The organism is Effusibacillus lacus, from assembly GCF_002335525.1.
GTDB lineage: Bacteria > Bacillota > Bacilli > Tumebacillales > Effusibacillaceae > Effusibacillus > Effusibacillus lacus.
Window position 1 is genome coordinate 57,672 of the sequence record NZ_BDUF01000004.1, and the last position, 47,482, is coordinate 105,153.

Sequence of the window (47,482 nt, forward strand, 5' to 3'; positions counted from 1 at the left end):
ATGACAAGGCTAGAGAATTTGGTGCCGGAACAGTGGTTGAATTTTAATGAGTGGTTAGAAGCGGTAGAAGCTCCCCAATACTTTGTAAGTTTGCTTATCCTGGTTATTATCAAAGGCTACCAAGAAAGGCTTCTCTCCTTTTGTTTGAAGCATCTTTGATACGATGCCGGTTCCGAGAGAACTACAGAACAGCAAATCGCAGCCCTGTAAGTGTAAGGCGTGGCACATCGCGTTTAGGTTCTGGTCAAAATATGTGTTACCCGATTCAAGGCCGAACCATTTTTTCCAATGAGACACGGTTTGATCCAGATCATGGACAGCGTAAGCGATATGTGACATTCGTAAGTCTCCGACGGGATGTGCCGCGATCATTTTTCTTGTGATTAAATCCGATTCTCTTTCCTGGTCACTTTGGTTCCATTGAATCAGAAATGGAAGCTCCGGACCGGCAAAGTCCGTATCCAGAAACAGAAGTTGCCACTCGATTACGGTATCGTCTTGTCTCTTACGGTTACCTTTGAAGGGACCCGAAACAGTCAGTCCAAGTTCCTGCAGGCTGAAAGCGGCCTGGTTTATGTTGTCGGTCCGTAAAGCGATTTGCCCAAAACCTTCCCGATTGGGCAGATCCTTCAGCAGTTGACCGATTAGCTTGTAATCAACGGAAGCCTTTTCAGCAAAGGTACGGTTCTCGATCCCCAGAAACTCTATGTAACTTAGCCCAAAATAACACAGACTGTTGTAGGTACCCCAACTCTCATGGCGCCCGCCCTCCACTGCATGGAAACCGTATCCCTGCATAGTACGGACCGCTTCCAGCGGATGGCAGTTAATGAAATGTACCAAATGGTCAAACTTCAGATTCATTTCATTCTTCCTCCTTGTTTGAGGAATTTAAGTTAACCGGACAAGCGTCCCAAAGGCACCGGCGGCATCCACAATTGACAAGTGAAAAGAGCCGGGGTGCCACACGAAATGATCGAATGGCACATTCTCATTTTCTTGTTTCTTTATTCCAAAACGCATAAAAGCCCCTTCGAATTCAACATCAGGTCCAATGCGAATCCTTCAAAATTGTCGACGCGGTATCCTTGCTTCTCTATGTCTTCGCGTATATAATCCTTTAAAATTTCTGCCAGTTGGGTCCACTCCATCCCGGGTACGTAGTTGGCACGTGCCAGATCGTCGATAGCCGCCACTGTTTCCCTTGTGCGCTTAAACGCGATGGAAGCGGGTTCCGTCATTCCGAAATGGGAGTGATAAATTCGCTTGGGATTCAATGTTTCCAGTTTTGCAAGCGATTCAAATGTTGCCGCCCGGTCGAACTCCGAGGGGGATGTGGATGGATAGATCGGTTCAAAATCGTATCCGGTAAACTGTTTTACGTAGCGAATCCCAACCGTATCACCGGTGAAAATCCCTTCTGAAACGGGATCGTAAATTGAAAAATGATGACGGGCGTGACCGGGAGTGTCATAGAAGGTCAGGATGCGTCCGCCGCCCAAATCGAGTGTGTCACCTTCATCCCGGATCAGGACACGGTCTTCCGGAACCGGCAGGATCTGACCGAAAGCTTGCTCCAATGCATCTCCGTAAACGGCACGGGCCCCCGAAATCAGCCGGCTGGGATCAATCAGATGTTTTGCGCCACGGGGGTGTACCACAACTGTTGCATTGGGGAAATGGGGAAGAATGTAGCCAACGCCACCGGAATGATCCAGGTGAATGTGCGTAACGATAATGTATTCCACCTGTTCGGGACGAATGCCCAACCGTTTAAGGCCGGAGAGTATGTGGGGGGCACCATAAGAAGAACCTGTCTCGACGATTGCAATCTTCTCTGCATTCACTACATAACAGCCGGTTCGACCCTGTACACCTAGTTCCATTAAATCAATGATCGTGATACCGTGGCCAAGCGGATGCAAAATTGGTTCGACATTACCCATTTCATCATCTCCTTTTGTAGAGTATTCTACGGTATATATGTGTAAGATTTCAGAAATACATGCCCGGTTCAAACAAAAAATGGCAGTACAACCAACAAAGAATTATTCGACGTGAAGTCCGGAACCCCTTTTGTTTTCCTGCACTTTAAATGCTCCTTCCGTTCTGTGCAGGATCCAGATGCCGGCCGCCGATCCGATGCCAATCAGAGAAAATACTACAAAAGGCATCTGGGTGTGGCCGGTCGCAAATGCCTGATCCACGATCCATCCGCCTCCCGTGCTGCCAATTGTTCCGCCAACGGCAACAGTCAGTGAGGAAAAGCCAAAGTAGGATGCCAGAAGCTCTTTCTCCGCAATTTCGGCAATCCAGGATTGGGATGTAGGCGTGATGAACATGGAAGAGAAAGCGATTCCCGCTACGGGCAAAACCACGGTAATCAGCGTCAAACTGAATATGGCCGGCACAAAGGAAAGACCAAGAATCAACATTCCAATGGCCATAAACGGAAGTGGCTGGATGTGATACCGTTCCGCCAGACGGACGACGGGTTGTTGAAAACAGATGACCAGGACGGACATGGCGGCAAAAAGATACCCTGCGATGTCTTGCCCAATCTGTTGTTGGGCAAGCACGGGGATCACGATGTACAACAATTGGTACAGCATGTAAAAGCCCATGATTAACAGGTTCAGCCAGACAAAAGTGTGGTTTTCCGCGATGTGTTTAATGTCGGCCAGCACGTTCGGATGATCCCGCTGCACAACGGCGATTGCCGGAAGCAGGACCCACACCAGGAAGCCAAAGAATATGAAGATCGCAGCGGAGATATAACAAATCCAGCTGAAGATGTCGTAAGCGGAAAGCCAGGCTCCAGCCAGGGGGCCAAGGGTCATGCCGGCGTTCCCCAGGATATTGCGCCAGGCAAAGACCTGATCCCGATTTTCCGGTGTGGAGAGCTCGGTGGTGGCGGCTTGCCAGGCCGGGGAGAACAGGGCACCTCCCAGTCCCGCAAGCAAACCTGCGATCACCAGTGCGGGCAGGGATTCCACAAACCCGAACATCGCGAATCCGACAGAGCGAACGACTGAACCAACAAGAATCGTTTCTTTGTAGCCCATCCGGTCGGCAATGATTCCTCCCAACAACATCAGACCCTGCTGGGCAAACAGCCTTACGGCGTACAGGATCCCTGATACCGCGAGGGACAGTCCGAGGTCTTGGGTAAAATGAACCGCCAAAAGCGGGATCAGCATAAAAAAACCAAAGTTTGTCAAAAACGCGCTAATCTGGAGGCACCAAAGACCGGCAGACCAGCCGGGCGTTGAAAGTCTCATAAAATTCCACCGTCCTGTGCCTACTATTCTAGCAGATTTCCCCCAAAAATCATGCCGAATCGGATATAATTATCCCGTACCATAGAGAAAGCGGGTGGAAAGGTTGGTCAGTTTCGACTGGCTGAAGCGGCATGCAAAGGATTTTGACCTTGTACTGCTTCTTGTTTTGATTGCCATATCAATCATCAGTTTTCTGGGGGTTTATTCTTCAACCGTTACGCGCGCCGGCCTCGAGACCTACTACCAAAAACAGATTATTTGGCAGATGCTGGGCTTCTCCGTTTTTTTCGGCTTGGTATTGACCGATTACCGGACCTTCACCAATACAAGAATCCTTACGATCGGCTATGGTATAACCATGGTGCTGCTGGTTGTCGTCTTGTTCATGCCCGAGATCAACGGGCAAAGAAGCTGGATTCCGCTGCCGGGCTTTCAACTGCAGCCGTCCGAGTTGGGAAAACTGTTTGCCATCATGGGGATGGCGGCCTATTTGGCCAAGATCAAGGAAAAAGAAGAAGAGTTTACGCTGCATCACTTCATACGTGTAGCCGCCATCTGGGGGGGGCCTTTGTTCCTGATCATGCTTGAGCCAGACCTTGGGCAAGGACTTGTGATGGTTGGGTTGTTCTGCGCGATTATGTTTGTGGTGCTGAATCGCAAGCCATTGTTGATATTCGGCAGTTTGGCCGGTTTGTTAGTCACGTTGTACTTTGTCGCTATTTATGCGTTTCCCCAATACTATTTGAAGTTTGTTGAAATGCTTCCGTTAAAGCCTTACCAGAAAGCCCGGTTTGTTGTGGTGATTGACCCGGCCCTGGCCAAGGACTGGGGATATCAGGTCCAACAGGCGATTATTGCCATCGGGAACGGTGGGCTGCCCGGCAAAGGGCTGCTGCAGGGGTCCCAGACACAAGGGGCATTTGTCCCCGAGCAGCAAACGGACATGATCTTTTCGGCGATCGGGGAAGACTTTGGATTCATCGGAACCTCGATTTTGATCATTCTGTTTTTCATTATGCTGCAGAGAATGGTAAAGATAGCGACCACTACCTCCGACCCGTTCGGAACCTATTTTATTGCGGGTGCCATCGGGATGTTCGGGTTTCAGATATTTGAGAACATCGGAATGAATCTGGCGGTGATGCCTGCCGCAGGGATCACGCTTCCCTTTGTTTCTTACGGAGGCACGTCGCTGCTGACCAACTTCATTATCATGGGAATTGTCCAATCGATTGCGATCCGAAGGCGAAAGTTGAGGTTTTAACTTTATGTTTTGTGCAGATTTTTTGTTCGCGGAAAGGTGGCAGTGACAGATGATTGTGCAACCGGCAGATCGGCTCCGGCGGCTGCCCGAGCAATTTTTCTCGGCGCTGGTTCGAAAAGCCAATGCGTATATAGCAGAAGGGTATGACGTGATCAATTTGGGGCAGGGAAATCCCGACCTGCCGACCCCCTCTCACATTGTGGAGTCCATGCGGGAAGCGGTGCTTGACCCTGTGACCCACCGGTATTCTCCTTTTTCCGGGCTGCCGGAATTGAAGGAGGCGATTGCCGACTGGTACAAGAGGGAGTTTGATGTGGATCTTGATCCCGCTTCCGAAGTCGCCATTCTTTTCGGGGGAAAAGTCGGACTGGTGGAGATCAGCCAGTGCTTGCTCAACAAAGGGGATGTGTGCCTGGTACCGGATCCCGGCTATCCTGATTATTGGTCGGGAGTGGCCATGAGCGGCGGGGAGATGGTGATGATGCCGCTTCTGCGGGAGAACCGCTTTTTGCCGGACTACTCAATCATTCCGGAAAATGTGCTGCGGCGCGCGAAGCTGATGTTCCTGAATTACCCGAACAACCCAACGGCTGCGACTGCGAATGAGCAATTTTTCCGGGACACGGTGGACTTTGCCGCACGGCACGGGATTGTGGTCGCCCATGATTTTGCGTATGGCGCAATCGGTTTTGACGGTGAGAAGCCGGTTTCATTCTTGCAGATCCCGGGAGCGAAAGAGGTGGGCGTTGAGTTTTACACCATGTCAAAGACTTACAACATGGCCGGTTGGCGGGTCGGCTTTGCACTGGGGAACCGTGATGTAATCTCTTTGATCAATCTGGTCCAGGACCATTTTTACGTAAGTCTGTTTGCGGCCATTCAACGGGCTTCCATTACGGCACTGCGCTCCTCGCAGGACTGCGTGCGGGAATTGGTGGCCGTTTATGAAAGCCGAAGGGATGTGCTCGTAGACGGCTTGCGGGATTTGGGATGGGATTGCCCCGCTCCGAAAGGCTCTTTCTTCACCTGGGTTCCGATCCCCAATGGTATGGGATCGGTGGAGTTTGCCGACTATGTGCTGGACAAGGCCCATGTGGTGATGGCGCCCGGGATCGGCTTTGGAAAAAGCGGCGAGGGCTATGTGCGAGTCGGGTTATTGGCACCGGAGGACCGGCTGCGGGAAGCGGTCGAGCGGCTGGGGCGGATTGGGCTGTAGTTGTCTCTCAAAAAATTGTCAAAAAAATTATTGACACCTCCTCCTGCCTATCGTATTATTTCTCTAAGTTTACAAATTTTCCAATTGCATAATTAGTTAGACTCTTATCCAGAGCAGGCTGAGGGACTGGCCCGATGACGCCCGGCAACCGGATTCGCAAAAGTGCGGGGTTCCAATGGAACCCGTATCACCGAGAAAGAAACATCTTCCCTTCATGCGGATCAATGGTGCTAACTCCTGCAGAATGTTGCAATTCTGAGAGATGAGAGGCGAGGGATTGATTTGATATACGCCTCTTTTCTTCGGAAAAGGGGCGTTTTTGATTTTGCTTGGCGGTGTTGGTGAAAGGGGTAAACACATGGGGGATTTGAACCAGCAAGATTACGTAGTAGCAACCTATCTCGTACACGGAAGTGGAGATTTTCATAAAAAAGCACAGGGCATTGCAGTAGGTCTGACAGTCGGCTCCTGGACGGATCTGCCTGCCGAGCGCCAGGAACAGATGAAGAAACACCTGGGGCATGTGGTGGCGGTTGAAGAACTGGGCAGAGATGAGGAACGCAATGGGAAAGCGCTGTTAAAGATTGCATATCCAACGTTGAACTTTACGCCGGATATTCCGGCTCTTCTGACATCTGTTTTTGGCAAACTGTCCATGGACGGTGCCATCAAGCTGGTGGATCTTGACTTGCCGGACTCCTACACGAAGCGCTTTCCCGGGCCCAAATTCGGAATCGACGGGGTCAGACAAAGCCTGGGGGTCTATGACCGGCCGCTGTTGATGTCCATCTTCAAATCCTGCATCGGATACGACAGCGAGACGCTGGCGGAGCTGTTCTACCAGCAGGCACTTGGCGGCGTGGATCTGGTAAAGGACGATGAGATATTCTTTGACGATACGTATGCGCCGTTTGAGAAGCGAATTGAGGCCTGTATCAAGGCAGCCGGGCGGGCGGAGACAGAAACGGGCAAAAAAGTGCTTTATGCGGCCAACTTGGCAGGACCTGTAACAGAGATTGTCGAGAAAGCCAAGCGTGCGGTACGGGCCGGGGCCAATGCGTTGCTGCTCAACGTCCTGGCATACGGTTATGATGTGCTGCACCGACTGGCAGCAGACCCGGAAATCAACATTCCGATCATGGCACACCCGGCACTGGCAGGAGCGATTTATCCGTCACCGCAATACGGGATCAGTGCCCCCATCATTCTTGGAAAAATCATGCGGGTGGCAGGCGCGGACCTGGTTCTGTATCCGTCTGCATACGGGTCGGTGGCACTTGAGAGAGAAGAGACTCTGGCGATTGCAGCGGAGTTGCGGAAGGAATCGGGCTTGCTCAAGAGGGTTTTCCCCGTGCCTTCGGCAGGCATTCATCCGGGACTGGTACCCCGTCTTTATGAAGACTTGGGGAACGACCAGGTGATCAATGCGGGCGGCGGGATTCACGGGCATCCGGGTGGTTCCGCAGCCGGAGGCAGAGCGTTTGCTGCGGCGATTGACGCGGTTGTGAAGGGGGAAGGCCTGCAGGAAGCTGCGGCAAAGAGTCCGGAACTGGCCAAAGCACTTGAATTATGGGGAGGGAAATGAGTTTGGCAAACGACAGCAAGTCGATCGTAATCTTTTGTGACTTTGACGGGACGATTACCGAACGGGACATGATCATCTCCCTTATGGAGCGTTTCGGACCGGATGGCTGGGAAGCGATCAAGGATGACATACTGTCCCAACGCATTTCGGTTCAGGAAGGTGTCGGAAAGCTCTTTTCCCTAATACCGTCTGTCAGGCGAGAAGAACTTGTCCAATATGCCAAAGATACTGTGAAAATCCGGAACGGGTTTGCCGAGTTTGTTGCCTATTGCAAGGCCAACGGTATTCCGTTTCTGGTGACAAGCGGCGGCATCGACTTTTTTGTCGAACCGATCCTGACTCCTTATACACAAGTTGAGAGAATCTACTGCAACGGGTCCGATTTTTCGGGCGAGACCATCCAGGTTTTGTGGCCTCACGACTGTGATGATCAGTGCGACGGGGGATGCGGGTTGTGCAAACCTTCCATTCTTAGGGATTACCCGGCGGATCAATATACCAGAGTTGTCATTGGGGACAGCATTACCGATTTGAAAGCGGCACGACTGGCCGACATCGTGATTGCCCGCTCTCTGTTGCTGGAGAAGTGCAGGGCCGAGGGGCTGACGCATGAGCCGTTTCAAGATTTTTATGATGTGTTGGAAAGCATTGAACGATTGCAAAAGCAATCAAAGAGCACAAGCCGCGACAAGGCACCGGATGTGCCGGGTCGCGCTATGGAGGAGGTGTCCGTATGAGCCTGTACACTTTTTATCAGGAAGACCGGATTCGCATTGCCAAAGAGTTAAAGGAGATTGCCGACAACTTTACGCAAAAAGGTTGGCTGCCAGCCACGGCCGGGAATCTGTCCATCAAGCTGAGCAGCGATCCGTTGGTCTTTGGCGTAACCGCCAGCGGCAAGGACAAGGAACAGCTGCAGCTGGAAGACATTCTGGCGGTTGATAAAGATTGCAAGCCGATTGAACCGACCAGGCTGCGCCCGTCTGCGGAGACTATCATTCACTCCCGGATTTATCAGGAGACGGATGCAGGCTCGGTGCTTCATGTGCACACTGTTTACAACAACTTGCTGTCAGAGATTTACTTTGCCGAGGGCAGGGTCACGCTCTCCCACATGGAACTGATCAAGGGCCTGGATATCTGGGAAGAAGGCGCAACAATTGAGATTCCTGTCATTGAAAACTATGCGGACATTCCCAAACTGGCGGACGAAATCGGGCGACGGCTTGATCCACGGGTACCGGGTGTACTGATCCGTAAACACGGAATTTATGCTTGGGGCAAAACACCCTTTGAAGCGAAACGCCATGTGGAAGCCCTGGAGTTTATGTTCCACTATCAATTTATGTGGCTGTCGATTGCCAGGAGCGGCTTAGTTCCGCAGCAGGCGCCTTTTATTGCTGCAGCAGTTTAATTCGGTAATCCGTTAGAATGACTTACTAGTTGAAACCCCTTGGAGGAGGAGACAATAAATGGCACAGATCCGATTTCATGAAACCAATGAGAGAATCAGTGATGCCGGGGAAGTGGCGAAATACCTGGAAAAACAGGGAGTGATCTACGAGCGCTGGGACATTTCCAGACTGCAAGGAAACTTGAAAGAAGAGTATGCGTTAACCGATGAACAGAAGCAGCAGATTATTGACTTGTTTAAATCGGAAATTGACGCTCTCTCTGAAAAGAGGGGATACAAGACGTCCGACATCGTGGTGCTGTCCGACAAGACTCCCAACCTGGAACAGCTGCTTGATATGTTCAGGAAAGAGCACCACCACAGCGAGGACGAAGTCCGCTTCATCGTGGACGGCCACGGCATCTTCGCCATCAAAGGACCGAAAGACGGCGTTTACTTCGATGTGGAACTGGAAGCGGGCGACCTGATCTCCGTTCCCAACGGCACCCGCCACTGGTTTACATTGATGGAAGACCGGAAGGTTAAGGCAATCCGGATCTTCACCTCGACTGAGGGGTGGGCTGCCATTTACGACCAGCCGGGGTATTGAGGCGGTTGGTTGGTGATCGGAAAGCCCCTCATCGCTGAGGGGCATATCCGAAACACGGTAAGCCAGAATTCAAGCAACAAGTTAAACACTTGTTGGAGCGGCAGCGATAATTACATTAACAAGTTGGAACTGTTCTGCAAACTGTCGTATACCCTGGTACAAGTAATAGGAATAGCACGAAGATAATTAAGAATACGACTGCCCATCGGGTAAATCCACCGAAACAACCGTCCATTCGAAATCCTCCTTTGAATTAGTATCCCCCACCAGTTCCCGCACCGCAATAACCATACGGGACCAGCAAGATGAACAATACGAAGATGATAAGAAAGACAACTGCCCAACGCGTGAACCCACCGAATGCGCCGTACATCATATTCCCCCTCTCCTGACTCATGATTTAAGGTACGCGGATAAAATAACCAATGAAACGGCAGTTATTCTGGTATTTAAGCCTTATATTTGTTGGGCAATCGCAATCTGGCTGCCTGATAAGATGAAGGAACCTGTCGAGAACCCGACACTTTGATAAACTTCGTGCGGACATAAAAAAGCAAGGACCGGCGTTCTCCGGTCCCTTTTTTGTCACTAGCGAATTAGTAGGTGCCGGGAATGAGCAGGATGAATAATACGAAAATAATCAAGAACACGACTGCCCAACGAGTGAAGCCACCGAATACTCCGTACACTATCGGCACCCCCCTTCCTTTTTCTCAATTACAGTTAATTCATGACAGTAGAGTACGGTAACGGACAAATGACATTAGCAATTAGTCTATTTTTTAATTGATTGGTTGCAAAAATCCTCAAAAGCGGAGAGCTTGATGGAGCATTTTTTCATATAATCTCAGTAAGAAAGAGGGAACACCACAGCCCAACGGGTGTATCTTCCCACTCTTTCGGCAAAAGACGCCTCAATCAAAGAGGCGTCTTTTATCGTGGTGGCGTGCTTTGAAAGATATAGGGGGTAGGCGATTCCTTCATTTCCGGTACAGCATCACAGATTCAGCAGTCGCATCAAACCGTTATAGGGGGAGGGGGAAGCATTATGCAAAAAAAGCTGATCGGGCAGATTGCGGGGTTATGCAGTTCGGTCGCAGCCAAAACCTATCACATCTTTAATTGTGTCAGTAGTGCCAATCTATGAGTACCGTTATCATGATACTTCTGTTGCCTTTTTTGTTTATAAGCACTTCCGTTCCCGGATAACAGTATTTCGACTGTACAAACATGATTATCGCGCTTCCGATTCAGCCAATTTCAGGGCCAGTTCGGTAAACTCACGTTGGGAAATTTCCCCACGCAAGTTCTGTTTAATAATTTTTTCTGCCTCTTCGGACAAAAATTGCCCCTCAATCGCCAATGTGGTTTTCGCGTATTGAAGTGCCTTTTGAATGCTTGCATCTGATTTTTTGGTTTTGTTGTTGCTGGGTGTGATAGCTATATAGTACTCAGAGTTCCCTCTGGAAACACTAATAACCCTTGGGGCATTCGCATAGTTTCTGTTGATTTTTAGGTAATTAACAAGAGATTTTCCATAGGGTGAGTACTCTTTGCAACTAGGATCGTTGCTTACTAATGGTTTAAAAACCACTTTCGCATGTTTCCTCAAGGTCAGAACCTCCCTTTGTTACCATTATACCACGATGTTGAGTGCCATTTTCCAAATAGTTCGTTATTGCAATGAGAATTCCTTCACGTATTGTATGCCGTGACAGCGGCTTCCTCTTGTTTCCTCCGCTTGCGATTGATCTGAAGAACCATCATCGAGGCCGCCAAACAGAACAAGCCTGCCAGGATGAAGGTCAGGTCATATTCCTTAAATAGGGTGAACATCAATCCGCCGCCAAATGCGGCCACCCCTGCCCCCAACTGATGGGCTGCAAAGATCCACCCGTATACGATTCCCGCATTCTGTTTTCCAAACACGTCAGCCGTAAGCCGGACGGTCGGGGGAACGGTGGCCACCCAGTCCAACCCGTAGAAAACAGCAAAGACTATCAGCGACAGATGGTTGGAACCCAGTGCGGAGGGAAGAAACATGAGTGATAAACCGCGAAGTCCATAGTACCAGAACAGCAACCAGCGATTGTTCCACCTGTCGGAAAGCCAACCGGAGATCATGGTACCGGCAATATCGAAAATGCCCATCATCGCCAGCAATCCAGCTGCCGTCACCTCAGGTATCCCATGGTGCACACTGGCAGGAATCAGGTGGGTTCCGATCAAACCGCTGGTGGAGAGACCGCAGATAAAGAAACTGCCTGCCAGGAACCAGAAATCAAAAGAACGAACCCCCAGTTTCAGACCGCGGAAAGCGGCAGCGATTGGATTCCGTTTCGGTTGCTGCTCGGCATGATCCGACAGAGTAGCCCCGAATGGCCGAAGCCCCATTTGTTCAGGCGTATCCCGCATCAAAAAGGCTATCACAAGCACGGCCAGCATGGCTGCCCCAACAAGAATCCAGATCGCCGTTCGCCAGTTGTAAGACTCTATCATGTAAGCAAGTAAAGGCAAGAAGGCCAACTGTCCGGTGGCAGCACTCGCCGTAAGGAGCCCCAACACAAGCCCCCGGTTTTTTACAAACCAGTGGCTGGCCACAATGGCACCAAGCACCGTTAGAAAGAAACCGCTTCCGAGACCCACCACAACGCCCCAAAGCAGGTGGAATTGCCAGGCGGAGAACATCCAGATTGTCAAACCGGTACCCGCGAGAATCATGATCATGGCCATTACCATCATCCTGCGAACACCGTACCGTTCCATCAAAGCAGATACGAAGGGTCCGCTGAAACCATAAAGCACCAGGTTGATGGCAACGCCCAGCGAGATCGTGGCCCGATCCCATTTAAACTCTTCTTCCAGAGGAATCATCAGGACACCCGGTGTGGAACGAATTCCTGCCGCAACCAACATGGCCACAAAGGCGACCATTACAACGATCCATCCATAGTGTAAACGGGCAGGCTTTCCCATCGACAATCCCTTCTTCCCCATACAGTGTGAATATTGAGATTATACCAGATGGGGGTAGGAAGGGAACTTTTTTTTGGCAGTGTAACCTCTGTCTATTGAAGAGAGTCTTGATAAGCAAAGGAGGTTTTACCGGTGAAGAAAGTATTGTTTGTTCCGGTTGGAGTTATCGCACTCTTAATTGCCTTAAACATCGCAGACGTTTCGTTTGCCTGCGGTTGTACTGAGGAAGGTGGGAGCCAAAATAAAATTTTGGGGATGAAGTCGGTACATCTTAGGCATAAACTGGTAATGGGACTTATCTGGATTCTTATGGCAACTGGGGCGGCGTGGATGCTCTATCTTCTAAAGAAAGCCTGGTGGTAGAGACTGAGAGGAAAGGAAAAAAACTTCATTCTTCGAGGAAATTGGAGACCATTTGAGGATGTTATTCCATGTCTTCAAAAGTTGAATGGTCATCGTCTCGGCGTGATCACGAACGGAGATCTGAATCAGCAAAAGTTGAAACTTGAACGAATGGGAGTCTTGGATTACTTTGAAGTTGTGGTCGCCTCAGGAGATGTAGGGTTCTCTAAACCTGATACAAGAATGTTTGAAATTGCATGTGAAATGACCGGAACACATTGGTGCGAGATGATCTATGTAGGCGATGATTTAGCAACGGATATCGTACCCTGTGAAGCACTTTACGATGAATTGGAACTGTAACAAAGAAATACATAAGACCTTTTCAGGAGGAAATCATGATGAAATCTTCTGTAACGAATGAAGTTCATGCACTCTATCAACAACTGTTAGATGGGTGGAACAACCGCAATGCCCGTGCAATGGCTGAATTGTTCACAGATGATGGCGAGAGTATTGGTTTTGATGGGAGTCAGTCGATTGGGCGGGATGAAATATTTTCGCACCTCAATCCCATCTTTGAACACCATCCCACTGCCAAATTTGTAAGCAAAGTTAAAAGCGTGCGATTTCTGGGTTCTGATGCAGCCATTTTACGAGCGATAGCAGGTATGGTGCCTCCTGGACAATCAGACATCAATCCTAAAGTCAACACACATCACACACTAGTTGCCGTTAAAACCGAAGGAAATTGGCGTATCCAACTTTTTCAGAATACCCCTGCCCAGTTTCATGGAAGACCTGAGTTAGTCGATCAAATGACAGAAGAGTTAAGACAGTTACTTAAATGAGCAAGTCGATTTACTAAACATCCCGCGCTTCAAATTTCCGGATGGCCAACCAGAGGGCAGCCGCTCCATACAGGATCGTATACAGAATCATGAAGCTGCTGGGGGCCGAGATGCTGCCGAACAACCCTTGGGAGGCAAAAGAAATGGGATCGTCAGCCGTGTCGAACAGAAAAATGGTCATCTTCCGAAAGAGCGAATCCAGAGGGAAGATCAAGCTGGAAACAATCCCGATATTCACCAGGGAATCATTCTCCGTGAGAACCCCGATCTGCTCGACGAATCCGCCGATAAAGCTGATCCCGTAAAGGATAATCAAGATAATTCCGCCGTTAATAGTTGTCATCATGCTGCTGAACAATAAAGCAACCCCCACCAGAAGCAACGGCTGCAGGGCAAACAGGCTTATGGCTTTCAGAACCTGTTGGAGGGTAACCTCCACACTCATATAAGGGCCGCCCATCAGTTGGTTAACCAGAATAATGCCTATAAAGAGGGCACAGGCATAAACGGTCAACAGTCCCCCAAGACCCACAAACTTCCCCAATACAATGGAACGACGGTGTAAAGGACGGGCGAGCAGGGTATCGATCTGGCGGCTTTCAATCTCCGACGCAATGCTTCCCACACTGCTGAGGATTGCGAGCAGTCCTGTAATAAAGCTGGCAAAGTATAAACCGACCCCAAGCAGCTGTGTCGAGAGCATATTTTTTCGCAAGAGAAAATAGGGGTCATTCATACCGGGATTCCCCACTCCCTCGAACATCTTCCCGGCGGCAAATTGAGTGGCCGTTCCGTAAAAGACCAGGAAAGCAATGGACATCAGGATGGTGATGAGAAAGATTTTCTTATAGAGGATTTCCTTAAAGGCTAACCTTGCGATCGTCCACACTTCGCTCCTGCTCCTTTCGATTGACCCAATAAAGAAACACATCTTCCAGATGGGGTTCCTTGCGAACCACCTGATAAATCCGTGCTCCAGCGGCAGACAGTGCCTGAACCAGATCCGGAATGCTGTCGTCCTTGTCCAGTGTGACATGCCACGCTTCGTATTCTCCGGATGTCGATCTTTGTTCCCAATGCTGAATCATCGGAAACTGTTGTCCTTCAAGCACAGCACCAATTTGATATCCGCTGATTTCCACCTGGCTTTGAATACGGGAGAGTTTCCTCCATTCCCCTTGCACAATCAGCTCACTCCTGTGAATGATGGCGACATGGTCGCACACTGTTTCCACTTCACTGAGCAGATGGCTGTTTAAAAAAACGGTCTTGCCCTGTGCCCGAAGCTCGGACATGAGTTCACGGACTTCTTTCCGGCCAATGGGATCCAGTGCGGAAGTGGGTTCATCCAGAAAAATCAGGTCCGGGTCGGACAAAAGGGCAGCGGCCAATCCGATCCTTTGCTGCATTCCTTTGGAATACCCTTTGATCTTGTCATCCGCGCTTTTCGTGAGGCCTACCCGTTCAATCAGTTGATCGATCTGCGTTTTTTGCTCGATGCGCGGGATCTTGCAAAGATCTGCGTGAGTCTGTAACAATTGCCGTCCGGTTAACCATTCCGGGTAGCGGAATAATTCTGGCAGATAGCCGATTTTTCCCCGGGTTTCGACGGTTCCCAAAGGCATGCCCAAGATTTGCGCCTGGCCGCCAGTAGGCTTCAAGAGTCCCAACAGGGTGCGGACGAAGGTGCTTTTGCCCGCGCCGTTTGGCCCCAGAAAGCCGTACACCACACCACGCGGCACCGTTAGGGTGATATCTTTGCAGCCCGCTTTTCCATTGTATTGTTTCGTAAGGTTCCAGGTTTGAATGACGTGTTCGTTTGACAAAGTTGGCCCCTCCTGAAAAATGGCAAAGGGAGGCGGCCCCCCGGGGGAACCGCTCCACATCTTACTTTATTTCGTTTGCAATCTTGATCAAGGCGTCGCCTTTGTTGCTGACGGGGTCACGAGTTTCGATTTGGTACAATTTTCCGTCCTTCTGCCAGATCAGGAGACTGATTCTCGGGTCATTCACCAACAGACCTTGGGTGCCCTGTACGCTGATCTGCTTCATATTGGCCCGGTTTTCCATAAAAGGCAGTGGGAGAGTCCGCTTCCAATCCTCGATTCCCGCCAACTGTTTCTTTACATTGTCCGGAATAAAGGGAAGCTTCAGGAACGTGCTGCGAAATTGTTCCAGATCCGTACCTTCCGGCACTTTTATATAAGGGGCATCGGATACGTGGTAGCTAAACCTGGATACGGAGCCAGGTGCCGGGTTTCCGATGACATACTCTGTCCGAATATTTTCCGGGAACGTCAGGGAGAACTCTTTCCCGTCCAGGCTGTTGTCAAACTTCGCGTCCACATTGAGCTGCTTGAACAATTGGTTGGCCTTCTGTGTATCCATTTGGGCGTGAAGAGTCCAACTGGGATATACGGTTATCCTCTTGGCCACAAACTCTTTGGGGGCCTGGGCAATGGAATAGCCGGCCGATTTTGCGTCGGCCATGCTGTCAAAAGTTCGGGCATGCCGAGAGGCTCCCTGGTCATCCACCCACATCTTGCCGATGCCTTTCAGTTCTTTTACGCCCGGTTCCCCCAAACTGCCTAGCCAATTATGGATTTCCCGCATGTCGGAATCAGTCAGTTTTACAAACTCTACCTTATCTACCCGGAAGACAGACAAGAAATCTTCCGCCATGGCCCGCACTTGGGAAAAGGACAGGGATCCCAGTACAAATGTGGCTGCCGCAGCGGCAGTGAGCCATTTTTTATTGATATTCTTCATAAACGGCCATCTCCTTTGAGATTGCTGGTTGGTTGTTGCCGGTTGCAGATTGCCGGTTCGATGTTGGAACTTCGCCCAGGCAGCTTCCACGTCTATGTTGGGGTGATCTCCTTGGATTGGAAAACTCCCACTCAAAGCTTCCTCGCTCCAGTTCTCAAGACGAATGCCTTCAGCGAGAAGAATTCGGCAAGAAAGGCAATCCTGCAAATGAAGGGAAAATTGTTTCCGCTCGTCACGGCTTAGTTCCCCATCGATGTAGGCCTGAATGTAACCGGGGTCTTGGCACTTCATGTTTCACTCCCCCTTCTGTGTTGATAGAGTTCGCGGAATTTCTTCTTGGCCCGGGCCAGGAGTGTGCCTACGGATCCTTTCTCGATTCCCGCAGCTTGTGCCAGTTCCTTGTAGTCGTAGCCTGAGTACTTCATTAACAGAAGCAACCGATCCCGTTCGTCCAAATCGACCAAGGTCTCACGAACAGCCGCAATTTCTTCCCTTCGAAGCCAACTCTCTTCCGTTGAGGGAGATGTACAACCTTCCCGTTGAGTGGCTCTATCATCGCGGGCCGCTCTTCGTTTTTCGGAGCGAAGATAGTTGAATGCCACATGGATGGATACCTTGGCCAACCAGGCTCTCAGATTCTCAATTTCGCTGCGGTCAACCGAGTACAGTTTGATAAACACTTCCTGCGCCAATTCTTCGGCAATGGCCTGTTCCCGGACGATGGACAGAATCTGTCTCACTACCTGAGAGTAATGGGCCTTGAACAAAACCGAAAACTCCGCAGTGTCTTCTTTTGATTCGTCCCTGGGATCCATCCTCGAGGCGAGCAATTCCATCTCCACCCTCCTTTCGGAATTGGGTATCTTGCGTTTTTCGTATATATAGAAACCGCCAATCTGGATTTTGTGACAGGCAACTAATGTCTACTCAGCCTTTCGGATCTGGAATCTGTCTTGAGAATACCATAAGACGAGAGACAGAACTCTGGAAGAATCCCCCGCTCAACACCCTTTCCTCGCCTCTAGAGTGCTCTTAATTCTGCTTTGCGCTTGCCGCGTGCAGATATGATTTGGTTTCCAGGATCAAAAAACAAGGTAAGCCTGACGTCAAGCAACAAGTTAAAACACTTGTTGGAGCCCAGCAAAAATTGGCCTGATTATCAGTCTTATTTTTGATTTTTTGCTTTGACCCCAATAATAGGACTGATTTTCAGCCTTATTCCGGGATTATTGAGGTGTGTATGCAAAAAAAAGGATATAGGGCTGAAATATAGTCTTATTATTGGGGGTGGCGGTCAATTGACAAAAATAAGACTGAAAAACAGTGCTATTTTTGGAGAAAGGATAGGCAAAGGAGGCTGTACCTCCAGTGTAGAATATTCTTTATGGTAACAGGGGCGGTATTGATGCTTTATTTTCTTTAGAAAGCTGGTGGTAGAAGCTTAACGTTCCCAAAGAGAAAGGAGCTACCTGCGCGATGTAGGGAGCTCCTTTGGTCTTTCAATTGTACGTTAAATCAACTGCTGTGAACCACTTCATAAACCTCAATCTTGGAGCCGAGTGCGGTAATTCCTCTCTCCCGTCGCTCTTCATGGGCCTTTTTGAAAGCCTCACTTTGGGTCCATGCGACAAATGATTCTTTGCTGTCCCATTTGGTGTACACAATTTGCTTGTCTTCATCGGGGGAATTCAGGTACATAAACTCCAGGCAGCCGGGCACGGTTTTCATATGGTCGGCACTTTTGGAGAAGATCTCGTTCATTTTCTCCTTCCCGCCCGCCGGAACGGTCAAAACGTTAAACACAACATACATGGGGAGCCCTCCAATCTTTCTAGTCAAGTTTAATTATAGCCCAATGCCCGCCTCAATGCAGTTTCAAACGGGATGCAGCTTGTCAATATTATTTGACAAAACGTAAAACGCATTTCGGCAAAGAAGTGACATGGCGTCAAGGTATTTTTTAAAAAATATTCAGATAAGATAAAGCATCCAGTGCTCTTCGGACATCCTGCCACCATCCTCTCATTCATGGCCTCGTTTTGCCAGTAGTCTGTTCATTCTATCATTTGTTCCTGCCATTCAACTTCATAAAAAGGGGGTAACCTATATGGCTGTTGGGGAAGCGTTTGTTTCCGCTGCGGAACTGTTTTCCAACTTTGATGAAGTGGTGCCGCCGCTCAAGCCAAAAGAAGCCATTGACGAAGCCAATCGCTGCCTGTACTGCTATGATGCACCGTGTATTAAAGCATGTCCCACCGGGATTGACATTCCTTCTTTTATCAAGAAGATTGCTACGGGCAACCTGTACGGCTCGGCCAGGATCATTATGGAAACCAACCCGGTAGGGGCCAGCTGCGCCCGTGTGTGTCCCACTTCTCAGTTGTGCGAAGGGGCTTGTGTGTTAAACGACGCTTCCAAACCGATCCTGATCGGTCTGCTGCAGCGTCATGCCACCGATTGGGCGATTCGCAACAATGCCGTGTTCTTCAAGCCCGGTGAACGGAACGGCCGCAAAGCGGCGATTGCCGGGGGCGGACCTGCGGGGTTGTCTGCCGCAAGGGAACTGGGCAGATTGGGGTATGACGTGACCGTCTACGAAGCGAAAGAAAAGGCCGGGGGGCTGAACACCTACGGAATCGTATCCTTCCGGCTTCCGCAGGACATTGCCCTGTGGGAAGTCCGGCAGGTGGAGTCGCTTGGCGTGAAATTTAAATATGGCGTCCGGGTAGGTGTCGATATCAGTCCGCAGGAACTGCTTGCAGAGTACGATGTCGTCTTGCTTTCCGCCGGCATGGGGGCGGTGCCGGATCTGGCCGTTGAAGGGGAAGATTTGGAGGGAGTTTATGACGCAATCACATTGGTTGAAGACACCAAGACCAAGCCGTTGACTACCGAATTTATCGGCAAAAAAGTAGCCGTGATAGGGGCGGGAAACACAGCAATTGACGCCGCCACCTGCTCGGTCCGTCTGGGAGCCGCCCAGGTTCAGATCTTCTACCGCCGCACGAGCAAAGAAATGACCGCCTATGACTTTGAATTTGAATTTGCCAAACAGGACGGAGTGGAATTCCGCTGGCTGACAGCCCCCAAACGGATTCTGGGACGAGACGGGAAAGTGGCCGGTCTTGAACTGATCCGCATGACACTTGGCGAACCGGATGAAAAAGGGAGGAGAAAACCGGTCCCCATTGAAGGCAGTGAGTTCACCGTTGAAGTGGATTATGTAGTCAAGGCGATCGGACAGAAACGGCAGATCCCGCTGCTCGAAGCCTTTGGTCTTGAACACCGCAACGGGGTGCCCGTTCTGGAAGAGAATTCATTCAGAACCACACATCCCAAGGTGTATGCGGCAGGGGACATCATCTTTGGCGGGGGGAAAACGGACGCCATGGTGGTGGATGCCGCCGAACAGGGGAAGAAAGCGGCATACGCAATTCACCGGAGCTTCGAAACGGAGTCCCAAACAGCATAGGTACCAGAGCGAAACAAACAGACAGATAGACTCCCCCCTGACAGGGGAAGGAAGGCAAGGAGGCGGAAACATGGCAGATTTGCGGATTAATCTGGCGGGCATTCAATCCCCCAATCCCTTTTGGCTTGCATCAGCCCCCCCGACCAACTCGGGTTATCAAGTGATGCGCGCCTTTGAAGCCGGATGGGGAGGCGCGGTGTGGAAAACCCTTGGCGAGCCGATCATCAACGTGACGTCAAGGTTTGCGGCACTTCATTACGGAGGGCAGCGGGTACTCGGGCTTAACAACATTGAACTGATCACCGACCGCCCCCTGGAAGAGAACTTGAAGGAAATGGCGGAAGTGAAGAGACGGTTTCCCCACCATGCGTTAATCGCTTCCCTGATGGTGGAACACAAACGGGAAGCCTGGCATGAGATCGTGAAACAGGTGGAAGCAATCGGGGTAGACGGTTTGGAACTCAATTTCGGCTGCCCCCACGGGATGGCAGAAAGGGGCATGGGATCGGCAGTGGGGCAACACCCTGATCTGGTCCGGCAACAGGTGGAATGGGTCAAGGAAGTGGCTCAAACACCCGTCATAGTCAAGCTGACACCCAACATTACCGATATCCGCTTTACTGCCAGAGCCGCCAGTGAGGGCGGGGCGGATGCCGTCAGCATGATCAATACAATCAACAGCTTGATGGGCGTGGATCTTGACACCTGGCTTCCGGTTCCGCACGTGGACGGAAAAGGAGCCCACGGCGGGTATTGCGGCCCGGCAGTCAAACCGATTGCCCTCAACATGGTGGCAGAGTGCGCCAGAGACCCTCAGGTTGGCATTCCCATCTCAGGCATCGGCGGAATCTCCAACTGGCGGGATGCGGTGGAGTTTCTGCTGATGGGGGCAACCGGCGTTCAGGTCTGCACTGCAGTCATGCACCACGGGTTCCGAATTGTAGAGGACATGATTGACGGGCTCAACAATTATCTGGACCAAAAAGGAATCGCGTCGGTGACGGACATCGTCGGAAAATCGGTCTCCTCCTACTCCGATTGGGGCCATCTGAATCTGAATTACAAGATCGTGGCCCGCATCCATGAAGAAACCTGCATCAACTGCAACAAATGCCACATTGCATGTGAGGACGCTTCCCACCAGTGCATCGATATCATCCGGGACGAAGCAACAGGCAAGGAACGGCTCGTGGTTCGTGAAGAGGACTGCGTGGGCTGCAATCTCTGCATGATTGTGTGCCCCGTGGAAGGCACGGTCGAGATGGTGGAAGTGCCGACAGGCCAACCGCCCCTGACATGGAACCAGCGGCAGGCGGCATTGGGACTGGTGAAATAAAGGAGGTTGACAGAATGCGCAAGCTCATACGCGGAGGAACGGTCGTTACCGCCTCCGACACCTATCAGGCGGAAGTGCTGATAGAGGGAGAGAAGGTTGTCGCCATTGGCAACAATCTGGAAGCTGACCAGGCAGAAGTGATTGACGCAGGGGGCTGTTATCTGTTCCCGGGTGGAGTGGATCCGCATACCCACCTGGATATGCCCTTTGGCGGAACCATCACGGCGGACGATTTTGAATCAGGGACACGGGCGGCCGCTTTTGGGGGAACCACGTCGATTATCGACTTCTGTCTGACCAACAAGGGCCAATCGCTGCGGGATGCCATCTCTATTTGGCATGAGAAAGCAAGGGGGAAAGCGGTTATTGATTACGGGTTCCACCTGATGATCGCCGAGGCCAACGATCAGGTCCTGGAGGAACTGGAATATGTGGTGACAGAAGAAGGGATCGTTTCCCTGAAAGTCTTTATGGCTTATAAAAATGTGCTTCAGGCGGACGACGAGACCCTGTTCAAGACATTGGTCCGGGCCCGGCAATTGGGGGCTCTTGTTCAGGTTCACGCCGAAAACGGGGATGTCATTGACTACTTGACCAGGAAAGCGCTGGCCGATGGGAACACCGATCCCATCAATCATGCGCTGACCCGTCCGCCGGAAGCGGAAGGCGAGGCGACCGGACGTGCGGCAGCCCTCACGGCACTGGCCGATTCCCAACTGTATGTGGTGCACGTATCCTGCGCCGATGCGGTGAAACGAATTGCGGAAGCACGGGAAAAAGGCTGGCAGGTCTACGGGGAAACCTGCCCCCAGTATCTGACACTGGATGTCTCATATCTGGAAAAGCCCGATTTTGAAGGGGCCAAATATGTCTGGTCACCTCCCCTGCGTGAGAAATGGAATCAAGAAGTTCTTTGGAACGCGCTGCGCAGCGGAATCCTGCAAACGGTAGGTTCCGACCAATGTTCTTTCAACTTCAAGGGCCAGAAAGAACTGGGCAGGGGCGACTTCACGAAAATCCCCAACGGCGGACCGCTGATTGAAGACCGTTTTGCCGTGGTGTATTCGGAGGGGGTCCATGCCGGACGGATCAGTCTCAACCAGTTTGTGGACGTGATCTCGACCAAAGCCGCCAAACTGTTTGGCATGTATCCCCGCAAGGGCACAATTGCCGTCGGATCGGATGCGGACATTGTGATCTTTGATCCCGGCGCCACAAGAACCCTGTCCGTTGCCACCCACCACATGAACGTGGATTATAACCCGTTTGAAGGCATGCAGGTCCATGGAGAAGTCGTAACGGTCCTGCAGCGGGGAGCCTACGTTATTCGGGACAAACAGTTCGTGGGCCAACCCGGTCTCGGCCAGTTTATCAAACGTTCACGATTTGCCCGGCCATAAAAACAAATAAAAGCAAACAGTCCAGCGACCTGATAAAACGGCCCAAAGCCAAACAAGATCAAGCAAGGAGGCAGAACCATGTCCAGCAAAGTAACAATCGGCCTGATTCAGGCATCCAACGATGTCCACGGCGACGAATCGGTGGCGGTTCATAAAGAAAAGGCAATTGAGAAACATCTCCTCCTCGTCCGGGAAGCGGCATCCAAAGGGGCGCAGATCATCTGCCTGCAGGAAATCTTCTACGGCCCCTACTTCTGCGCGGAACAGAGCACCAAGTGGTACGAATCGGCGGAAGAGGTGCCGAACGGCCCGACCATCCAACTGTTTCAGGAAGTGGCCAAAGAACTGGGAACCGTTATGATTGTCCCCGTCTATGAGCGAGTTGGGATCGGCACCTACTACAACACCGCTGCCGTGATTGATGCGGATGGCACGTACCTTGGCAAATACAGAAAGCAGCACATTCCCCATGTAGGGGTTGGCAACGAAGGATGCGGTTTCTGGGAGAAATTCTACTTCAAACCGGGCAACCTGGGGTATCCGGTGTTTGACACCGCATTTGCCAAGGTTGGCGTGTACATCTGCTACGACCGGCACTTCCCGGAAGGAGCTCGCCTGCTGGGATTGAACGGCGCGGAAATCGTGTTTAACCCCTCGGCAACTGTTGCCGGTTTGTCCGAGTATCTCTGGAAACTGGAGCAGCCGGCCCACGCGGTGGCCAACGGGTATTATGTGGCGGCCATTAACAGGGTGGGCGTCGAAGAGCCTTGGAATATGGGCGAATTCTACGGGCAGTCTTATCTGGTGGACCCACGCGGACGGTTTGTCGCCATGGGAAGCCGGGACAAAGACGAAGTGGTGATTGCGGAGATGGACAAAAACCTGATTCACGAAGTGCGTGACTTGTGGCAGTTCTACCGGGACCGCCGTCCGGAGACTTATGGGGACATGGTGGAACTTCTGCCCTGACGGCGAAACCCGTTGACACTCTTGCAGGCAAAGGGAACGGAACTCCACCCGTTCCCTTTCCAATAAATAAAGTCTCTGCCCAAGGAGGGGGAACTTTGGATGAAGACCCAGCTTGAAGAGAATGGGATTGTCACTTTAACACAGGAAGGGGTGAATCAGATCAAGGACAGTCCCTTGTATAACGAGGGACTGCGTCCGACAACGAAAGAGGAGCATAACTGGACCGGCTATAATTTTGCCAGCTTGTGGATCGGGATGGCCATCTGTCTTCCCACCTATTCCCTGGCTGCAGGCTTGATCTCCCTTGGCATGAATTGGTGGCAGGCTATCGGAACCATTGTTCTCGGCAACCTGATTGTACTTATCCCCATTCTATTAAATGCCCATGCCGGGACCAAGTATGGAATTCCCTATCCGGTCTATGCTCGCCTCTGGTTTGGTTCAAAGGGGGCTCATATCCCCTCCATGGCAAGGGCCATTGTGGCCGCCGGATGGTTTGGCATCAACTGCTGGTTTGGCGGCGCAGCGGTTGACACGCTGCTGGTGGCCATGACCGGTTGGGAAAATGTGCCCGGGCACCTTGCGATCGCATTTATCGGTTTCTGGGCTTTGAACGTGTGGATCTCTTATCGGGGACCGGAAGCGATCAAAAAGATGGAGTTCTGGGCGGCCCCCACTTTGCTGGTTATGGCGCTGGCTTTGCTGGCCTGGGCATTGAGCTCGGCAGGCGGATGGGGGCCGATGCTTTCGGCGCCTTCCAAATTCACGTCGGCAGGCGATTTCCTGAAAGTCTTCTTCCCGGCATTAACCGGCGCTATCGCTTTCTGGTCGACCCTGGCTCTGAATATTCCTGACTTCTGCCGCTACGCCAAGAGCCAGCGGGCGCAAATCATCGGGCAGACCACATCGCTTCCCACCACCATGGGATTCTTCTCCTTCATCGGTGTGGCTGTGGCCTCCGCTACGGTGGTTTTGTATGGGGAAGCCATCTGGGACCCGGCCGCTATCTTGGCCAAATTTTCACCCTTCGTGATTTTCCTGGGAACCCTTGGCATCATCCTGGCCACTGTCACAACGAATGTGGCAGCCAATGTGGTCGCTCCCGCCCGGGCCATCGAAAACCTCTGGCCGCGCAAACTGACCTTTGGCATGGGAGCCATTATCACCGGTCTTGCGGCACTTTTGATGCAGCCCTGGTACCTGCTTGAAAACTTCGGAAATTACATTTTCCTCTGGTTGGGGAGCTATGGGGCCTTGCTGGGTCCGATTGACGGGATTGCCATTGCCGACTACTGGATGGTACGAAAACAGAGAATCGATCTGGTTGAATTGTATAGGCCAAACGGCCGCTACAGTTACAGCGGCGGAATTAACAAAGCGGCCGTATGGGCCCTGCTGATCGGGATTGCCATCCCCATTGGCTGCAAAGCGGCAGGTCTGACATTCGTCTGGGACAACGCCTGGACCATTGGCCTTCTGATTTCGCTGTTCGCTTACACCTGGCTGATGCGAAGTGACGCCAGCCTGATTGACGCTTCCCACTATAACCGAATCACCTCAACCGAAGCGCAGGCCTCCATGGCGTCTTAAAGGCATCAAACAAGGCGAGTCCGATTGAGGGGCTCGCCTATTTTGACGGCTCTTGCAGCATTTCATAGGCCCGGAGCGCCAGTTCGAGGCTTACCCGGTGTTCTGCCGATGTGAAGGTGTCGCCCAGCAGTTCGCTGATTTTGTCCAGACGGTGGTAGAGGGTTTGCCTGCGGATGTACAGGCGGTCTGCCGTATCTTGCTTCGAACAGCCCTGATCCAGGAACACCCGCAGGGTCAGAACCAGTTGGCTGCCATGGTCTGCATCATACTGCAGGAGCGGCCCCAGATAATCGTCGATAAACGAGTTCAGGGCATACCCGTCTTTGATTTGCAGCAGCAGCCGGTAGATTCCCAGATCTTCGAAAAAGGGACTGCCTGCAGACGGGAAAGCCAAGACCTGTTCCGCCTCCTGAAAATGCAGCCGTGCGTCCGCATATCTCGAAGATGCCCGGCTGATGCCAAACCGGATCTTGATGTTGGAATCGAGTGCCTGTTTGCAGGTTTGCTCAATCTCACGCAGGGATTTCTCGCATTGCAAGCGCCTGTCCGACATTTGATCGGTGTCAAGCAACAAACCGTAAAGACGGTTTCCCTTGCCCCGGAGGAGCGGGCGGAATTTGTGCCGGGACAGGATGGACCGAAACACCACAAGCAGATCGTGGAATGGCGAGTCTGTTTCTGCATCAGGTCGAATCGGGCCGGAGATTGCTTCCATAATGAAACACACAAATTGCGGCGGCCGCGTCGAGCCGGGCTTGATGCCGAGTGAGACGCGGATGTCTTCCTCCCGGTGCACACGCCCTTGCAGGATGTCGTCCAACAACTGGGTCTGATTGTCCAGTGCCCGTTCCTGCGCAAACATTCTGCGCAGCAGGAGCTGTGCGACCGCAGTGGAGGTGTAGTCGAGCGTCAAATGGAGAAATTCATCCGGTTCCCTCTCGAACAGGATAATCCCGAGGTATGCCAGCACATGTCCCATGGCTGCTATCGGTTGGTACAGGATTTGTTTTCGCTCCGATATGGGCAGCAGGGAAGCGTTTGGCGGCGCCGGGTCTTGCAGCAGCGTTTTCTGCAAGATATGGGTCAGCTCAGTCTCAATTGTCTGGTTCATCGAGGGAGCAAACACCGGGGAGCCATCAATGGGAAAGAAAAAAGTCTGGGTTTGAGTGACGCTCTGGAAGTGGGCAAGAATCCGCGGCAGACCGTTCGACTGCAGGGTGAGCCGCTGCAGATCCCGTGAGTAGTTTTCCAGTTCGCGCAGCGCTTTGATATGCCGGTTTACGATGTTTTCATGGAGATCCAGGGTGATGTCAACGAAGCGTACGGGGCGGCGAAATACAAGTAACGGGAACTCGTAATGGTCCGCAATTTCACGCATGTCGGGCGGAATCTCCGGAATATACGACCCCAATTCGATACACAACCCCACAGCTTTCCGCCGGATCAGCTCATTCAGGTATTCGATCCGTTTCTCCCGGCTTTCCCCGACGCCCACACCGGTGGAAAGGATCAATTCCCCTCCGTTCAGAAAAGAACCGCTTTCTGCCGCTTCCAGAATGTGGACCCAGCGGATGGGTCTTGACAGACCCCGGCTTCCCGCTATCACCTCTGCATCCTGAAACAGCGGACGCTTCAGGACATCGGCAACTGTCAGTTTCAATTCCTTATTCACGCACATCCACCTTCCCGTTTGACAATGTGTAACAAGGTTCGGTGCAAAAAGGTGACAGGTCGTCTCGTGAGCAGTGTTTCAATCTTCTGTAAAATGAACTTACCAAACAAATTGATTGCGGAAAAGGGGGTACTCCCATGATCCCGACACTGATCGGTGACCGAATGAAAAACTATATAGGCGGAACCTGGATGGAAGCGAAGACAGAACGTTACGAAGACATTCCCAACCCGGCAACCGGCGAACTGCTTGCGAAGGTGCCGCTTTCTTCGAAGGAAGATGTGGACGCGGCGGTGCAAGCGGCCAAAGCCGCATTCCCGGCATGGAGCCAGACTCCGGTTGTGGATCGGGCCCGGATCATGTTCCGGTTTCAGCAGCTTCTGTTTCAACACCAGGATGAATTGGCCCGGATGATCACATTGGAAAACGGGAAAAATCTGGCCGAAGCTCAGGCGGAACTGCTGCGTGCCATAGAGATGGCAGAGTTTGCTGCCGGAATGCCCACTCTCTTGATGGGAGAATCCTTGCCGAACATTGCCAGAGACATAGATTCGGAAGTTCGCCGTTTCCCATTGGGAGTGGTGGCGGGAATCACGCCCTTCAACTTTCCGCTGATGGTCCCCATGTGGATGTACCCCATCGCCATCACTGCGGGCAATACCTTTGTTCTGAAGCCTTCCGAACGGACTCCTCTATCCTCGATTCGGGCGGCCGAACTGCTGAAAGAAGCGGGGCTGCCGGATGGAGTCTTCAATGTGGTAAACGGTGCCCACGATGTGGTGAACGGCCTGTTGGAGCACCCGGATGTGAAAGCGGTTTCCTTCGTCGGTTCCCAGCCGGTGGCCGAGTATATCTACAGGACTGCCGCTGCCAATGGCAAGCGGGTGCAGGCGTTGGCAGGCGCCAAGAACCATCACCTGGTGATGCCGGATACCGACTTGCGACGGGCTGCCAAAACCATTGTCAGTTCCGCTTTCGGCTGTGCCGGGGAAAGGTGCATGGCGGCAAGCGTTGTGGTGGCGGTAGACTCGATTGCAGATGAGTTGATCCAGTACCTGATAGAAGAATCGGATGCACTGAAGATGGGCAACGGCTTGGAAGCCGGGGTGGATCTGGGACCTGTCATCCGGCCTGCCCACCTTGAAAAGGTTCATGACTACATTGAACGGGGCGTTGATGCCGGAGCCAGCCTGGTGAGAGACGGACGCAAGGATGCACTGCAGCATCGGCAAGGATACTTCCTTGGACCCACCATCTTTGATCAGGCGACCCCGGAAATGGTCATCGTGCGCGATGAAATCTTCGCTCCTGTCCTGAGCGTGGTGCGGGTAGCCGGTTTTGAAGAGGGCCTGGAAGCCATCAGCAAGTCCAGGTATGGTAACGGCGCCTGTATTTATACCGGAAGCGGCCGATTGGGCCGGGAATTCGTCCAGCGAGTGGAAGCGGGTATGGTCGGAGTCAATGTCGGCGTGCCGGCACCCATGGGATTCTTTGCTTTCTCCGGATGGAAGCAGTCCTTCTATGGGGATCTGCACGCCAACGGCAAGGACGGTGTGGAGTTCTTTACCAAGAAGAAGACGGTGACCTCCCGCTGGTTTGACGATGGGGAAATGAACATCGGCTCCCAAAAAACATTCGTGAAGTAAGGGAGGAATGGTCATGGCGATGAAAGAGGCGTCCACAACGGCGCATACGGAAAATAAAGAATCGCTGTTGGAGAAAGATCGAACCTATATGTGGCACCACATGTCCCCTTATAACCCCAATCCCATGATTGCCGCGGAGTCAAAGGGGGCGTGGGTTACCGATGTTGAAGGCAACGTGTATCTGGACGGGATGTCGGGGCTGTGGTGCGTCAATATCGGGTATGGGCGGCAAGAGTTGGCGGAAGCCGCTTATGAACAGTTAAAAACCCTTGCTTACTTCCCGTTGACCCAAAGCCATGTGCCGGGCATTAAACTGGCGGAAAAGATCAGCGAATGGCTGGGAGATGAATACCGGGTATTCTTCTCCAACAGCGGATCGGAAGCCAATGAAGTGGCCTTCAAGATCGCCCGTCAGTATCACCAGCAGAAAGGGCAGCCAAGCCGCTACAAAATCGTTTCCCGGTATCGTGCGTACCACGGGAACAGCATGGGCGCACTGGCAGCGACAGGCCAGGGAGTGCGCAAACACAAATACGAACCTCTGGCTCCCGGATTCCTGCATGTTCCCCCGCCCTACTGTTATCGCTGTCCTTTTGGCAAGACTTATGGCAGCTGCAACCTGGAGTGCGCCGAGGTATACGATCAGGTGATCAATTGGGAATGTGCCGAGACGGTGGCGGCCGTCATCATGGAGCCGACCATCACCGGTGGCGGCGTAATCGTACCCCCGCCCGAATACTTGCCCAAAGTCCGTGAAATCTGCGATAAACATGGGGTCTTGCTGATCATTGACGAAGTGATCTGCGGGGTAGGGAGATCGGGACAGAAATTCGGCCATCAGAATTTTGGAGTCAAACCGGATATTGTAACGATGGCCAAAGGAATTACCAGTGGCTATCTTCCGCTGTCGGCCACAGCTGTCCGTGCCGGGATCGCCGATTGCTTCAATGAAGCCGGAATCAACCAACACTTTCGTCATATCAATACATTCGGAGGAAATCCCGCAGCGTGTGCCCTGGCCCTCAAGAACATGGAACTGATAGAGGAAGAAGGGCTGATTCAAAGGGCGGAAGAATTGGGCCATGCACTCAGGGCAAAGCTTTCCGTCATTGAAGACCATCCCAACGTGGGCGACATTCGAAGTTTTGGACTCATCTGCGGCATTGAAATGGTAGAAAACCGGGAGACCAAGGAACCGGCGGCACCGGACAAAGTCGCTCAGGTGATCGGAGAATGCAAGAAGCGGAGGATGATCATCGGGAAAAATGGTGATACTGTGCCCGGCTTTCACAATATCCTGACATTGGCACCGCCCTTCTCGACGACGGATGAAGACCTTGATTTTCTTGTTCGTGTTGTCAAAGAATCGTTTGACACTCTTTGAGGCTTCCCATTTAAAGTAATTCGGGGAAAGGAAGAGAAGCGGAATGATCATTGGCGTTCCGAAAGAGATCAAGAACAATGAGAACCGGGTGGCCATGACACCGGCAGGAGTACAGACGCTTGCCGGTGCCGGACATACCGTGCTGGTAGAAACCAATGCCGGAGCCGGAAGCGGATTCCCGGACGACAGGTACCGGGCGGCCGGTGCGAGGATTGTGTCCGATGCGCAGAAATTATGGGAATCGGCCGAAATGATTGTCAAGGTGAAAGAACCAATCGCCGAAGAGTACAAGTATTTCCGGCCCGGCCTTATCCTGTTCGCCTATTTGCACCTGGCGGCCGCAGGCCTTTTGATCCATGAACTGATGGAGAAGGAGGTCACCGCCATCGCCTATGAAACGATCCAACTGGAAGACGGATCCCTCCCTCTCTTGGCACCCATGAGTGAAGTGGCAGGCAGGATGTCGATCCAGATCGGGGCCCATTTTCTGGAGAAGGCGCAGGGCGGCAGGGGACTGCTGCTTGGCGGGGTTCCCGGTGTGGAACCGGGGAACGTGGTCATCATCGGCGGAGGAATCGTAGGTGCCAACGCGGCTCAAATCGCGTTGGGGATGCGGGCCAAAGTGACAATTCTGGAAAACAATCCGAAACGGCTGCGGGAGTTGGACGAACAATTCCAGGGCCGGGTGCAGGTGATCATGTCCAACGCTTACAATATTGCGAAGGCAGTATCGGAAGCGGACTTGCTGATTGGGGCTGTGCTGCTGCCGGGGGCCAAGGCTCCCCGCCTTGTGACGGAAGAGATGGTCAGCCGCATGAAGCCGGGTTCCGTGATCGTGGATGTAGCGGTGGATCAAGGAGGATGCATCGAAACGGTTGACCGGGTGACTACCCACGACAACCCGACCTATCTCAAACACGGGGTTGTTCACTACTGTGTGGCCAATATACCCGGAGCCGTTCCTCACACCTCCACCCTGGCTTTGACCAACGTGACACTTCCTTATGTAGTAAAACTGGCAAACAAGGGCGTGCAGCAAGCCATTGCCGAATATCCCGACCTGCGCAAGGGCGTCAATGTGATGGGAGGCAAGGTCACCCACGAAGCGGTGGCTGCCACCTTTCAGCTGGAACCTTGTACGGTTGCTTGATTGTACTGATATCCAAGCTTCTCCGCGATATTTGACGGAGGGCAGAAAGGATTTGAAATTACAGGAGAAGATCCAGAATTTTGTTGACTAGGACTAACGGCATCCAGTGCCGTTAATCAACTTCAGGTCAGAAGATAACGGCATCCGGTGCCGTTAAACAACTTCAGGTCAGGAGATAGCGGCATCCAGTGCCGTTAAACAACTTCAGGTCAGGAGATAGCGGCATCCGGTGCCGTTAAACAACTTCAGGTCAGGAGATAACGGCATCCAGTGCCGTTATCTCCTGTTTTGTATCTAAATTTGGACATTTGGCTGACACATTTATTGATTATAGTAGTTTTCGAGTAAGAAATACACGTTATAGGAGGTATTGAACATGGGATTCTATGATGATTCTGCTAAAAATCATAAACGTCTTTCTGCAAAGACCTGGATAACTTTAGTGGTGTCTGCAAGTTTACTGGGATCAGGTACGACAACTGCGTTAATGCTGCCTTTTCTTACAGGAACAAAGCAGATCAAACTTTCACAAACCAACACTGCTTTAGCCGAGGAAAATCCTGCTGCTGTTCAATCAGTTGCATTGAACGTTAATTCCGAGATTATTCAAGCTGTCAACAAAGCAAAGCCCGCAGTTGTCACGGTTGTCAATCTACAAAACGATGGGGGACGGTTCTATGGGAATCAGGCACATGAAGCGGGCAAAGGGTCTGGCGTTGTAATTGACAGGAAAGGACACATTGTAACGAATAACCATGTGGTGGAAGGCGCATCCCAGGTCCGGGTTCTTGTCAATGGACAAACAGTCAACGCCAAAATATTGGGAACCGACGCTCTGACCGATCTGGCTGTACTTGAAATCCCAACTGATAAAGTCGATGGCATTGAACCTATAGAAATCGGAATATCCGAATCACTGCAAATTGGTGAGCCTGCCATTGCGATCGGCAATCCATTGGGAGAATTTGAACAAACGGTAACTGTTGGAGTCATATCTGCAAAGAATCGTAAATTGCCCACCCAAGATCGAGCGGGGAATATCGTTTATGAACAGACGGTGCTTCAGACGGATGCGGCAATCAACCCGGGGAACTCTGGAGGCGCCCTTGTGAATGTAAAAGGGCAGTTGATTGGAATTAACTCAGCAAAAATTGCTTCATCCGGAGTTGAGGGATTAGGATTTGCCATTCCGATCGACGAAGCAAAACCCATCATCGAACAGTTGATAACAAACGGGAAAGTGATCAGGCCGGCATTAGGTGTCTCTGTCAGCTGGGAAGTGAAGAACATTCCGGCTAATTACCGGAAGGAATTGCCGGTGGATTACGGTGTGATAGTGGAAGCCGCATCCGGCCCGGCCCAAAAAGCGGGAATCGAAAGCGGAGATGTGATTGTACAAATCGACAATGTCAAAATCAACACCTTTTTGGACATGCGAAAGTATCTGTTCAGCAAGCAGCCAGGCGATACGGTGAAAGTGACTTTCTATCGGGATTCGGAGGAAAGGACTGTCTCGGTTCCATTACAGGAATTGAAGTGATAAAAAAGCACCTGGCCTTTTTTGTTGCGATTTCCAGCAGGATCAGTTTATGGCATCATAAACGAAAGGATGTGTTTTGCCAAAGTCCGAAAGGTCACTTGGGAAGGGGCTTCTATCTATGTCTGTGAATATTGTCTCCATTAGCGTTGGAAAACCCGCAACGATTCTGTATCACGGCAGAGAATTGTCAACGGGAATCTACAAAAAGTCCACCAGCCAGCCTTTGTATTTGTCGAGGTTAAATTTTGACGGGGACGGTCAGGCGGATCTGGCTCATCATGGCGGACCGGATAAAGCGGTTTGTGTGTATCCTTTTGAACACTATCCTTATTGGGAAAAAGAGCTGAACAGAACCCTCGGGCCGGGAGCGTTTGGTGAAAATCTGACCCTTCAAGGGTTACCGGAGAAAGATGTCTGTATAGGAGACATTTTTGAATTGGGGGAAGCCATTGTACAAGTCAGCCAGCCCCGACAACCCTGTCATAAACTCGCAAAAAAATTTGATGTGCCTGATCTTCCGGTTCGGGTCCAGAACACCGGTTTCACGGGGTATTATTTTAGGGTTCTGAAAGAAGGATGGGTAACGAAAGAGAAACCGATGCTGCTGCTTGAACGTCATCCTAAGAAAGTTTCGGTCCAGTTTGCCAACCGGATGATGCACCACGATAAGAACAATATGGAAGAGGTCAAGCGGCTCCTTGAAGTTCAGGAGCTCTCCGAAAATTGGCGACAGACTTTACTAAAGCGGCTCGAGGTGAAAGAGGTCGACACCAAACGGAGAATTGAAGGAGAATAAGATAAACAAGCCCCCAAAAAGGGGGCTCTCCTACCGAGGCTTATCCATCAAGGCTTGACCCATCAATGAAGATCCTCGTTCACCCAGCCCCAGCTCTCTACCGAGTCGGGGTTTTCTTTGTGCGGATCGCGCTTCATCAATTGATTGGCGGCCTGCAGGCGCATCACGGCGTTGTATACATCCGGCGTGTCATCATTTGCAGATCCGGTTTTAGTCATGTGGCCAAAAGGGCGCATCACGGCGTTGTATACATCCGGCGTGTCATCTTTCAGGAATCCCAGGGCTTCCTCGATTAACTGTCCGGGTATGGCAGTTTCCTTAGTAGTGGCGGACAATTGCTCAGGGGTGGCAGCCAATTTCCCAGAGGCAGCAGAATGTTGGCTGAGGCTTGGATTGGGAGTGTGGTGCTCCGTCATGGTGCTGCCTCCTAGCTCTTTGACGCGAATGCCTTTAACATCCAGACGTGTTTCTCCAATTGGGTGTGAATGGCCAACAGCAAGTCGGAGGTCGTTTCGTCATTGGCCTGCTGGGCAATTTCCATACCTTGTTTTAATTCCGAAATGAGAGTGGAATAATCCCCAATCAGGGTTGACACCATCTGCTCGGCGGATTCGTTTCCGCTGGCTTCCTTTACACTGGAGGTTTCCAGCGCTTCCCGCATGGTTGCGACCGGCTTTCCTCCGACGGCCAGCAACCGCTCTGCCAACTCGTCAATATGCAAAGCCGCTTCGTTGTAGAATTCTTCAAACTTGGCATGCAGGGTGAAAAACTGGGACCCCTGGACATACCAATGATAGTTGTGAAGCTTTACATACAAGACAGTCCAGTTGGCAATTTGTTTGTTTAAGACGGACGCGACATTGTTCATTCTTGAAAACTCCTTCCCTCTATGGAATAATTTGCATAATCATATTTTACACTTGTCAGATTGGAAGCACTGTAGGGCAGCACACTTTTTCCTAAACGAAATGTGAACAATGTGTACTTGTAGGAGGTTCCCATAATGGCTGACGTTTTATTCATTCAATACCCAAAATGCACAACTTGCCGCAATGCAAAGAAATACCTGGAAAGCAAAGGGGTGGTCTTTGAAGACCGTCATATTGTGGACAATCCTCCGACGAAGGAGGAACTCCGCACCTGGATCGGCAAAAGCGGACTTGATATACGGAAGTGGTTCAACACCAGCGGTCAGAAATACCGCGAACTTGGGATCAAGGACAAGCTGAAGAATATGAACGAAGAGGAAATTCTGGACTTGCTTGCCTCAGATGGGATGCTGATGAAACGCCCGATTATCGTGAAGGGCGACAAGGTGACCATCGGATTCAAGCCGGATGAAACGGACAAGGTGTTGAGTTGATGGATTTGCAAACGCGACGAACGCAACTGCCAAATGGCTTGCGGATACTTACGCAGCGTACCCCGCATTATAGGGGGGCGGTGGCACTGTTTCGCTTTGGAGTAGGCTCTGCTTATGAGTCGAGTGACGGTTGGGGTACGGCCCACTTTTTGGAACACATGATCTTTCAGGGGACAGCCGACAAGGATCATGACACCCTTATGATGGAACTGGCTCGCCTGGGGGCGACGGCAAACGCATCCACAGGCTTTGAATCCACTGTTTTTGAGTTGACTTCCCCCGCTGAAACCCTTCTTCCCTCCTTGCATATTATGTCGGAGATGTTGGACAGGTTTCACCTGGCCCCGGAACTGATTGATCTGGAACGGGATATTATCCTGGAAGAATGGCGCATGACACGGGACGAACCCTCCCAGTGGGGGGAAGATTGTCTTTATCATCAGGTTCTGGGGGATTTCGGCCATCCGATCCTTGGCACGGAAGAGAGTTTGCAGTCAATGGACCGGAAGAGATTGCTGGAGTTTGCCAATGCTTATTACACTCCCGACAACATGATTGTTTCTGTAGTCGGAGATGTGGAGCATGAACGTATTGTGGAGGCACTGGGCCAATGGTTTGGCGACAACCGGAGCAAAGCATTGCCAAAACCGCTTGTCCCCATCCGCCAGTCCTACCGGCTGCACTCTGAGGAAGAACACGAACTGTTGCATGTATTCTTTGGATTTCATGCACCTCCTTTAGGCAGCGGCAGGCTGCCGGCTTTTGACGTCCTGGGATCGGTGTTGGGAGGCGATTCCTGGTCACGTTTGTTCCGAAAGGTGCGAAATGAGCTGGGGCTTGCCTACTCCATCAGTGGATTCTATTCCGGGTGGCAGGATATGGGGCTGTTCGGTGTGCAGTCGGCCACACAGCCGGATCAGGCACAAAAGTTGGTTGACACCATCCGGCATGAAATTTCTGTTGTACAACACGACTTAACAGAGGATGAGGTGGAGTTGGCGAAGGCTGTACTGCAAGCAAACATTCTGTTCGGTTCCGACCAGGTCGGCTGGCGGGCGGAACGCATCTTGCATGACGAAGCTGTTTTTGGGAAGATGCGCGGTATTGAGGAAGACTTGCAGGCGATCACCAATGTAAAAAGGGAAGATGTGCTGGAATTGGCGGAATTTCATCTGGATTTGGGCAAATCCACACTGGTCACAGTCGGAAATGTGGATGTACAATGAGAAAGGGATCGCAATTGTTGATTGCGATCCCTCAATCGTTACGCGGTCGCTGTGTCGGTCAATGCCGATTTCACCTGATGGCCGGGGCATTCGGAGACAATCTGTACATTGTAAACGAAGGTGCCGGCGTTGAGGCAAACTTTTGCGTTCTCCATGTCAATTCCGCAAGGGCGGGCATGCAGGCATGTGGTACAGTTCTTTGTCATAGGATTTCCTCCTGTCCGTGGTCTGTGCGAAACAGACGCCATTGTTCTTAGTTCTGTTATATATCAGTTAGGTTGGTTTTGTCAAATACAGAATTGTGAATTTTTGTGAAACCTGTATTTTTCTCCGTTATAATAGATCGTAAATGACTGATTCCATGGGGTGACCGGATTGAAGTTCACGAAGATGCACGGGCTTGGCAACAACTACATCTATGTAAACCTTTTTGAAGAGAGACTCCGTGAAGAAGAACTGGCTGATTTGGCCGTTCGCGTAAGCAACGTCAACACGGGAATCGGATCGGATGGCATGATTCTGATCGGTCCTTCCGAACGGGCTGATTTTCGCATGCGCGTGTTCAACAACGACGGATCGGAAGCGAAGAACTGCGGCAACGGACTGCGCATGGTGGCCAAATACGTATACGACCGGGGGCTGACTGATAAAGATCAGTTTCAGATTGAAACCCTTGGCGGCCTGGTGGAAGCGAAGATCCAGACCGGAAGCGACGGCAAGGTAGAGGAGGTTACCGTTGACATGGGCCCTCCCCGGCTATTGAAAAAGGATCTGCCAATGCTGGGTGATCCTGAATCCAAAACGATCTCTGAAACTATCGATGTGGATGGAGTCCCCTATACGATTACAGCTGTCTCCATGGGCAATCCCCATGCGGTCATTTTTGTCGATGATATAACGCAGGTGGACGTGGCGGCTGTCGGACCCGCGATCGAGTTTCATCCTCTTTTTCCCGAACGGGTGAATGTGGAGTTTATCCAGGTCGTAGGCCGCGGAGAAATCATCTTTCGGGTGTGGGAGCGGGGATCCGGTATTACGCAGGCCTGCGGAACCGGTGCGTGCGCGGCAGCAGTTGCCGGTATCCTGAACGCCCGCTTGGACCGCAAGGTCCTGGTACATCTTCTGGGTGGCGATCTGGTGATCGAGTGGAAGGAAGACGGTCATGTCTATATGACAGGACCGGCCGAGTATGTCTGTGACGGTGTATATTACGGATAAGCACAACGAAGAACCGCTGGACAAGGAGGAAAGTATGAACGGAGAACGATCGGTCAAAGCGCTGCTTTGGGCCGTGATAGTCATCTGGGGGTTGAATGTGGTTATGATCAAGTTCTTGGTCGGCCACTTTCCTCCCGTAACCCTGGCCGCAATGCGCATTGGAGCCGCGACTTTTCTGCTGCTGGCCTTATTGCTGTCGAAACGTCTTCTGCAAAAGATTTCGGCAAAGGCCTGGCTGTATATCATAGGTGCTGGCATTTCCGGCATCTTCCTGCACCAGATTACATTGGGTATGGGGCTGCAAACGGCAAACGCCTCCACAGGTTCGCTGATTCTTGGATTGAACCCTTTGGTGACCGGTATTCTGGCTTATCTGCTGTTCAGGGAACCGTTCACCTGGAACCGGATTCTTGGAGTGCTGCTGGGGTTTGTCGGGGTATTACTGGTGGTTGCAGGGGACTCGATGCTGGAAGGAACAGGTGGGCTGTTTCAATTCGGCCGAGGGGAATGGCTGGTGGTATTGGCCATGCTGACCTATGTGTTTGCCGGTTTGTTTGTGAAAAAAGCGGCCGAAACCGTTCCCGTACTGCTCATTACCGCTTACATGCACATGGTGGGCACCGTTTGCCTGACAGTTGCGGCATTGTTTGAAGTTGGGGTGCAAGGGGCGGTATCTTGGCCTACAGATTGGTTCGTCTGGGCGGTTCTCCTCTTCTCCGGCTGGGTGGCAACCGGCTTGTGCTCCATCTGGTGGAATAGTGGAATCAGCAGAATCGGGGCGGGGCGGACGGCGATGTATCTTAACGGCATGCCGGTGGCAAGTTTAGTGTTTGCCGTGTTGCTGCTGGGAGAAAAGTTAATCGGGATTCATGCCCTGGGCTTCCTTACCGTATTCGCTGGCATCTATCTGGGAACCATGACGAGAAAAAAGGCAGTTGCGTCAATTCCTCAAACTCTTCCATCCAAGGGAGGGTGTGCATGAACTTTGGGCAGACTAGTTGAAGAGTGGATTGTCAGGGGGAGTAAAACATGGCCGCCGTATGGGAATTAATCAAGAAAGGTAACACTTCATCAGCTGCGGCAGCTGTTGGGAACACGGTTCTTGCTGCAATCAAAGGTTTTGCCGCCGCAGTCAGCGGAAGCGGCCCGATGTTTGCCTCCGCCATGCATTCAGTTGCAGACGCCATAAATCAGGGGTTTGTGTTTGCCGGCAGCGTGTTGGCGGAACGAAGGCCCACTCGCCGCTTTCCAACGGGGTTTGGCCGGGTCATTAACATTTTCTGTATGGTAGCCGTCATCGTGGTTACCATTATGGCCTATGAGACCATCCGGGAAGGAATTCATCTGGTCCGACATCCGGTGGAAGCGGGCGGGGTTTGGCTGAACGTTTTGATTCTGGCCATCGCCATAGCCATTGACGGTTACATTCTGGCCAAGGCCATGAAGGAGATTGTCTTGGAAACGCGAATCAATACAAGGGGATTTGGAATTGTGGCAGGAGCTTTCCGCCATGTGGGACGGGCTGCTCCGCCAACCCGTTTGGTGTTTTATGAGGACCTGGTGGCGACAACCGGCGCCTTCTTGGCTCTGTTTGGCGTCACTTTGTCCCATTTTACCGAGCTTGATGTACTGGATGGAATTGTGACCATCCTGATTGGCTGTTTGATGGTGGGAGTTGCGTTCAGGGTTGGATACGACAGCATGGTCGGTCTGATCGGGGTCGCAGCACCGCGCGAAATTGAAGAAAAAGTTGCAACTATCATCCTGTCGGATTCCGATGTGACAGATATAAACAAACTGCGCATCACGCAGGAAGGCCGATTTTATCATGTGGAAAGCTATATTGAATTGCGCCCGGGCCTTGCACTGGCAGATGCGGACGACATCAAATTTCGAGTGCGGGACAGGTTGTTGGCAGACCCCGACATCGCCGATGTCACATTGGGAATTCTGGAAGACAACGGCATAAGGGACTGGACGCCCGACAAACCGGAGGAACTGGAGTAGGATGATGACCATTCGCAAAGCGGCAGTCTTGATTATACTGGGGGCAGTGGTTTTACTGCTTGTCCCTTACAGCATTCCACTGATTCTGGCATTGTTGACGGCCATGATGCTGGAACCGCTGGTTTTGTTTTTGATTCGCAATCTGAAGGTCAATCGGGGGATTGCGGTCACAATTTCATTTGTTCTGTTTTTTGCCTTTTTCGGCTATGGAGGGTATTGGCTTGGGACGAAACTGATCGTGCAGGCAGTGGCCCTGGCCCAGCACTTGCCCGCATTTTCCGCAAGACTGTTTGAATCGGCGGAGAAATACATATGGATGTGGCAGACTTATTACGCGTCACTGCCGGCGGAGACGGTTCGAACCATTCAGCAGGTCATTGGGGGACTTAAGAATTCGGCAGTAAATGCTGCTTCAAGTCTGGCGGAATGGGTGGTTCGGTCCGTAGCCGCCTTACCCGGATTGTTCCTGATCTCTATCGTATATCTGATCGGACTTTTCTTGATCAGTCTGGATCTTCCCAGGATCCGTGTGGGGTTTTTTCGCATGTTTACCCCCTCGGCAAGGGAAAAGGTTGAACTGATTATGACGCAGCTCGGTCGTGCAACTGTCGGTTTTTTGCAGGCGCAGTTTATTCTAAGTCTTCTTACTTATATACTGGCATTAGTCGGACTTCTCATCCTGCAAGTGAAATATGCGGCAGTTATTGCGTTCTTGATTGTAATTGTCGACATTCTCCCGATTCTTGGCACCGGTTCTTTTCTGGTCCCTTGGGCGGTATACAGTTTTATGAAGGGTAATCCGCATCTGGCAATCGGGTTGGTGGTCCTTTTCCTTGTCATTACAGTGATTCGACGTATCATTGAGCCAAAGATTCTGGGCTCAAGTCTTGGCATCAGTGCATTGGCCGCGTTGACCAGCATGTATTTGGGATTCCAACTGATCGGTTTCTTCGGTCTCATCCTGGGGCCGGCTGTCGTCATCGTGATCGAAGCTCTCCGGAAGGCCGGCTTCCTGAAATTTAAGATTGACTTTTAACACAGGGAGGATTCTTATGGAACTGAATCTGACAGCCAAGACCGGGCATGATACACCTGATGAGTTTGCATCCTTGTCCGCAGTCGTTATTGACGGAGATACGGTATTTGTGGATAACGGCGCGATTCATGGCAAAAGCCGGGTGGAACGGGGGATCCGGTTTGGAGCTTCGAGCCCCGATCAGATCCCTGACGGACGGCGCGTTGTTGTCGTTTGGGTCACTTTGAAAAAAGGGGAGGCCGGCATGGGCTTCAACGGGGTTTGTGCCGCTATTCCCTTCCGGATTGACGCGGAAGCAAAACTTGGATACAAAAACCTGCCCGATCAGGTGAACAAGATGGGGGATGCCATGAAAGGCGCCGTCAAGCTGGATACCCTTGAACCTGAAGAAGTGGCCAGGCTGGGGAATTTCCTGAAAGAGTTTCGAGGCGGCGAGTTGTGGAACAACACCCGCCCGGAAGTTCGGGAGGCGTTTGGCGAATAACAGAACCTGCCTAAGCAAGTCGCCAAGGGGTGGCTTGCAATTTTTTTCTTTCATGCAGGATACGCTTCTGATATACTACTTGCTGTATGTTTAGGAAGCCCAATGTGGTTCTTCCGTCCGGGCGACATCCTGTTTGGTGAAAGGTTGGGAGGTTGAAATGAATAAACAAGAACAAGAGCGCACACCTTTGTTCACTGCGCTGCTGGAACATGCAAAGAGAGATCCGATTCAGTTTCACATTCCGGGTCACAAGAAGGGCAGCGGAATGGCCAGGGAATTCCGTGACTTCGTTGGACCCAACGCACTTTCGATAGACTTGATCAATATCACGCCGCTTGATGATCTGCACAGTCCGCGGGGAATTATCAAAGAAGCACAGGAACTGGCGGCCAAAGCTTTCGGCGCTGATTATACATTTTTTACTGTTCAGGGAACAACGGGTGCCATCATCACCATGATCATGTCTGTGGTTGGACCGGGAGACAAGATTCTGGTGCCCCGCAACGTTCATAAGTCGGTTTCGGCAGCCATCATTCTGTCCGGGGCCGAACCGGTGTTCATGCACCCGGAACTGGATCCGAAACTGGGGATTGCTCACGGAGTCTCTTACGACACTGTGCGGCAAACACTGGACGAGCACCCGGACGCCAAAGGACTGCTGTTGATCAACCCTACATATTTCGGGATCTCGTGCGACCTGAAGCGAATTGTTGATTTGGCACATGAACGGGGGATTCCGGTTGTTGTTGACGAAGCCCACGGCGTCCACATCCACTTCCATGAGAAATTGCCCCTGTCCGCCATGCAGGCCGGTGCCGACATGGCAGCAACTTCGGTGCACAAGTTGGGCGGTTCGATGACCCAAAGCTCGGTTTTGAACGTCAAAGAGGGATTGGTCAATGTCGATCATGTGCAGGCGATTCTGTCCATGCTCACTACAACCTCCACTTCCTACCTGTTGCTTGCGTCATTGGACGTGGCCCGGAAGAACCTGGCCATTCATGGCCGCGAATTGATTGATGAAGCGATCAAAATGGCCGAATATGCAAGGGAAGAGATCAACAAGATCGAGGGCCTTTACTGTTTTGGCAGGGAAATTCTGCACAACTCGTCCGTTTATGATATGGACCCGCTGAAATTGACGGTTTCCGTAAAGGATTTGGGGATTTCGGGGTATGACGTGGAAAGGATACTGCGGGAAGAATTCAACATTGAGGTGGAACTGTCCGACCTTTACAATATCCTTTGTATTGTGACGGTTGGAGATACACAAGAAAATGTTGACGCATTGATAATTGCCTTGAGAAGAATTGCCGAACGGCACGTATATCAAACCGGGAAACCAATCATTCAAGTGCATCTGCCGGAAATGCCGAAGCTGGCCATGTCACCTCGACAAGCGTTCTATTCACAAACGGAAATGGTCAAATTTGATGAGGCAGTCGGCCGGACTTTCGCGGAAATGGTCATGGTCTATCCGCCGGGGATTCCCATATTGCTGCCGGGCGAAATCATTACAAAAGAAAACATCGAATACATTCGCGAACACATGGAAGCGGGGTTGCCGGTCCAAGGGCCGGATGACCCGAATATTGAGTACGTGAAGGTTGTAAAAGGGTAAACTGAATTTCATTGTCACCGTCTTGATGGACGGTGGCATTTTTCCTTCCAGCAAGTTCCTAATGACTCTCCATAATCACCTTGGTAAAATGGTCAGGAATTTGGCCGAATCGCACTCCGGTTGCACAGCAATACCGGATGGCGTACGGAGGAACCAATTATGGGGTGAATGCGGCCTGCATACCGGGAGGAATTGCAGATCGCCGGGAACCTTCTCCCGAACCCGTCAGCTAACTTCGGAGGCTTGGAAGGGGTTATATCAAATGAATAGCATGTGGAAGTTGGCGGCTGGTGCTGTCGCAGCCGGCGTGATTGCCGCTGGTTCGCTTGTCTGCAGCAGTTTCGCGGCATGTCGGGTGGACACAGTTCTTCCGCCACATCCCAAAAGGTACAGCCCGAACCACAGAAAAAGACACCCGTGCAACCTGCCGCAGCCGGAACAACAATCACAATGAAAGCAACTGCTTACGGCCCTGACAACATTAACTGGAAGTATGGCGGGAAGACGTACTCTGGAACAACTGTAAGGCAAGGAGTCATAGCAGTGGACCCCAATGTAATTCCGCTGGGAACCCGTGTTTGGGTCTCGGGATACAAGCATCTGAATCTTCCGGCCAATGGCTTCATGGCTGTAGCTGAAGACATCGGCGGGGCGATTCGCGGAAACCGCATTGACATCTTTATTAACGCAGATGCACAAAGTGTTCGCAACTTCGGATTCCAAAATGTACAAGTGAAGATTCTCAAGTAAACCGGGAAGCGATCCGTATCCATTGGATCGGGTAGCCTCCTACCCTTCGGGGAGGGAGACTTTTTTGTACAAAAAAAATCCCGGTTATGCGCCGGGTTTTTTAGGTGGTAATCCTACTGATCTGGACAACTGGTAGTTGATGTATTGATTTAAGCTAACGTTTTCTTCCTTGGCCTTTTCGGCAAGAATACGGTGCAGGGACTTCGGGACCCGAACGTTGAACTTGCCGGAGTATTCTTCTGATTCCCGTTCTGGTTCCGAAATTTCTAATCCATCCTCTAAGGCAATTTCTAGCCAAGATACTTTTGCATCCTCAATCATCTTTATTGCCTCTTCCACAGTTTCTCCCTGACTTATGCAACCAGGAAGTTCCGGGATGGAAACAGCATAGCCCCCCTCCGGTGCAGGATGTAGAACGATTCGGTACGGAAGGCTCAAGTAGTAATCCAAGTCTTTATTCATCCTCAAATTCCCCCTCAAGAACTTTAATTGCTTCTTCTACATAAACGGATAAAATGTGCGGCTGCCGGTAAGGAACCGTTACTGGTTTGGATCCTGCTTTTCGGTACACATAATGACTCGATCCACGCCTCGGTTGCCGTCTTTCAAAACCAGCTTTTACGAGAAGTTTGTCCAACTCCTCAAATCGCACCTGTTTGGGATTATTCTTGATCTTCTGCCAAAGCTTTTCAAGTTTGCTCATCACGTACCTCACCTTTGATCTTATAGTACCGTATATAGTGGCAAATATGCAAGGTGGAGATAGAAAAACTTTTCACCAAACTTCGCCAAAGGATTCGACAAGCCCTCTCTCGTACTCTTAGGTATACTTTTATATTTGTATACTTCTGAGGTGGGGAATGTGGAAAACAGAATTCTTTGAGATCCTTGACGGCAGGCCTGCTACCTGGCTTACCAATAAATTGGGAGTACCAAGAACAACAATCAACAATTACTAAAAGGTAGACCTCCTCGTCTGGATCATGCTTATGCTATTGCAAGAGCCTTAGGGGTAACTGTCTACGAAGTATGGCCTGACTTAGCTTTTTGAGTCAGGTCTTTTTTATTTATGTCATGAATTGTAATATTTTCCTGGTCTCTGGATACCCTATCATGTTGAGCAGATGTCCGCTTTCAGTTGCCTTGGGAGGAATTGGATTGAAACTTTCAATGAAAAAATGGGCTTTATGTATGGCAGTTTTGCTGTCGATTCTCTTGTTTGGGACTCCGGCATTCGCCTTGCAACCAGACGAGAACCAAGCAACGGTTGTGATCCTTCCAGGGCTCACATGGGAAACCTTGTCCCCGGCGATCACTCCAAATTTGTGCAGGATGATCGATACTGGCGGGGCGGCCAATATGGTTCTTCCCTTTCGAGGCGGTGAAGATTCCGGTGAACGGGCCATCATGACCGGAACCGGAAACCACATAAGCAGCCAAACCATGCTCGAACAAGTTACGGCTTCAGGTGGTCGGGTTGCATCCATCCTGAAACAGTCAGGCGGAACTGCAGTTTACACAGAGTACTTGGCGGTTCGGGATAGGGCCAATCTGGTTATTGTGCGAAATGCCGAATTTACACGGCTTGCCGCTCAAAGAATGACCATGACCCCGGAGGAGTTCAGGAACCGGTACATGCTTGCGTTGGCAGATGCTGACCGATTAATCGGGAAATTACTGGAGAATGCCGATTATAAGCATCTGCTGATTGTTGTAAACCCGGTCTCATTTGCCGATGTTGGCTTGGGTGTCCCCTCTGCCGGTATAGTTCTGATGAACGGGAGCGATATTCTTCCGAACTCGTTGCTTTCGTCAAACAGCACCCGCCATCTCGGATTGGTCACTTCGTATGATATAGCACCGACCGTACTGTCTTTTCTTGGCATGAAAAGTTACATAAAAGGCGGATTGGGTCAAGTAATAGGTTCATTGCCGATTTCTGAACCCAACCAGGTCGAAGTGATGAATCAGATCAAGCATCTGGCTGAATTAAACCGCAGTCGTCCTTTCATGGTAAAGGGATATGTTGGCGCAGTGATCGGGCTCTTGCTTTTGACGATCATTTCCCGGGTAAAGGGGAAACCCAAACAAGAATGGTTGGATCGTTTATTGCCCATTCTCCTGGCATTCCCGGCAATCTACCTTGTACTGCCGCTTGCGAATGCTTCCTCAACTCAGGAGATGATCATGAATTTGTTGCTCATAACGGCCTTGGTTTGGACAGGGTTATCCTTGATCCGAACAGTTCGTGCACGGCTGCTCCTGATATCCTGCAGTTCCGTATTCCTTATCATGTTTGATATGTTGCAGCAAGGTCAGTGGGCCAAAGAATCTTGGATGGGATACGATTTGCTTAACGGAGCCCGCTTTTATGGGATGGGCAACGAGTATATGGGGATCCTTATAGGTGCCTCGTTACTCGCATATTTCCTCCTGATGGAACGGTATCCTCTCAGGCAAAAACTTATAAAAACATCCGGTTTGCTGCTGTTTGCAGGAATTGTATTTCTGCTGGCGGCTCCGCAATTTGGCACCAATGCGGGCGGCGCTTTGGCTGCCGGACTTGTCTACACCTACACTGTACTCTCAGGTATGGAAAACAAAAGCGGACATTTCAGATGGATATGGGTACTGTCAGGAGTTGCTACTACCCTGGGAATCCTGTTGTTCCTAAACCTTATGATCTCTCCTGAGGAATTCAGCCACATTGGAAGGGCCGCATCGCTGATGATGCAGGGGGACATGACGGAAGTGTTTTCCATGATCCTGCGAAAAATGGCACTCAACTGGAGACTGTTGGGTGTTTCCATCTGGGGATTGATGTTTGCGGCGGTATTGGGAGTCCTGCTGCTGCAACTGAAGAAACCCGATATCATAAAAACGGCACCGGGGCAGTTTCCTGGCCGTTATACAACTAGCTTCCTTGTTGGGGGAGCAGCCGTATTTTTGCTCAATGATTCAGGGGTATTGGCGGCAGCCGGATTGATGCTTCACGCCGCAGTTCCGATTCTTGCCCAACTGCCGCCTGTTGAAAGTCTGGTGACGGATGCGGCGATACAGGATGAATTGGCGGGAGAACGAACATCCTGACTGCAAATCATTTCAAGGGGGATCAGCCATGTCAGATCCGGATCATGATTATATTGATGTCGATGAGGAGCATTTTCTGGATTGGATTCGGCATCTTTCCAGCGAATCGCCCTTTGACGATTTGTTTAGTGAAGAACGGTACGGGGTTGAACCGGGTCCGCACGGAGAATAGCGTCACTCGACGTAGATCATCTTGATGGTCATGCCTCCATCTATAACCAGTTGTTGGCCCGTTATGAAAGAAGAGTCGTGGGAGGCAAGGAACAGACAAGCGTTTGCTACATCATCAGGTTGTCCGACACGTCCGGCCGGATGCTGGGCATGATCCTCGGGACGCAGGGGTTCGTCCGTCAGGTGAATCCAACCAGGCAAGATGGCGTTGACACGTATAATCGGACCAAGAGAGTTGGCCAATGCACGGGTGAGAGAGAGCAGTCCTCCTTTTGAGGCGGCATAAGCCTCATTCCCCGGTTCTGTCATGAGGGCGCGGGTAGACGAAATATTGATGATCGACCCGCTGCCCGCTTGTCTCATCAAAGGAGCGGCAGCCTGTGAACACAAGAAGGGGCCTCGCAGATTGACGTTCATAGTTTCATCCCAGGTTTCAACCGTTGTCTCCTCAAGCGGAGCAAACCGGGAGATCCCTGCATTGTTAACCAGAACATGCAATTGTCCGTAGTGATTCTCTGTCCAATCCATCAACTTTCGAATGGAAAGCGGATCTGCAACATCCGTTTCAACGAAATGAGCTTTGCCACCCAGACCAAGTATGTGGGCTTCCGTTTGCCGGCCGAGTTCCAATGAACGTTCCGCGAGGATGACGACAGCCCCTTCGCGTGCCAACGCTTCAGCGACAGCACGACCAATTCCCCGGCCGACACCGGTAACAATCGTGATGAAATTGTGCAAACGCATGAGCAGCAACACCTTTTCCTTTTGTGGGGTAGAACTTGTCAACGACTGGAAAGATACTCCTGCCACACTTTCCGGTAAGGATTGGGCAGGACTTCCGGATCCTCTTCCTCATCCAAAACAGTATGCTTAACGTCTTCATCCCACGAATCGGAACAGATAAAGTACACCAGCATTCCTGTAACAATCAGGAACTGAAGTATCAACAGGACAATCAACCACATATGCATCGGCAATCCCTCCCCGGTCTTCCTAGTGTACAGAATGATGGGAAACGATATTACGGCAGATTTTGTTTTGTAAGAATATTCTATACGCGCCTTATACTCTTGTCAGTATAAATTTTTCATTATCCATTTCCGAACATGATCATCTTTTACAGGGTGAACAAACAGAAACTTTCTTTTTTTAACTGCATTTTTTACTTCTTTCGTACTTAGTTTAGTTTCCATGCGCCGGGTCTAAACCCACCGGCTTTAGCCGGTCAGCTTCCAGCGCGTTGACAGTGTACCAGAGCACCTCTAACATAAAGT

Annotated in this window: 50 protein-coding genes and 2 riboswitches (1 of these 52 running past the window's edge); of the genes, 32 read left to right on the forward strand and 18 right to left on the reverse strand. The window is 51.2% G+C overall.

What is annotated here, in order from left to right; translation table 11 throughout:
- On the forward strand, positions 1–47 hold the 3' end of the coding sequence (locus EFBL_RS01000) for an ornithine cyclodeaminase family protein (protein ID WP_096180281.1). 943 nt of this gene lie to the left of the window's left edge; the window shows 47 of its 990 coding nt (coding positions 944–990); the start codon falls outside the window, past its left edge; the stop codon is at positions 45–47.
- Between the two features lie 7 nt (positions 48–54).
- On the opposite strand, the gene EFBL_RS01005 is transcribed toward EFBL_RS01000, so the two are convergent.
- The 3 genes from EFBL_RS01005 to EFBL_RS01015 all read right to left on the reverse strand — a co-directional run bounded on the left by EFBL_RS01005 (position 55) and on the right by EFBL_RS01015 (position 3,281).
- Complete coding sequence (locus EFBL_RS01005) at positions 55–864, reverse strand: VOC family protein (RefSeq protein WP_096180282.1); 810 nt, start codon at positions 862–864, stop codon at positions 55–57.
- Between the two features lie 143 nt (positions 865–1,007).
- A complete protein-coding gene (locus tag EFBL_RS01010) occupies positions 1,008–1,946 on the reverse strand; it encodes an MBL fold metallo-hydrolase (RefSeq protein WP_096180283.1) in 939 nt (312 codons plus the stop codon).
- A 102-nt stretch (positions 1,947–2,048) separates the two neighbouring features.
- Entirely contained in the window at positions 2,049–3,281 is a 1,233-nt protein-coding gene (locus tag EFBL_RS01015) for an MFS transporter (protein ID WP_096180284.1), read from the reverse strand.
- A 94-nt stretch (positions 3,282–3,375) separates the two neighbouring features.
- On the opposite strand from EFBL_RS01015, the gene EFBL_RS01020 reads away from it, so the two are divergent.
- The 6 genes from EFBL_RS01020 (at position 3,376) to EFBL_RS01045 (ending at position 9,349) form a co-directional block, all read left to right on the forward strand.
- Positions 3,376–4,545 (forward strand): FtsW/RodA/SpoVE family cell cycle protein, encoded by a 1,170-nt coding sequence (locus EFBL_RS01020; RefSeq protein ID WP_096180285.1) that lies wholly within the window; start codon positions 3,376–3,378, stop codon positions 4,543–4,545.
- Positions 4,546–4,594: 49 nt separating this feature from the next.
- Entirely contained in the window at positions 4,595–5,761 is a 1,167-nt protein-coding gene (locus EFBL_RS01025) for a pyridoxal phosphate-dependent aminotransferase (RefSeq protein ID WP_096180286.1), read from the forward strand.
- Positions 5,762–5,862: 101 nt separating this feature from the next.
- A riboswitch (SAM riboswitch) is annotated at positions 5,863–6,030 on the forward strand.
- Positions 6,031–6,119: 89 nt separating this feature from the next.
- A complete protein-coding gene (locus EFBL_RS01030; protein ID WP_096180287.1) occupies positions 6,120–7,346 on the forward strand; it encodes a 2,3-diketo-5-methylthiopentyl-1-phosphate enolase in 1,227 nt (408 codons plus the stop codon).
- A 68-nt stretch (positions 7,347–7,414) separates the two neighbouring features.
- Entirely contained in the window at positions 7,415–8,083 is a 669-nt protein-coding gene (locus EFBL_RS01035) for an MtnX-like HAD-IB family phosphatase (RefSeq protein ID WP_424955036.1), read from the forward strand.
- Positions 8,080–8,760, forward strand: a complete 681-nt coding sequence (locus EFBL_RS01040; RefSeq protein WP_096180289.1) for a methylthioribulose 1-phosphate dehydratase — start codon at positions 8,080–8,082, stop codon at positions 8,758–8,760. The genes EFBL_RS01035 and EFBL_RS01040 overlap by 4 nt, the downstream gene beginning before the upstream one ends.
- Positions 8,761–8,818: 58 nt before the next feature.
- Positions 8,819–9,349 carry a 1,2-dihydroxy-3-keto-5-methylthiopentene dioxygenase gene (locus EFBL_RS01045; protein WP_096180290.1) on the forward strand — a complete coding sequence of 177 codons (531 nt, stop codon included), beginning with the start codon at positions 8,819–8,821 and terminating at the stop codon, positions 9,347–9,349.
- 1,234 nt (positions 9,350–10,583) lie between these two features.
- Here EFBL_RS01045 and EFBL_RS01050 read toward each other — a convergent pair.
- Together EFBL_RS01050 and EFBL_RS01055 are read right to left on the reverse strand one after the other, a co-directional pair.
- The gene (locus EFBL_RS01050; RefSeq protein WP_096180291.1) at positions 10,584–10,961 is read right to left on the reverse strand and encodes an antitoxin VbhA family protein; all 378 of its coding nucleotides are present in this window, start codon (positions 10,959–10,961) and stop codon (positions 10,584–10,586) included.
- 83 nt (positions 10,962–11,044) lie between these two features.
- A complete protein-coding gene (locus tag EFBL_RS01055) occupies positions 11,045–12,325 on the reverse strand; it encodes an MFS transporter (RefSeq protein ID WP_096180292.1) in 1,281 nt (426 codons plus the stop codon).
- Between the two features lie 132 nt (positions 12,326–12,457).
- On the opposite strand from EFBL_RS01055, the gene EFBL_RS01060 reads away from it, so the two are divergent.
- The 3 genes from EFBL_RS01060 to EFBL_RS01070 are packed head-to-tail and all read left to right on the forward strand — an operon-like array spanning position 12,458 to position 13,518.
- On the forward strand, positions 12,458–12,688 hold the full coding sequence (locus EFBL_RS01060) for a hypothetical protein (protein WP_096180293.1): 231 nt from the start codon (positions 12,458–12,460) through the stop codon (positions 12,686–12,688).
- Positions 12,689–12,715: 27 nt separating this feature from the next.
- Positions 12,716–13,030 (forward strand): HAD family hydrolase, encoded by a 315-nt coding sequence (locus EFBL_RS01065; protein ID WP_269432670.1) that lies wholly within the window; start codon positions 12,716–12,718, stop codon positions 13,028–13,030.
- Between the two features lie 38 nt (positions 13,031–13,068).
- Entirely contained in the window at positions 13,069–13,518 is a 450-nt protein-coding gene (locus tag EFBL_RS01070) for an SgcJ/EcaC family oxidoreductase (RefSeq protein ID WP_096180295.1), read from the forward strand.
- A 13-nt stretch (positions 13,519–13,531) separates the two neighbouring features.
- Here the strand turns inward: EFBL_RS01070 and EFBL_RS01075 are convergent, their stop codons facing one another.
- The 5 genes from EFBL_RS01075 to EFBL_RS01095 all read right to left on the reverse strand — a co-directional run bounded on the left by EFBL_RS01075 (position 13,532) and on the right by EFBL_RS01095 (position 18,099).
- Positions 13,532–14,407, reverse strand: coding sequence for an ABC transporter permease (locus EFBL_RS01075; RefSeq protein WP_096180296.1), 876 nt, complete (start codon positions 14,405–14,407; stop codon positions 13,532–13,534).
- Positions 14,379–15,344 (reverse strand): ABC transporter ATP-binding protein, encoded by a 966-nt coding sequence (locus EFBL_RS01080; RefSeq protein ID WP_231705637.1) that lies wholly within the window; start codon positions 15,342–15,344, stop codon positions 14,379–14,381. The genes EFBL_RS01075 and EFBL_RS01080 overlap by 29 nt, the downstream gene beginning before the upstream one ends.
- A 61-nt stretch (positions 15,345–15,405) precedes the next feature.
- Positions 15,406–16,578, reverse strand: a complete 1,173-nt coding sequence (locus EFBL_RS01085) for an anti-sigma factor family protein (RefSeq protein WP_096180298.1) — start codon at positions 16,576–16,578, stop codon at positions 15,406–15,408.
- The gene (locus tag EFBL_RS01090; protein ID WP_096180299.1) at positions 16,575–17,123 is read right to left on the reverse strand and encodes a sigma-70 family RNA polymerase sigma factor; all 549 of its coding nucleotides are present in this window, start codon (positions 17,121–17,123) and stop codon (positions 16,575–16,577) included. The genes EFBL_RS01085 and EFBL_RS01090 overlap by 4 nt, the downstream gene beginning before the upstream one ends.
- A 679-nt stretch (positions 17,124–17,802) precedes the next feature.
- On the reverse strand, positions 17,803–18,099 hold the full coding sequence (locus EFBL_RS01095; protein WP_096180300.1) for an antibiotic biosynthesis monooxygenase family protein: 297 nt from the start codon (positions 18,097–18,099) through the stop codon (positions 17,803–17,805).
- Between the two features lie 295 nt (positions 18,100–18,394).
- Here EFBL_RS01095 and EFBL_RS01100 point away from each other — a divergent pair, with 295 nt between their 5' ends.
- From EFBL_RS01100 to EFBL_RS01120, 5 genes are all read left to right on the forward strand, one after another.
- Positions 18,395–19,759 (forward strand): NAD(P)-dependent oxidoreductase, encoded by a 1,365-nt coding sequence (locus EFBL_RS01100; RefSeq protein ID WP_096180301.1) that lies wholly within the window; start codon positions 18,395–18,397, stop codon positions 19,757–19,759.
- A gap of 70 nt (positions 19,760–19,829) precedes the next feature.
- A complete protein-coding gene (gene preA, locus EFBL_RS01105) occupies positions 19,830–21,095 on the forward strand; it encodes an NAD-dependent dihydropyrimidine dehydrogenase subunit PreA (RefSeq protein ID WP_096180302.1) in 1,266 nt (421 codons plus the stop codon).
- A 14-nt stretch (positions 21,096–21,109) separates the two neighbouring features.
- Positions 21,110–22,495: a dihydropyrimidinase gene (gene hydA / locus EFBL_RS01110; protein ID WP_096180303.1), complete on the forward strand. Its 1,386-nt coding sequence runs from the start codon at positions 21,110–21,112 to the stop codon at positions 22,493–22,495.
- Positions 22,496–22,573: 78 nt separating this feature from the next.
- Positions 22,574–23,464 (forward strand): nitrilase-related carbon-nitrogen hydrolase, encoded by an 891-nt coding sequence (locus tag EFBL_RS01115; protein ID WP_096180304.1) that lies wholly within the window; start codon positions 22,574–22,576, stop codon positions 23,462–23,464.
- Between the two features lie 99 nt (positions 23,465–23,563).
- Positions 23,564–25,054, forward strand: coding sequence for an NCS1 family nucleobase:cation symporter-1 (locus EFBL_RS01120; protein ID WP_096180305.1), 1,491 nt, complete (start codon positions 23,564–23,566; stop codon positions 25,052–25,054).
- 37 nt (positions 25,055–25,091) lie between these two features.
- On the opposite strand, the gene EFBL_RS01125 is transcribed toward EFBL_RS01120, so the two are convergent.
- A complete protein-coding gene (locus EFBL_RS01125) occupies positions 25,092–26,726 on the reverse strand; it encodes a PucR family transcriptional regulator (protein WP_096180306.1) in 1,635 nt (544 codons plus the stop codon).
- A 137-nt stretch (positions 26,727–26,863) separates the two neighbouring features.
- Between EFBL_RS01125 and EFBL_RS01130 the strand changes: the two genes are divergently transcribed.
- The 5 genes from EFBL_RS01130 to EFBL_RS01150 all read left to right on the forward strand — a co-directional run bounded on the left by EFBL_RS01130 (position 26,864) and on the right by EFBL_RS01150 (position 33,242).
- Positions 26,864–28,372, forward strand: coding sequence for a CoA-acylating methylmalonate-semialdehyde dehydrogenase (locus EFBL_RS01130; RefSeq protein WP_096180307.1), 1,509 nt, complete (start codon positions 26,864–26,866; stop codon positions 28,370–28,372).
- 19 nt (positions 28,373–28,391) lie between these two features.
- Positions 28,392–29,756 (forward strand): aspartate aminotransferase family protein, encoded by a 1,365-nt coding sequence (locus EFBL_RS01135; protein ID WP_096180324.1) that lies wholly within the window; start codon positions 28,392–28,394, stop codon positions 29,754–29,756.
- Between the two features lie 43 nt (positions 29,757–29,799).
- Positions 29,800–30,906 carry an alanine dehydrogenase gene (gene ald, locus EFBL_RS01140; protein WP_096180308.1) on the forward strand — a complete coding sequence of 369 codons (1,107 nt, stop codon included), beginning with the start codon at positions 29,800–29,802 and terminating at the stop codon, positions 30,904–30,906.
- Between the two features lie 376 nt (positions 30,907–31,282).
- On the forward strand, positions 31,283–32,446 hold the full coding sequence (locus tag EFBL_RS01145; protein WP_096180309.1) for a S1C family serine protease: 1,164 nt from the start codon (positions 31,283–31,285) through the stop codon (positions 32,444–32,446).
- Between the two features lie 118 nt (positions 32,447–32,564).
- Positions 32,565–33,242 (forward strand): MOSC domain-containing protein, encoded by a 678-nt coding sequence (locus EFBL_RS01150; RefSeq protein ID WP_096180310.1) that lies wholly within the window; start codon positions 32,565–32,567, stop codon positions 33,240–33,242.
- 62 nt (positions 33,243–33,304) lie between these two features.
- On the opposite strand, the gene EFBL_RS01155 is transcribed toward EFBL_RS01150, so the two are convergent.
- Together EFBL_RS01155 and EFBL_RS01160 are read right to left on the reverse strand one after the other, a co-directional pair.
- Positions 33,305–33,658: a hypothetical protein gene (locus EFBL_RS01155; RefSeq protein ID WP_096180311.1), complete on the reverse strand. Its 354-nt coding sequence runs from the start codon at positions 33,656–33,658 to the stop codon at positions 33,305–33,307.
- 11 nt (positions 33,659–33,669) lie between these two features.
- Positions 33,670–34,110, reverse strand: a complete 441-nt coding sequence (locus tag EFBL_RS01160; protein ID WP_096180312.1) for a Dps family protein — start codon at positions 34,108–34,110, stop codon at positions 33,670–33,672.
- A 135-nt stretch (positions 34,111–34,245) separates the two neighbouring features.
- On the opposite strand from EFBL_RS01160, the gene EFBL_RS01165 reads away from it, so the two are divergent.
- Entirely contained in the window at positions 34,246–34,605 is a 360-nt protein-coding gene (locus tag EFBL_RS01165; protein ID WP_096180313.1) for an arsenate reductase family protein, read from the forward strand.
- Complete coding sequence (locus EFBL_RS01170) at positions 34,605–35,831, forward strand: M16 family metallopeptidase (RefSeq protein WP_096180314.1); 1,227 nt, start codon at positions 34,605–34,607, stop codon at positions 35,829–35,831. Before EFBL_RS01165 ends, EFBL_RS01170 begins: the two co-directional genes overlap by 1 nt.
- Positions 35,832–35,869: 38 nt before the next feature.
- Here the strand turns inward: EFBL_RS01170 and EFBL_RS20395 are convergent, their stop codons facing one another.
- Positions 35,870–36,037, reverse strand: a complete 168-nt coding sequence (locus tag EFBL_RS20395; protein WP_165912556.1) for a hypothetical protein — start codon at positions 36,035–36,037, stop codon at positions 35,870–35,872.
- A gap of 160 nt (positions 36,038–36,197) precedes the next feature.
- On the opposite strand from EFBL_RS20395, the gene dapF reads away from it, so the two are divergent.
- The 8 genes from dapF to EFBL_RS20855 all read left to right on the forward strand — a co-directional run bounded on the left by dapF (position 36,198) and on the right by EFBL_RS20855 (position 42,947).
- Positions 36,198–37,049, forward strand: coding sequence for a diaminopimelate epimerase (gene dapF / locus EFBL_RS01175; protein ID WP_131927709.1), 852 nt, complete (start codon positions 36,198–36,200; stop codon positions 37,047–37,049).
- Positions 37,050–37,083: 34 nt separating this feature from the next.
- A complete protein-coding gene (locus EFBL_RS01180) occupies positions 37,084–38,031 on the forward strand; it encodes a DMT family transporter (protein WP_165912557.1) in 948 nt (315 codons plus the stop codon).
- 47 nt (positions 38,032–38,078) lie between these two features.
- Positions 38,079–39,056, forward strand: coding sequence for a cation diffusion facilitator family transporter (locus EFBL_RS01185; protein ID WP_096180316.1), 978 nt, complete (start codon positions 38,079–38,081; stop codon positions 39,054–39,056).
- Between the two features lies 1 nt (position 39,057).
- Complete coding sequence (gene ytvI / locus EFBL_RS01190; protein ID WP_231705638.1) at positions 39,058–40,092, forward strand: sporulation integral membrane protein YtvI; 1,035 nt, start codon at positions 39,058–39,060, stop codon at positions 40,090–40,092.
- Between the two features lie 16 nt (positions 40,093–40,108).
- Positions 40,109–40,576 carry a YwhD family protein gene (locus EFBL_RS01195; protein WP_096180317.1) on the forward strand — a complete coding sequence of 156 codons (468 nt, stop codon included), beginning with the start codon at positions 40,109–40,111 and terminating at the stop codon, positions 40,574–40,576.
- A gap of 157 nt (positions 40,577–40,733) precedes the next feature.
- The gene (locus tag EFBL_RS01200) at positions 40,734–42,197 is read left to right on the forward strand and encodes an aminotransferase class I/II-fold pyridoxal phosphate-dependent enzyme (protein WP_096180318.1); all 1,464 of its coding nucleotides are present in this window, start codon (positions 40,734–40,736) and stop codon (positions 42,195–42,197) included.
- A 92-nt stretch (positions 42,198–42,289) separates the two neighbouring features.
- A riboswitch (cyclic di-AMP (ydaO/yuaA leader) is annotated at positions 42,290–42,456 on the forward strand.
- A gap of 3 nt (positions 42,457–42,459) precedes the next feature.
- Entirely contained in the window at positions 42,460–42,651 is a 192-nt protein-coding gene (locus EFBL_RS20850) for a hypothetical protein (RefSeq protein ID WP_207907588.1), read from the forward strand.
- Positions 42,652–42,740: 89 nt separating this feature from the next.
- The gene (locus tag EFBL_RS20855) at positions 42,741–42,947 is read left to right on the forward strand and encodes a 3D domain-containing protein (protein ID WP_207907589.1); all 207 of its coding nucleotides are present in this window, start codon (positions 42,741–42,743) and stop codon (positions 42,945–42,947) included.
- Between the two features lie 84 nt (positions 42,948–43,031).
- Here EFBL_RS20855 and EFBL_RS01210 read toward each other — a convergent pair whose 3' ends face one another.
- Positions 43,032–43,409: a type II toxin-antitoxin system HicB family antitoxin gene (locus EFBL_RS01210; protein WP_096180320.1), complete on the reverse strand. Its 378-nt coding sequence runs from the start codon at positions 43,407–43,409 to the stop codon at positions 43,032–43,034.
- Positions 43,402–43,650, reverse strand: coding sequence for a type II toxin-antitoxin system HicA family toxin (locus tag EFBL_RS01215; protein ID WP_096180321.1), 249 nt, complete (start codon positions 43,648–43,650; stop codon positions 43,402–43,404). Before EFBL_RS01215 ends, EFBL_RS01210 begins: the two co-directional genes overlap by 8 nt.
- 455 nt (positions 43,651–44,105) lie before the next feature.
- Here EFBL_RS01215 and EFBL_RS01220 point away from each other — a divergent pair, with 455 nt between their 5' ends.
- Positions 44,106–46,037 (forward strand): hypothetical protein, encoded by a 1,932-nt coding sequence (locus tag EFBL_RS01220; RefSeq protein WP_096180322.1) that lies wholly within the window; start codon positions 44,106–44,108, stop codon positions 46,035–46,037.
- 28 nt (positions 46,038–46,065) lie between these two features.
- Positions 46,066–46,209, forward strand: a complete 144-nt coding sequence (locus EFBL_RS20400; protein ID WP_165912558.1) for a hypothetical protein — start codon at positions 46,066–46,068, stop codon at positions 46,207–46,209.
- A gap of 2 nt (positions 46,210–46,211) precedes the next feature.
- Here EFBL_RS20400 and EFBL_RS01225 read toward each other — a convergent pair whose 3' ends face one another.
- Together EFBL_RS01225 and EFBL_RS01230 are read right to left on the reverse strand one after the other, a co-directional pair.
- Entirely contained in the window at positions 46,212–46,952 is a 741-nt protein-coding gene (locus EFBL_RS01225) for an SDR family NAD(P)-dependent oxidoreductase (protein ID WP_096180327.1), read from the reverse strand.
- A 38-nt stretch (positions 46,953–46,990) separates the two neighbouring features.
- On the reverse strand, positions 46,991–47,179 hold the full coding sequence (locus EFBL_RS01230; protein ID WP_096180323.1) for a hypothetical protein: 189 nt from the start codon (positions 47,177–47,179) through the stop codon (positions 46,991–46,993).
- Positions 47,180–47,482 lie beyond the last annotated feature (303 nt).

Coding starts and splice junctions, on each gene's coding strand:
- EFBL_RS01005 (WP_096180282.1), bottom strand. CDS start 864: ATGAATCTGAAGTTTGACCATTTGGTACATTTCATTAACTGCCATCCG.
- EFBL_RS01010 (WP_096180283.1), bottom strand. CDS start 1,946: ATGGGTAATGTCGAACCAATTTTGCATCCGCTTGGCCACGGTATCACG.
- EFBL_RS01015 (WP_096180284.1), bottom strand. CDS start 3,281: ATGAGACTTTCAACGCCCGGCTGGTCTGCCGGTCTTTGGTGCCTCCAG.
- EFBL_RS01025 (WP_096180286.1), top strand. CDS start 4,595: ATGATTGTGCAACCGGCAGATCGGCTCCGGCGGCTGCCCGAGCAATTT.
- EFBL_RS01030 (WP_096180287.1), top strand. CDS start 6,120: ATGGGGGATTTGAACCAGCAAGATTACGTAGTAGCAACCTATCTCGTA.
- EFBL_RS01035 (WP_424955036.1), top strand. CDS start 7,415: ATGATCATCTCCCTTATGGAGCGTTTCGGACCGGATGGCTGGGAAGCG.
- EFBL_RS01040 (WP_096180289.1), top strand. CDS start 8,080: ATGAGCCTGTACACTTTTTATCAGGAAGACCGGATTCGCATTGCCAAA.
- EFBL_RS01045 (WP_096180290.1), top strand. CDS start 8,819: ATGGCACAGATCCGATTTCATGAAACCAATGAGAGAATCAGTGATGCC.
- EFBL_RS01055 (WP_096180292.1), bottom strand. CDS start 12,325: ATGGGAAAGCCTGCCCGTTTACACTATGGATGGATCGTTGTAATGGTC.
- EFBL_RS01070 (WP_096180295.1), top strand. CDS start 13,069: ATGAAATCTTCTGTAACGAATGAAGTTCATGCACTCTATCAACAACTG.
- EFBL_RS01085 (WP_096180298.1), bottom strand. CDS start 16,578: ATGAAGTGCCAAGACCCCGGTTACATTCAGGCCTACATCGATGGGGAA.
- EFBL_RS01090 (WP_096180299.1), bottom strand. CDS start 17,123: ATGGAATTGCTCGCCTCGAGGATGGATCCCAGGGACGAATCAAAAGAA.
- EFBL_RS01095 (WP_096180300.1), bottom strand. CDS start 18,099: ATGTATGTTGTGTTTAACGTTTTGACCGTTCCGGCGGGCGGGAAGGAG.
- EFBL_RS01100 (WP_096180301.1), top strand. CDS start 18,395: ATGGCTGTTGGGGAAGCGTTTGTTTCCGCTGCGGAACTGTTTTCCAAC.
- preA (WP_096180302.1), top strand. CDS start 19,830: ATGGCAGATTTGCGGATTAATCTGGCGGGCATTCAATCCCCCAATCCC.
- hydA (WP_096180303.1), top strand. CDS start 21,110: ATGCGCAAGCTCATACGCGGAGGAACGGTCGTTACCGCCTCCGACACC.
- EFBL_RS01115 (WP_096180304.1), top strand. CDS start 22,574: ATGTCCAGCAAAGTAACAATCGGCCTGATTCAGGCATCCAACGATGTC.
- EFBL_RS01120 (WP_096180305.1), top strand. CDS start 23,564: ATGAAGACCCAGCTTGAAGAGAATGGGATTGTCACTTTAACACAGGAA.
- EFBL_RS01130 (WP_096180307.1), top strand. CDS start 26,864: ATGATCCCGACACTGATCGGTGACCGAATGAAAAACTATATAGGCGGA.
- EFBL_RS01135 (WP_096180324.1), top strand. CDS start 28,392: ATGAAAGAGGCGTCCACAACGGCGCATACGGAAAATAAAGAATCGCTG.
- ald (WP_096180308.1), top strand. CDS start 29,800: ATGATCATTGGCGTTCCGAAAGAGATCAAGAACAATGAGAACCGGGTG.
- EFBL_RS01145 (WP_096180309.1), top strand. CDS start 31,283: ATGGGATTCTATGATGATTCTGCTAAAAATCATAAACGTCTTTCTGCA.
- EFBL_RS01150 (WP_096180310.1), top strand. CDS start 32,565: ATGTCTGTGAATATTGTCTCCATTAGCGTTGGAAAACCCGCAACGATT.
- EFBL_RS01155 (WP_096180311.1), bottom strand. CDS start 33,658: ATGACGGAGCACCACACTCCCAATCCAAGCCTCAGCCAACATTCTGCT.
- EFBL_RS01160 (WP_096180312.1), bottom strand. CDS start 34,110: ATGAACAATGTCGCGTCCGTCTTAAACAAACAAATTGCCAACTGGACT.
- EFBL_RS01165 (WP_096180313.1), top strand. CDS start 34,246: ATGGCTGACGTTTTATTCATTCAATACCCAAAATGCACAACTTGCCGC.
- EFBL_RS01170 (WP_096180314.1), top strand. CDS start 34,605: ATGGATTTGCAAACGCGACGAACGCAACTGCCAAATGGCTTGCGGATA.
- EFBL_RS20395 (WP_165912556.1), bottom strand. CDS start 36,037: ATGACAAAGAACTGTACCACATGCCTGCATGCCCGCCCTTGCGGAATT.
- EFBL_RS01180 (WP_165912557.1), top strand. CDS start 37,084: ATGAACGGAGAACGATCGGTCAAAGCGCTGCTTTGGGCCGTGATAGTC.
- EFBL_RS01185 (WP_096180316.1), top strand. CDS start 38,079: ATGGCCGCCGTATGGGAATTAATCAAGAAAGGTAACACTTCATCAGCT.
- ytvI (WP_231705638.1), top strand. CDS start 39,058: ATGATGACCATTCGCAAAGCGGCAGTCTTGATTATACTGGGGGCAGTG.
- EFBL_RS01195 (WP_096180317.1), top strand. CDS start 40,109: ATGGAACTGAATCTGACAGCCAAGACCGGGCATGATACACCTGATGAG.
- EFBL_RS01200 (WP_096180318.1), top strand. CDS start 40,734: ATGAATAAACAAGAACAAGAGCGCACACCTTTGTTCACTGCGCTGCTG.
- EFBL_RS20850 (WP_207907588.1), top strand. CDS start 42,460: ATGAATAGCATGTGGAAGTTGGCGGCTGGTGCTGTCGCAGCCGGCGTG.
- EFBL_RS01210 (WP_096180320.1), bottom strand. CDS start 43,409: ATGAATAAAGACTTGGATTACTACTTGAGCCTTCCGTACCGAATCGTT.
- EFBL_RS01215 (WP_096180321.1), bottom strand. CDS start 43,650: ATGAGCAAACTTGAAAAGCTTTGGCAGAAGATCAAGAATAATCCCAAA.
- EFBL_RS20400 (WP_165912558.1), top strand. CDS start 46,066: ATGTCAGATCCGGATCATGATTATATTGATGTCGATGAGGAGCATTTT.
- EFBL_RS01225 (WP_096180327.1), bottom strand. CDS start 46,952: ATGCGTTTGCACAATTTCATCACGATTGTTACCGGTGTCGGCCGGGGA.
- EFBL_RS01230 (WP_096180323.1), bottom strand. CDS start 47,179: ATGCATATGTGGTTGATTGTCCTGTTGATACTTCAGTTCCTGATTGTT.